The following is a 57,671-nucleotide window of genomic DNA, read 5'->3' as shown; positions in this document are numbered from 1 at the left end:
CACCAAAGTCTAGCACCACTACGCGTTCAATTGGCTTTTCCATATAGTACTTCTCTTCCTTCCCGCTTCTATTCATGTACCAAAAAAACCGGGGGCCTATACCGCTTCTTCTGCGATATAGGACCCCGGTTCCCCCGAAAAATCCTCACCAATCCGAAAAGGAATTGGCCGAAGAAAGATTTTTAGGCATCCCGGCGACCTATAAACCGTAGTCCGGCCATTTACGGTAGCCGGGTAGAAACGTTCAGGCCATATTCCTGAATATATACGGGATAGATCTACCAAAAAATATGATACCAGAGCAGTAGAGATATGGTCAAGGACGAAGCTGTTTTATTAATTTTTTCCATAAATCCCAGGTTGCTTTCCAAATATTTTCTTTCTTATCGTATTTCCCATATCTCACTTTTTCATACTTCTTAGTTAAAATCGTAGCTTCCTGAGGGCTCGGATGTTGATCCCAATATTCTCGCAAAGTTTGATGTTCTGCGCGCTTTCCTCGAAGATTTGCTAACCAACGTAATAATGATTCGTAAGCAGTGAAAAACGTTCGATGATCTCCTTTTTCTCTAAAACGTAATAATAGCAACCACTGAATATGGATTCGATATTTCCAACCGATTCCTATAATGATCAGGAGTAATCCCAATCCAAGGAGTACTTCTCGCCATCTCCATGTACTTCCAGAGTCCCCCTGTTTGACAGATGAAGTAGATTCACCTTTCTCCAACTCTTTCTCCAATCGCTCTTGCTTCTGCTGAATCGTGGCAGGAATTTGACCTTCTATGTCCGAACCAGAATCAACAGACTCTACAGGAGCCTCATTCATGGAACTAGGTATGGGAGTAGAGAACGAGGGAGTTGGTTCAAATGGAATCCATCCAATTCCATCCAAATATACTTCGACCCAAGAATGAGCATCCTTATTTCTTACCGTCGTTATATACTTGTTCGCTTCGGGATCAAAGATAGCTTCCCCAGGGGCAAATCCTTTTACCCATCGTGCGGGAATACCAACTGAACGTAGCATCACAACCATTGATGAAGAAAAATGATCACAGTACCCTATTTTGCTATCAAAAAGAAAGTGATCCACAAAATCTCTTCCTTTAGGTAGGTGAGACACTTTCTCTGTATCATATTGAAAGTGACCACTCGACTTTAAATACCTCTCAATCGCCTTCGCTCGATCATAGTTTCCATGATATCCTTCTGTAATCTGAAGTGTTAAGTTCTGAATTCGCTTTGGAACGCTTTCAGGTAATTCAATCGCACTTACTGCAATAGAGTAATCCACATCATCTCTTGCTTTACCCCTTGCGAGTTCTCTCAACTGTTCTTCATCCCATAAAGGGATCTGAGTATCCATCTCTAGCTTGACTGGCTTGATTCCTTGATCCAAACGAATCTGGTTCACATGAAAGCCTTCACTGGAAAAGATGAGTGTAAAAGGATTCTTCTCCTTATACTCAGGTAGTTTTAATGTGATCAATTGTCCCGGCACGAAAAGAGTTGAATATTTCCACTCCTCCCAAACGATCTTGACCCGATTTTCTTGTGCAGGATGGCGAAAAAGGTTATAAAAGTCTTCATTGGGCGATAATTGATCTTTATTCACCCATCCATTTAACGCCTGATTCATTGTTACATCCTCTACACTTGTCCAACCTTGCCCTGTATAAACACTTTTTGATTCACCGCGCCAATAATAGCTTTGGTCAGAAACCGCTCGAAATAAAACGGTCTCATCCATCTTTAAAGGTCCACCTAGTTTTCGGTCATCCGCTGAATAACCAATCCTTTTAGGTGTCAATAGCGGGAAGGTAATTCCTTCGCCTGAACCTTCTACACTTTCAAATAATGAGATCCAGATCGGTTGTTCAGTCGAAGAAAAAGTTGGAGGCACATAGCTAGCAGCCATGACCAAAATGAGAAGCAAAAAGGTTCCCACTTTCCAACTTCTACGGGCTTGATGGATATTTGTAACATGAGTCTTCCATTTCTCCCATCGAATCCATAACATACAACCAATTAAATAAATGACAACACGGACGATCGTTGATTCTAACTCTATTTCTGATGATTGGTTGATCACGATCAACAACAGGAGCACAAGAGAAAATGGAATTAAAATATTCCCCTTTTTTAAAAATAAATAGACCCATATATAAGCGATCCAAAGTAATATAATAAACAACAACAACGAGCCTAGTACTTTTTGTTCCGAAGAATTAAAGCTAGTAACTCCCTCCAATTGGTTCCACTCTTTGACCAATTCAAAAAAAACTGAGTCAATACTTAGATCTCCTAAGAGCTCCCATCGAGATAAGAATATTAAGTAGAGTAACAAATAAATGATCGATATAAAGAGACAAGCTTTCATCCATCGACTCAGTGAAGTCAAAGAAACCAAAGTAAATAAAATGAATCCTATAAAAAAGAACTGGATCTGAATCGTTTCAGTCATTTTAAAGAAAACGTGAAGTCCTTCCCAAAATAAGAGCCATGAAATCAACAGTAAGATGCCTTTTTTAAAATGACTGAGCTGCTGAACGGTGGTAAGCAATCGAATCACCTCTCTGCAAGATGAGTTCAAAGTGATCCTGATTGATATTCCAGAATTGGACTTGAAGTTGACTCATCTCTTCTACTAAATGGGGGAAACCAGCTTTGGGATGAGAGATCCAAAACCATTCCACTGAGGCGTTTCTTTGTTTCAACTTACGAATCAAAGAAAGCGTTTCCTGATCAGCCCGCGGAGTAATCAATAAAACCTTCTGATGTTGTAGCTGGTCTACTCCCAGAAGAGAGCCAAACATAGAGGGAGAGTTCCGGCCATTGGGTTGGACATCAATGAGAATATTTAGAAATTCCTTCATCTGAACCCCACTAGTTATCTTCTTTAATAAAAGGGGCTTTTTCCCCGTTAATAACACAGAAGTTGTGCAAGCTTGACGAGTCAATTGATGGGTTAATGAAGCCGCCAGTGAGACAGCTCGCTCAAAGAGCTCATCCTCTTTCTCCCGATATGAGCCTTCACTCTGATCCAAGATGATGAATACTGTTTGTAAAATTTCCTGTTCAAACTCTTTCACCTTTAATCCTTGACCTCTCGCACTTGCTTTCCAATCAATCTGTTGCAAACGATCCCCATAGCGATAATTGCGTAGTCCACTTACTGTATTCGTATCAGATCCTATCCTACGACTAGAGATCGATGCAGAAACACTTGCGGTTTGAGATGGCAACCACTTAGGTACAGGAACAACTTGCGGATAAACCGCAATTTTTTCTCCTTTTCCCACTTTTTTCTGACGTTCTACTAATCCCAAAAAGTCTCCCCCATGAAGAGAGAGCGGAGTAAATTCATATCTGCCTCTTTTCAAATTGTATATTTTGTATTTAAATTCTGATTTATCTTGCAGATAAAATTTCTTTTCTAGAATACATTCACCCTCTTTATGTGATCGGTTACTTTGAACAACTCGATCTTTCATCGTTTGCCAACCGAATGGGAAATACCATCCTCGGGAAGCAGAGATGGTTATTTCAAGATTCTCTCCAGCCATCAATACAGAAGAAGAAAGCTCCCTCCGAGCAGAGATTCTGGAGATACAGAGGTTATAAACGATGATCTCCCATAAAGTGATGATTACACTGACATAAAATAGAAAGCTAATGACAAACCCTCCAAAATAGAGAGCTGAAATGCCTAAAATAAGGGTACTAATCAGGCAGAAAATTAAACCTCTTCCCTCCCTCTTCATCTCGAAATCCTACCTTCTTTTGAAGCCTTGACAGGAACTTTCACTTGTTCTAAACAACGGTTAATGATTGTTTCAGCCGAATGCCCTTTAAGTCGAGCATCTGAATTAAGAATCACTCGATGAGCTAATACAAAAGGAGCCAAATATTTCACATCATCAGGAATCACATATTGCCTTTGGTGCATAAAAGCCCAAGTTTTAGTAACACGATATAAAGCGAGTGAAGCACGTGGACTTGCCCCCAAATATAGGTAAGGAGATTTCCGTGTCTGTTCAATGATGTGAACAATATATCGAGCGATCGAATCATCTACATGAACCTTGGGAATCTCTTCTTGAAATTGTTGTAGTTCTTCCTTTGTCAAAATCTGCTCGATTTCGGTCAAAGGATGCCGATCTTGAAACCGCTTTAGCATCTCCACTTCTTGGTCAGCACTAGGGTAACCAATATGCAGCTTTAATAGAAAGCGATCTAATTGTGCTTCTGGTAACGGATAGGTTCCCTCATATTCGATTGGATTTTGTGTAGCCATTACGAAAAAGGGTATATCTAATGGGTAGGTATGACCATCAACCGTGATACTCCCTTCCTCAAGAGCCTCAAGAAGTGCAGACTGGGTTTTCGGAGAGGTACGGTTGATTTCATCAGCTAACACTATATTTGCCATCAGAGGTCCCGGACGGAATTCAAAATTGAGCGTTTTCTGATTGAAAATGGAAACACCCGTCACATCAGATGGCATCAAATCAGGAGTAAATTGAATCCGACTAAATGGAGCTCCTAAAGACTTCGCGAGCGCCTTCACCAAAACGGTTTTACCGACCCCTGGAACATCTTCTAGTAAAACATGACCTCGAGAAAGGAGTGCTGCTACACATAGTTGAATCACCGAACGCTTGCCAATGATCACCTTTTCTACATGATTAATGAGTTGCTGAACTTTTGGATGCTCTTGATCCCACTCTGAACGAAAATGATTACGCTGACTCATACAATCCCTCCATAGATCAAGAAATATTTATCGTTTATTCTCTACTTGGTCGAAAACTAAAGCAATTAAAAATATTCTTCCTATCCCATTCACCTAAGAGAAAAGATGTTTTTATTCAGTTCTAAGAGAATAGGAGTATCATCTATAATCTTTATTTTATAATAAAAATCAATTTTTAGGAGGTTAAAAAATGCAAATGCTTAAACCATTCATACAAAAGGATTGTACATTGTCGAACCGAATTGTTTGTTCTCCGATGTGTATGTACTCCGCAGAAGCTGATGGAAAAGCAACCGACTGGCACTTTGTTCACTATGGGGCTCGCGCAGTAGGTCAAGTAGGATTAGTTATGTTAGAAGCGACCGCTGTGGAAAGTAGAGGAAGGATTAGCACCAAAGACTTAGGGATCTGGAATGATGAGCAAATCGAAGGTTTAAAACGAATCGTACAATTTGGCCATCAACAAGGAGTAAAAATGGCGATTCAACTCGCACATGCAGGACGAAAAGCCATGGTGGATGAGCCCATCATTTCATCTAGCCCAATTCCTTTTCGTCATGAAGACCCCATCCCCGTCGAGATGAGTCATACCGATATTCAAGAAGTAATCACTGCCTTCCAAGCAGCGGGAAAACGTGCCAAAGAAGCCAGGTTTGACATTGTAGAACTTCATGCTGCACATGGATATCTAATTCATCAGTTCTTATCTCCACTTAGCAATCAACGGACAGATGAATATGGCGGTAGCTTTGAAAATCGAATTCAGCTCCTGAAGCAAATCATTCATGCCGTGCAAAAAACATGGGGAAGAGAAAAGCCCCTCTATGTTCGGATCTCCGCAACGGACTATCATCCAGAGGGATGGCAACTAGAAGATAGTATTCAACTAGCAAAACAAATGAAAACATGGGGTGTTGATCTGGTCGATGTCTCTTCAGGAGGAGCTATTCCACAACCCCCTTCCGCTGTCTATCCGGGTTACCAAGTTCCGTTTGCAGACGCAATTAAACAACAAGCCGAAATCGCTACAGGAGCAGTTGGGTTGATTACTAAACCTGAACAGGCCGAGGAGATTTTGGGAAACCAACGAGCTGATCTTGTCTTTATCGGTCGTGAACTACTTCGTGATCCCTATTGGGTCTTGCGAGCCGTTCAAAAAACTGAACAAGAATATCATGAACCACGACAATATTTACGTGCTTTTCGTTAAATAATGATGACAAGCTTCTTCTCGAGTTTAGGGAAGAAGCTTGTCGGCTTGGAGAGAAGGTTCCACATGGACATGAACAGAGACTATATTGAGATATCCTTTTAAACCGTTTTCAATCTCTTCGGTTAACAAATGGCTTTCGATCACAGATAGATACGGGTCGACTGTTATGGTCATATCTACATATACATATACTCCATGATTTCGGGCACGAATCTCTTTGACTTGAGTAATCCCTGAAATCTGGAGCACTTTTTCTTCAATTCCCTGTAGCTTTTCCTGATCAAATCCATCCATCAACATATGAATGGCGGGAGCCCCCACTTCCCAGCCTGTCTTTACAATCAAAATCCCCACCAGAAAAGCGGCAACTGGGTCTAGCCAACCGAATCCCCCATAACTGCCTACAATCCCTACAGCGGCTCCTATACTGACATAAGCATCTGAACGATTATCATGAGCTGCTGCTTGAAGAGCGATGCTATTTGTTTTTCGACTTAATCTCATATTGACGCTAGAGACAATGAACATAACAACAGCTGATCCCAAAGAAACATATAAAGCAACTGGAGAGATCTGGGTCGGTTTCGGCTGAATCAGTGCTTGAATGGCTTGAATCCAAACTTCGATCGCAACGAGTACCATCAAAATAGCCGCTACAAGAGTCGCAATCGTCTCGGCCTTCCAATGTCCATACGGATGATTGTGATCCGCAGGCTGGCTGGATACTTTTAAACCAATAAGAATCGCGATCGATAGTAAGATATCACTAACATTATTTAATCCATCTGCAAAAACGGCTTGTGAATGAGACACAGATCCAATCCACAACTTGACGAGAGACAGAACGAAGTAAGCACCTATACTTAACCAAGCACCTTTCTGTGCCTCATCCTGTTTTGGATTTGGAAGTTGGTTCATCATTTCCACACTGCCCACTCCTTTTCATTCTATCAAAGGTTAAACTCTATCATAAGAAACGAGTATCATCTTAGTCTAGAGAAATGTTTTTAGCTTGGGATAGAAAAGGTGGTAAGACTCATCATTGTTGGTATGGGCAAATATTCAAACCGTTCAATCGACAGAAATCTATAGATATGATACAAAAGAGGGGAAAGCAGGTGATGAGTGAATGTGGAAAACAGAAACTGTCAACGAAGCTTGTCGGAAATTTAAAGGGATGACTCGCTCTTTGAAATTTATAGGAGGATTTCACCAAAACATTTACGAGTTTGAACGAGATGGAGAAGTCTGTGTCTTACAACTAACCCCATTGGCAAAAAAAGACCGTGAAGTGGTTGATGCGGAGCTAAAATGGGTTTCTTTTTTACGTTCAGCTGGGATTTCAATCCCCAAACAAGTGTTATCTACACGTGGACAATCTGTTGAAAATATTATTAAATTACCCATTCCTTGTTGTGTAATCTCTTTTCAGAAAGCAAACGGAAAGCCAATCTCACCCCAAGACCCAGGGATATGGAATGGAAACTTATTCAGGCGATGGGGACAATTAATGGGAAAGATGCATGCTTTATCCCGATCCTACCAACACCATGAACAACTTCCACCGTATGAAGAGTGGGATGAAGGAGAAATATTTCATCGAGACTTATCTTTTTTCGAACCTAAAATATATGAAAAATTTATTTACTATCTAGATCAAATTAGGAGGTTACCCCAAACAGAACGTTCCTATGGCTTAATACATAATGATTTACGTTATCGTAATATGATGCTTCAATCATCAGGAGAGCTTACTTTATTGAATTTTAATCACGTCAAGTATCACTGGTATACCTATGATATTGCCATCGCTCTCTTTGATGCTTTGGAAACCGTTACGGATGAGCACAAGAACGAATTTAAAGAAAGATTTCTTACTCATTTTATGGATGGTTATCAAACAGAATACTCGTTAGAAGCAGATTGGAGGGAACAAGTGGAGCTGTTCTTAAAGTACCGCTTGGTCTTTTCTTATTTATATCAGGTAAGCTTTTATGTAGATCAATTCGATTCAAATACAAAGGAAAGACTATCTGGACTCCGCGAGCAATTAAGTGTATAAACAAAAGCATCCTACGCCAAGGTAGGATGCTTTTCCTGTTTCGTTTTATCTACTAGCGATAAATTCAATTATTTGTTGAAAGAAAAATAAAGAACCAGTGTCTTTTTCTTATTCCGAAAAAGGCTGGTTCTTTTTATTGGATGGTATAGGTATGCATTAGTGGCAGGAGGAAGAGCTGGTAGATCCAAAAACCATCGACGACACGGCTCCAAGTATATCCCCCTATTGTTAGGGCATTTTATAAAGGAATCATGATTTCATACATGGAGGGTTATTAATGAAAGCACTTGTCTATCGTGGTCCTGGTAAAAAAGAATGGACTGAAGCAGAAAAACCCAAAATTTTAAAACCTACTGACGCTGTCATCAAGGTGACAAAAACAACGATCTGTGGAACAGACCTACATATTTTGAAAGGCGATGTTCCTGCTGTTACGGACGGTCGGATTCTTGGACATGAAGGGATTGGAATTGTTGAAGAAGTAGGCGATGCTGTTAAGAACTTCAAAAAAGGAGATAAGGTGATTATTTCGTGTGTCACCTCCTGTGGAACGTGTGATTATTGCAAAAAACAATTATATGCCCATTGTGAAGACGGGGGATGGATTTTGGGTCATCTCATCGATGGTACACAAGCCGAATATGTACGTACTCCTTATGCCGATACGAGCCTATACCATGTTCCAGAAAACGTAGATGAAGAAGCATTGGTCATGCTTAGTGACATCCTACCCACTGGCTTTGAAATCGGAGTACTCAGTGCAAAAGTAGAACCAGGAGATGTCATTGCCATAGTAGGTGCGGGTCCAATTGGCTTATCAGCTCTTCTCACAGCACAATTCTACTCTCCATCCGAAATTATTATGATTGATTTAGACGATCACCGCTTGGAAGTCTCAAAACGATTTGGAGCAACTAAAACGGTTAACAGCTCTGACGGAAACGCCATCCAAAAAGTGTTTGAACTCACTGATCAACGGGGTGTAGATGTCGCCATGGAAGCAGTAGGTGTCCCTGCCACATTTGATATTTGCCAAAAAATAATTTCCCCAGGTGGACGGATTGCCAATATCGGTGTGCATGGTGAAAAAGTCGACTTGCATATTGAAGAACTCTGGATTAAAAACATCACATTAACAACTGGATTGGTAAGTGCTTATTCCACACCTATGTTATTAAAAACAGTTGAAGCAAAGAAAGTAAATCCAGAACAACTGGTTACTCACCGTTTTAAGCTTGATGAAATTATGAAAGCTTATGATGTTTTTAGCAATGCGGCCAAAGAAGGCTCTTTAAAGGTGATTCTAGAAAACGAGTAAACCATTTCCAGAATAACTCATAACAACCAGTCTTTTTTCTTATTCTGAAAAAGACTGGTTGTTTATTTTGTTCATCTATCATAATCATTCATTTTAAGATTCAGATAAGTGTGTTAATGTTTAACATAAGGCTATTCAAAAAAGGAGTGTATGATTTGAAACCTGAACAAGTCATCGAGATCGCTAAGAAGCATGATTTAATCATAAAAGAAGACTCCATCCAATTGAATGAGTCTGGTCTTGATTTTCTCGTTGTCTTTGCAACCGATACCCTTGGTGAGAAATGGGTTTTACGTTTTCCAAGACGAGAAGATGTAATACCTACTAAAAATAAAGAGAAAAAGATCCTCGATTTAGTAGAACCCCAACTCTCTATACAAGCCCCCAAGTGGGAGATCTTCACAGATGAAATGATTGCTTACAAACAACTGAAAGGTGTACCAGTGGGAACCATTGATCCAGTAGCGAAAGCTTATGTATGGGAGATTGATGAAAAAAATGTACCCGATCAATATCATGAAACGTTAGCCAAGGCGATGGTTTCCTTGCACCAAATGGATCAACAAGAGGCAAAATCCATGGGCTTAACTATTGAAAATCCAGATGAAATCAGATCATCCTTGAAAGACCGAATGGAGAAAGTAAAAGTTGAATTTGGAGTCAGTCAGCCACTTTGGGATCGCTGGCAATCGTGGCTTGAAGATGATTCTCTTTGGCCTCAACAAGTAGGATTGGTTCATGGAGATTTACACCCAGGTCATATCCTGATTGATGAGAACACCCATGTCACAGGCTTTATCGATTGGACTGAGGCTGCTGTTACAGACATTTCGAGAGATTTTGTCATCCATTATCGTGCATTTGGTAAAGAAGCTTTAGATCAACTCATTATGTATTATGAAAAAGCAGGTGGCTATGTATGGCCCCTGATGGCAAATCATATCATTGAGCTAGATGCCGCTTATCCTGTTGGGATTGCAGAATTTGCTTTGAAATCTGGCCTCGAGGAATATCATCAAATGGCAAAAGAAACATTAGGAGTTTCTTAATGATCAAGAGGTTTCCTACGGGTTTGTGAAACTCATGGGAAACCTCTTGTGAAGCGGAAATTCCTTTCCCGCATACATAATAACTTGTATTCTTTGATGAAACTATCATTGGAATATCTACATTCATATCTCTTGCTTCTGGAAAAAGCAAAATAGTGGTATGTCTGTAAGAGCTTACTATTCAAGAATATATGATGGGAATCTATGAAGATCCAAAGCGGTCCCCCAACCGTTTTTCGTAAGCAAATGGGAGACCTCATTTTTATGAGTATGCTAGATCAGACCGGAAGTAACGCTATCCCATTTTCGATCAGACGTTGAAGATCTTCTCTTTTGCTGAGATGGTGCAATTCTTGAAGCACTTGTTCCTTTTCTGGGATTTCCACACCATGTGTACAGAACAACTCCAGAATTTCTAAACGCAACAACCATTCATGGGGATAACAGTTTCTCAAGACTCGAAGAACATTTTGTACACCAGAGAAACTTTTTTCATCCCAACGATCCTTTTGCCGGACCTCTCTGATCGTTTGGTACATGCTTTCTAGTTCTGTTAACGGCTCGGGGTCAGTTGGAACCTGTTTCTTTGGCTTTTCAACACCAAAAAATGCTTCAGCATCGGCAACCCCTGGAAACGCAGAGGTTACAACTGAGCCGACCGCCATGTCAAATGTTCCCCATTGCTCTTCAAACAACAACCTATCTTCTAACATAACCTTACAGCTTTCAAAGGAAATGAGTATGGTTTTGTTTTCTTTTCGGATGATCGTAGTGACCATTCCTGTAACTTGAATACCACTTTTAAAAGTTAAAGTTGCTTGACGACCTTCTTCAATTCCTAAAGCTAGTAACTGCTCCTCATTACATTCTTCAAGTGAAAGATCCCCTACCAATAAACCAATGGGCGTACCAAAACCATCACAATGAACGGATTTCGAATGTCTAGGAAGCTCCTGATCATGGATCGCTAACGCTGTAGGTCCTTGGGTTCTTACATAAATCGCTTCGCCGTTTGAATCTTTGATAATTTCATTAAGCGTACCTGAAATTTGCAAGCCGGAGTTGAGTACAAATGTCGAGGCGCTCCCTGATTGAAGTGCTTGATCAAGACTCTCCGTTCCTCCCTTTCGAAAAGCCATTGTATTTGCAAACTCTTCGATAGCTCCAATCAATTGATCAAAGCTTTCACAAACAAATAATTGCGGTTGCATCGTTGTTACATCGTAGCTTGTTTCAATACAAGATTTCACTGAAAAAGGAAGTTTCACTACATTTTCAGATAAACAATGCTTGCTCTCTCCCACAGAAGATAAAAGGCCTGCACCGTAGATTTGCGGTTTTTCCAATGTACCAATTAAACCATACTCCACGGTCCACCAGAAAACTCGAGAAATCGCTTCTGCTTCTGACATACCTGTTACTGCGTTACGCTTTTCGCTAAGTAATTGTTTGGCTTCTTCTATTTGTTGTGGTGTCGAATGGCGGTCTTCCATCACAATGGAAAGATGTCTAACAGCTTCAAATACTTCATGCTCTGCTTTGGTCGCAAAGGCCTTTGCACCAATTTCTCCAATTCGTTTGACGAATGAAGCATATTTGTCATCAAAAAGGATCGGCGCATGTCCAGCCGCTTCGTGGATTACATCTGGTGCAGGGGTGTATTCGATGTTTTCCACTTTTCGAATATCCACAGCAATCGGCAAGATTCCATGAGCTTGAAAATCAAAAAAAGCAACACCTGGGATTAATCCATCGACAATCGCAGCTCCCCAACCCACTTTAGAAAGTCGATCGTTCATCTCAGACACCCTTGGAATAGACTCTGTGTCAATTCCTGATGCGAGTAAACCTTCCACATAGGCTGGATGTGCCGATTCGTTTAGGGCATGTAAGTTTTGCCTCATCACATAACGCCAAACCGCATGATCGATTGGTGTGTACTGCTCGTAATGTTGTTCCGAGACGAATTGCCTCAAATGCACGGGTATTTGTTTCGTTGGTTTTAATAATTGGTTCATATTCAATCGCATCCCTTCAGTTTTTTCAAAGTGATAGTGAATTCTTCCTAATAAGGAAATCGAATTCGGATCTTCATCTTGGCTCACCCTTTCATAAAAAAATCCCTACTGGAATCACCCAGTAGGGACGAATATGTAACTTCGCGGTACCACCCTAGTTGCGAGCATCGACCTGCTCACCACTTCATTCAAGATAACGGCTTTGTTACCGTCTTCCCCTTCATAAAGACACGAGTCTTTACTACGAGAAAGAAGCTCCAAGACTGTATTTCATGCTTAGTTCTGTACTGATTCGCACCCACCATCAGCTCTCTGACACAAAATTCTAAGCACTACTGAATTCCCTTCATCGCTTATACGATATTCATTTTTTGTTGATACAAATCAAAAATCCCCACTGGAATCACCAGTAGGGACGAATATGTAACTTCGCGGTACCACCCTAGTTGCGAGCATCTGCTCACCACTTCATTCAAGATAACGGCTTTGTTACCGTCTTCCCCTTCATAAAGACACGAGTCTTTACTACGAGAAAGAAGCTCCAAGACTGTATTTCGTGCTTAGTTCTGTACTGATTCGCACCCACCATCAGCTCTCTGACACAAAATTCTAAGCACTACTGAATTCCCTTCATCGCTTATACGATATTCATTTTTTGTTGATACAAATCAAAAATCCCCACTGGAATCACCAGTAGGGACGAATATGTAACTTCGCGGTACCACCCTAGTTGCGAGCATCTGCTCACCACTTCATTCAGATAACGGCTTTGCTTACCGTCTTTCCCTTCATAAAGACACTGGTCTCTACTACGAGAAAGAAGCTCCAAGACTGTATTTCACGCTTAGACCTGTACTGATTCGCACCCACCATCAGCTCTCTGGAACAATGATCCTAAGCACTACTGAATTCCCTTCAACGCTCTAAAGTATAACATTGTTGTTTACCCATTATAGAGTGATGTCATTGGCAGTGTCAAGGGTTAAGCTAATGTATCGAAGTGAATAGTATCAAACTATGTGACAAAATTCGGTGTAGACGAATGGCTTGGGACATTTTATTCAATTAAAAACGAGGATCATTGAAACACCAACTATGAATTAACTATATCCTTTTTCCTGCCAATACTCTCTAAAAGTGCATTGAACTGATCGGGATCTTTTTCCCTAATTCTATCTATAATAATACGTACACACTTTTCTATTTCCTCCACATCTATTGGCTTCCATCCTCGATCAAGATAAGCAAGATGGGAATACTCATTTATCACTCTATTAACTAATACTGGAATTTCATCATCATCGAATAATTTGTATAAATTATCCAACGGACTATCATTATTAGGATATTTATAAAATAAATAGCACTCCAAAAACTTCCGAATATTATTTGGTAGATTGTAAAATTTACTATATGTATGTTCTACCTTTTTTTTGTAATTCCCCTCCATTTCCTTATGAACACTATACAGTTCGCTAAACAAATAATTGAATTCAGTTACATAATCTCTAATGTGATTTGGCATTTTAATAAGAAAACTCCTAGAAGTGTCATTCCACATTCTTCTCTCAATTAAAAAGTAATTTATATCTTGTCTATTTGGTTTGGTCAATCTTTTTAAATACTTCAGGAAATCCATACTATGTGTTGAAATAAATAGTTGATGATAGTTTTTCTTTTTAGCTATTACGCTTTCAATTAGACTAAACATAAAATAAATATGATTTCCATCTAAACTGGAAATAGGATCATCAATAAAAATAATAAGCCCATCTTTACTATTTTCCGCTTTCAAATCGTCTTCTATTTGAGCAATAAAGTAACAAAAGGCTATTAAACTGCACTCACCTTCACTTAAATTTTTGGCTTCAACACCATCTCTTAAAATTTTGAAGTTGATATTTGGTTTTTCACCTTCAGCTTTTAATTCCAATGCCTTGTGTCCGAAAAAGCTAGATAAATAGTTATTAACTAGTTCTGCTCCCCTACTCTCATCTTTTAGTTCTTCTTCTAAACGTTCAATTTCCATTTTCACTCTATTAACTTCTTGCTCATTGACAGAAATAAGATTCGCTAATTCCTTAACTTCATCCTCTAACTTTGTTATTTTTTCAATCCTTTTTTCATACTCAATAAGTTCAACAAACCTTTCTACTTTATCTTTTAGTAATTCTATTCGTACTTTATGTTGGTCTTTACCTAAATTATTTGTTCTTTGATTATTCTTATCAATTAATTCATTAATGTTTTCTATTTCAACATTGAATGCTTCTGTATAATCTATATAGTTGATTGCTGTCCTTTCATTAAAAATGTCGTTTGCTCTTTCTTTTAATTCAAGTATTAAGGATGAAATACAATTTATATAACTCTCTTTTACAACTTTGTAGTTTTCCTCTGCCTTTTTGTATTCAGGTTGTAGATCTACATAAAAATCATTAATGTCGATTTTAATGTAATTAAAAATCTTATCCTTTAATTCACTTAATCGGTTTATACATAAATCGATTTTAATCCTTAAATCCTCTGATTCCCGATTAAAATGTTTATCCAGCTTACCCCATAAATACTCATCTATTATATTTCCACAAAAGCCACAACAATCTCTTTTTCCTTTATGATGGTTAATCCCATCTCTCACCCAGTTCTGAAGTAGACTATCATTAATCAAATCTGATATTGGTTCTGATGGGACTATTTTCTTTCCTAAAAGACTATTCGCTAATTTCATGAGACTTAGAAATTCGTTTTTTAAGGGTGTAACTGTAGATATTGTTTTTCTAGGATCTTCTTTTAATAATTTCTTTCTAACTTCAATTTCTTCGTCATTTAATTTATCCATAGCTGATGCTTCTCTGATATCTTCTCTAATCCGGCTGATGTTATAGTTGGGTAAATTGTAAATATGACTGTCGTTCTTTATATCTCTTGCCTTTTTCTTTAATAACTCATCTAATTCATCTTTCTCGTCTTTAAATTCAATCTCTTTTAATTCCTTACTTTTCTTCAAATCATCTTCTTCATATAAAAAACCTTTTTTTCATTAATACTTCCTAACTCTTGGTGGAGTAGATCTAATTTGTTTTTAATTTCAACATTTCCCTTACCTAAAATAGCAAAAGACTTTATTTTTCCGTCTTCATTATTAAGCCAATTTAAATTTGACTTCACGAAATCCGTGTTATAAACACGGATCTTTAAATTAGACATTTCTTTTATATTTTCTTGATTGATTATTCTTCCATGATCTAATTCGATATCAAATTGGGGTGTATAAAAATCCTTATGTAATTCCTGCATTTCTAGGCATCTGAATATACGTGACAATGTTGTTTTCCCTGCGTAATTTCTTCCGTAAATGATATTCATAGTCTTAAATATAGAGTGCTCATCGTTTCCGACATTCTTTTTCCATCTATAATCAGAAAAAGACCCAAAGTTTGGTATATTAATTTTTTTAATTATACTAATCTCTCCTAAATATTTTTTATTACTAAATATCTATCACTTAATATTTTTTAAATCATTAAATGATTTCATTTTATCATTGAAAATACAGATTCACAACGGCATACTATCCACTATTCATCCACCTAGTAAGGTGTTTATTTTAAAAAAATTAGCAAAATTTATCTGAATTTACTTTTACTATTATATTTATATATCATGTAAATATAATTACAAAGTCTAGCAAAAATTGTTCATCTTTAGGATCGGTTTCACAACAAAGTTTTTCATCTCAAAACATTATTAAAAAAACTGCCTAGTTTTTTGGAGAAATAGGGGTGCATTACATATTCTTATTCTGCCGTATCTTTTTTCGGATACAGGAAAGGCCAACTACAGCTTCGCAGTTGGCCTATAACGATATAGATTTTGTTTATTTATTTCAAAACGATTTTATCTCAACTCGTCATCCAAAGGTATAATGACTTCATCTAAGGTCTTTTTCCACTGACGCTTCATTTCTGGTCCGTATTTCAATGGTTTGGCATCTGGATGTACGGCTTTATACTTCTCAAATTGCTTACTGTTGATAATTCCCCCAATATTGGGAATAGGATCAGTTCCGATTACATATTGAAGTGCAGATAAATGCAGCTGATTTTCTTCCACAAACCAAGTTTTCGCAAATTCTTTAATCGCCTTGTCACGTGCATTAGTGAAGAAGTGTCGTCTTACTGCAAGAATATCTTCTTCTGCATCAATCTCTTTAGTATCAATCGCATTTAAGATCGCACGATACACGTCTTTCACATTTTCTGATTTCTTCAATTTTTGAAGTGCTTTTTCGATATCGTCACGGATATTCTCATTATTGGCTGAGTACGTTTCCAATAGTCGATCAATATAGGTTGTGTCAATATCATAAATCTTAATCACATTTTCTCCATAGAATTCAATGTCTGAAAAATCGGGTCCTGATCCATCTTGGCGCCCTTCATCGACTAGCGAACCCTTAACCGTGTTGTATACACCAACATATTCTTCTAAGGTCTTCACCTGTTCTTGAAGTGCTTTTGATTTCTCCATCTCATCGTTATATTCATCGTACGTAACTAAAGCTTGGTAGGCATTATTTAGCTCTTGGAAATATTTCACGAATTCAATCCGTTTTTCAAGCGGAGAGTTCTCATTTACATCAGTGGGTTTTGGCACTACCCTTGTTAGCTCTTTGTGAGCCTTTTTGAAACGTTTCTTCGATGCAGCATAAGTAGGATAAACCAGATTCGATTCCTCTTGCTCTTGAGAATATAACTTCGTAGCATTCTTTACATTTTGCTCCATCGTCGCAGGTTTCCGGAATGTCACAATCAATCCTTTTGTCTTTCCCGGATCCGTGCGATTAGTTCGAGAAAAGGCTTGGATCAAATTGGCATAACTTAAATGACGATCTACGAATAATGTTTGGATCGTTGGTGCATCGAATCCAGTCAATAAGCGATCGACAACAATGACTAAGTCAATTTGTTTCCCAAATTCTTTAAACTCTGCTTTCTTACGAGCTAAGCGATTGTTAATATCGCCATTATATCGTTCAATATCTTCGATCGACCAGGCAGTATGATAATAATCGTTATAATCCTTGATCATTTCTTTCATTTCATCTTCAATTTGTTTGGAATTGTCTTCGTTTTCTTGTAGTGAATAGGTAATGGCCATCCGTGGAAAATCTGGATCTTCAATCGTACGCCCCGTTCGAATCGGATGTCCAGCAAATTCTTTCGTCAACCATTCTGGATCTTTGGTCATTTCCTTGATCGCCTGATAGTAGCGTTTCGCCATATCAATAGAACTTGTGGTTAAAATGGCAGACTTTTGTGGGCGGCCATTTTGGAAATCAAACTTGGTATAAGCATTATCGGGTCGAAAAATCTTATGAATAACTTTTTGAATATGTTCATCCCTTTCGAAAAAAGAGGGTTCAAGATATGCTTCCTTTTCGATTCCATCCATTTGATCGATGATATGATTTAGTTCATCGTCACTCACATCGGCGTATTTTTCATTTTGACGCAGTTGCTTAAAAATATAATTATTTAATGATGTGGGTTCAATCGTATCTTCGTGCTCGACTTGGAATCCTAACACAGACCCATCATCTAACGCATTCTTAATGGTATAGGTGTGCAAGACTTCTCCATATTGATCATGAGTGGTGCGAGCTAATTGACCTTTCCCTTGTTTTTTATTTACCTCAAAGATCGGTGTTCCTGTAAACCCAAACCATGTAGAATTAGGAAAAAACCCCTTGATCACTTCCATCCCTTCTGAACTTAACGCTCGATGGCATTCATCCACGACAAAAACAATATGTTGCCCCCGTAGCTTCTTAAAACGCTGGGTGCCTTTTTGTTCCTCTTGTTTTTTGGCATAGCGTAAGGCAGTTTCTAACTTTTGACGAGTGGTAATAATCACTGTATTGGAATTGGCATCAGAAAGTAGAGTCGCACTTAACTCTTTCGCACTTCCCGTTCCGACAATCAAGCTATTCGACTTGGCATGACCCGAAGAAAGACCCGTATTAAACTCGGAAGCAAATTTGGTAAATTCAGTCGTCGTTTGGTTGTCCAAGTCTTTTCGGTCAATGAGCATAATGGTACGATCGACACCTGATTTGCGAGCTAATAACTTCGTAGAAACAAAACTGGTCAACGTTTTTCCTGAACCCGTCGCATGCCAAACATATCCGGATTCATGTTTCATAGCTGATGTAAACAAGGCTTCAATCGCATGAATTTGATACGGTTTTAACACCATTAAGGCTTTGTTGTCTTGGTCCTCACTCACAATCGTATAATTGGCGATCAAGCGATGCGCATCTGGAATATTTAAAACTTGTTTCGCAAATTCATAGAGATTTTCTACTTTTCGATTGTCTGTGGTTCGCCAGCTAAAGACACATTTCTTATGCATGTCTTTAGGTAGTGCATTGGCAAAGTAACGAGTCGTTTGTTCGTTGGAAATGACAAATAACTGAAGGGTAGAAAAGATGTTATTTCGAAACATCCCTTCTTCAGCATATTTCTTGATCTGATGATAGGCTTGAAATACGCCGTCTTTGGCAGTCACTTGTTTTAACTCGATTTGGACAATGGGCAACCCATTGATTAAAAGTGTCACATCAAATCGGCGATTACGACCATCCACATTTACCTTTTGTTTCGCAATCTGATGAACAACTTCATATGTAGAGATTCCACCACCTATGTCTTGGTTGGAATATAGCACCAACGACATGGAACCTAGGGACACATCCTCACGTTCAATCGTAATCCGAGCAATTCCATTCTCCCCTTTCAGCCATCTAGCAGCATCAAAGGGAGTCCGTGTTTTCAATAGTAATTCTGTTTTAATCTTGTCAAATTCTTTATCAGTAATCGGATGTTCCCCAATTTCTGATAAATTATTTTGCGTAATCTTGTGACGCAAGTTCTTCCATAGGTCTTCTTCTGATTTTAAATCTGGACGATAATTCCACTGATTATGCCCTTCCCCCAACACTTCAATCAGGCGACGTTCCACTTCCCCTTCATCACGATGTGGGATCTTTGCCATGTTTCTCCTCCTCTCTGATTGGCTTAGACAAACATCTTTTGTAGGAATGCTTTTTTCGTTTCTTGGAGTAGCTCTAACTCGCGTTGATGGAGAGCGATCATGTCATCTAGTTGTTTGAAGAAGTTACCGATTTGGGTTTGTTCTTCTTTTTTAGGAAAAAGTAGATTTACTTCTTTTAAATCTGAGTTATGCAAGTGAACAACAGATTTCCCTTGAGCTCGTTTGCTTAATTCTTTTTGCTGCTTACCATTCGAGATAGTCAGAGCTAAGAATACTGGATCAATCTCATTACTTGGTCGTACAATATTTAAATCTCCACCCAAAATTATTCCTGGTTTACTAACCACTGATGCTCTTGAAATGTCTTCAGAAGTTTCTCCAGAAGATGGAATGATTACTTCATCGCCTTTACTTATTACAGATTTTCCTTTTTCTATAGTAAAAGTATCAACAGAATCTATAACGGTTTCATATTTTGTATATAATCGCCCATACAAAATTATTGGTTTACCTTTATCAGTCAAATCACTTTTTGAATACCCATTACCTTTAGAAAAATCCGCCATTCCTCCCAACCTACGCTGTTCCCAATCTCCAGTAAACCCTGGAAAACGAACTTCGGGCACGGACTCTCCTACTTTTGGAAATATTTTTTGTAAGAATCCTTGTTTTGTTTGTTTGAGGGTGGTTAGTTCTTGCTGATGAAGAGCGATTGTGTCGTCTAGTTGTTTAAAGAAGTTACCGATTTTGGTTTGTTCATCTCCTAATGTAGGAATTTCAACTTCAATTTGTGCTAAATCTTTTGAATTAATTGCAGGATAACTTGTTCCTGTACATCTATCGAGAACACTTGAAACAAATTTTTCTTCTTGAAGTTTACTAAATAAAAAATAACTGTCTACATTCGGTCGCATTTGAGCATATCCTGTTGAAAACACATAGTTATCATATGATAAATCGAAAAGATAATTATTCTTTTGATATGGTCTGACCGTCTGATAAAATACATCTCCCTGTTTAGCTAACCTTTGTGCTCTTGAAGGAGCCGATTCTCTATGTTCAGTACGGTGCGAAATCAGATCAGTCCCCACAACTGATTCTAAGTCCACATATTCGAATTGTTCCGGCAGATTCGATTTTGGATTAATTTCGGCTATATCCCCCAACTTACGCTGTTCCCAATCCCCAGTAAACCCTTGAAATCGAACTTCTGGTATATGTCTATTTTTCACGTTTAAACACCTCTAATGCACCTTTGATCCATTCTTTGTTCTCTTCATCAAATTGTAGTGAAGAAATCATGTCATATAGGCTGGATTCGAGTTCTGCTTTTTCTTTGCGAATCTCTTTAATCGTTGCACCAATTGTAGCCAAATCCACAGGCGGTTCTTCTTCAAAGGTATCTACGTAGCGAGGGATGTTCAGATTGAAATCATTCTCTTTAATTTCATCAAAACTAGCAAGGTGAGCATATTTCTCCACATGATCTCGCTTTTTATATGTCTCAACAATCTTATCGATATTTTCTTTGGAAAGTTTATTTTGGTTCTTTCCTTTTATAAACTCTTTACTTGCATCGATAAATAACACATCACGAGTCGTACGATTTTTCTTCAAGATGATGACGGTTGTGGGAATTGATGTCCCAAAGAATAAGTTTGGTGGCATACCAATAACCGCATAAATACTGCCATCTTCTAATAATTTCTTACGAATCATGCCTTCTGCGGCTCCACGGAAGAGGACTCCATGCGGTAAGACGATTGCCATGGTTCCCGAGTCTTTCAAATGATAGAACCCATGTAAAAGAAAAGCAAAGTCTGCTTTTGATTTGGGTGCTAACCTCCCGTAACGATTAAAACGAGAATCATCTAAAAATGTATTATCTGACGACCATTTTGCTGAGTAGGGTGGATTCATCAGGACTGCATCAAAGGTATATGGCTCATCTGTCGGCCAATCTTTGTTCAATGTATCCCCATTGCGTAAACGCATATCTTCTTTATCCACCCCATGCAAGATCAAGTTCATCTTCGCTAGATTATAGGTCGTTGTATTTAGTTCTTGTCCGTGATACTTTACACTCTCTGGGTGGTTCACATATTTTCGAATGTTCAACATCAAGGAACCTGATCCCATAGTTGGGTCATAGACGCTAAACAATTTTTTATCTTCTTGATCGATTGCGGCGATCCGAGCCATCATGTTAGACACTTCAGAAGGTGTATAGAATTCTCCCGCTTTCTTACCCGCTTCGGAGGCAAATTGACCAATCAAGAACTCATAGGCATCCCCAATGACATCGCCATGATGTCCCAGCACATCCATCTCATTTAGTTTCTTCAAGACTTCTGTAATGGTAATATTTCGCTGTTGATCATCTGCTCCCAGTTTTTTGGATTTCAAATCCACATCATCAAATAATCCACTAAATTGATCATATTTCGTAGACAAATCGATAAAGGCTTTATTCAAGTCATTCAGTTGAAACGTGTTTTCTTTCGCTTGCTTGGTTAATACATTAAATAAATACGCGGGCTCAATATCATAGCCCAATGTATCCTCTAACGTTTCAATCAAGTCATTTTTTGTATCTTCATCTGCTACTAAATCCTTATACAATTGAGTCTGTTTTTCTTGTGTGTTGTGTTCTACTAGCGATTCACCTGCTATTTCAACTACTTTTTCTAATAACTTATCAGATAAGTACTTGTAGAAGATCAATCCTAATAAGTAGTTTTTGTATTCTGATGCATCCATTTTGCTTCGCAAGTTGTCTGCGGCACTAAATAATTTTGTGTTTAAATCAGCCATGTTACGTTCCTCACTTTATCTATTATTGGTCTAATTGCTTCAATACTTCTAGAAAAAGTTGCTCTTCAAGTGCTGCTTGTTTCTTTGCCAAAGCTTGACGTTTTCTCAGAGAGAAATAAGCTTTTCCGATCGTTCGTTGTTTCTCGATCCTTGGTAACTTAATTTCCAACCCTTTTAAAATCGCTGGAGTTAATTTGGGCACCGTACTTCCTTGCATGGAAAATGCCATTTGCTTTTTCACTGAGTGTGATTCATTCAACGCATAACATAAATAGTGTTTATCTAAATGTTCACTTTCAATCATGAGTTTCGCAAAATTTTGATTTATAATCTTCCCTTGATTGAAGTCACTCACGATCCCAGCTTTGGAACTCACAAAGCTGAAAACAACATCCCCGGCATTGCTCAAATAGCCGTCTTCATGATTTGAATTTCCACGATCAGAACTAGCCTGTGAGTCTAGAAATGAGCCGTCTAAATCATTCATTAAATCCTCGTATGTATAAGCCACTACAGTTAGATCATTTTTCTCGGTTCCTCTAGAAAGGTTTCTTCCTATTTTAACGGTTACTATATCTTCAAGTTTCATATCCCGTCCTCTTCGAAAAAGTATTTCTTTAAAATTACTTAACAATAATTACATCATATCATTCTGAAAATACTTAGTCAATCATTACTTTGTGTATTTTTTAAGAATTACATGAGATGATGGTTAGATGCTGATTCAGTCTAGCTTTAGGCATCCTCACACATCTCTTCTAATAAAAGTAGGAGTAGAAATAAAAGAAATCTAGGAAAGATACAAAAAAATAGGATTCCCCTGGGTCGGAGAATCACTGATAGGCTTAGTCATTTAAAACACCCTTCACCTCAACGCACTCAAATATAAATCTAATGAATCATTCACTTCTTTTTCCACTAGCTCAATGAAATCTGTATAGTCTTTATTTGTATTAGCCTGATCTAATGCTTCATAATATGCCAAACGATTTTCTACTTTAATAATAACAGGCGGAAAGCCACCTTTCATTAATTCTAGGTTCAATAGAAGCCTTGAGGTTCGTCCATTTCCATCGATAAACGGATGAATACCAACGAAGATCGCATGTAACATTGCTCCACGCTTTACAGGATGAAGAACCTGTCCTTCTTGTTCATACCATTCCATTAAACTTTCCATTTGTTCTTTGATTAAATAATGCGCAGGCGGCGTATGTTTGGCTCCAGCAATAAATACTTGCTGGTCGCGGTAAACTCCAGCGTATTGATCATCAATACCTTTTAGCACAAGTCTATGTATATTTTTAATCTGCCATTCAGATAACGGTTCTTCCTTTTGTACAATTTCTTCGACATAAGCAATTGCATCCCGATGGTTGATCACCTCTAAATGCTCTCGGAGCGTCTTGCCACCGACTGTAATTCCTTCTAATACCACTTTCGTTTCATTCAACGTCAGTGTATTACCTTCAATCGCATTTGTATTGTATGTCCATTCTAATAACAGCTTTTCCCGTAAGCTTTTCACCATATATTTAGGTAAAGGACGTAATTGATCTAATTGGGCTTTCTTATGATCGATTTGTTCCAGCATTCACTTCACCTCACAATTTCCATTATAATGCTTTATCGGCTATTTTCGGTTGTAACCTCGTTCGCCATAAGGTTGTAACTTTTCTAACCATTTTTCTTCGATTTCTGAGAGAGCTTCCTTCTCGTTAAAGTAAGGGTCATCCTTCTTTTTTAATTTTTCCAGTATGTCAAATGTGAAAGCATCTTTTCCGTACTGGTTCCATTCTTTTTGCAACTCTTTGTTGGGGGTATATCTATTTGTTTCGAGCATAAATTTTATTCCGTTTAAGGTTTTAAAGTTTTTCGTACTTCCAACCAATATTTTATTGTTAATCGTATTCTTTATCTGATAAATTCCTGCTTGAACAGATGTTTCTTTAAACTGTTGTTTTAACTCTTTTTTACGATCCATTTTTTCACCTACTGTTATCTATTCATTTTTTTAACCAATACATACTTCCATCCGGTTTGCGGTCAAGGAATCCATATTCAATTAAATATCTTCTGATCAAAGCATAATCCTCATAATAGCTTTTTAAAATTTGATTTAACTCTCGTTCATCATAGTGATAATCTGCTTGTAAAGCCTTAGAAATTTCACGAAGGATTACAAGCCTTTGTTTTTCCTTTGGAGGAAACTTAGTCAAAGACCCTTCTGAAAAATATTGTTTGATAATTCCCTCTTGTTCACCTTCAGTCATGTTATACCTTTCATCTACCATTGTGGCCGTTTTATGCACGGGTACAAAAGCGGGTGCGTGATCATCTTTTTCTTTTAGTAATTCCATCATAGCTAAAAAGGTTTTTGCCTGTCGTTCCTTTTCTTTTAATGCAAAACGGTGATGACGAATGGTAGAAGTACTTCCAATGCCTAATGCTTCTTGAATTTCTTTATCATTTTTCCCCCGGTAAAAAAGGGCTAAAAGGCTCTTTTGATGTTCAGTAAGACCTGTGAGTTTCTTATCCATCCCAAGTAAATAGTCAAATACAGATTGATGAGTCCTTTCTATATGGATCCGCATAAATCTTTCAGCTTCGTAAAATCTATTTTCATAAGGATAGACCATCCCTTTCTCTATTTTTTCCCCGCATAGTAAGCATGTAAATGAATCTCTCTCTTGAATATATCCACTTTTCAGCTCTTCCAAAGAGGCATTCCAAAACCTATTCGATATTTCCACTGTTATAACACTTCCTACCACGCCTATAAAACAAACAAATAGATATTATGTTTGTTTATTTGCAAATATAATATGTTAATGTTTATTATATGCCAAATTAATGGTGGATGGGTAGCCATTTCTCTTTTTATTTTAATATCTTTGTGTTGATGCAAAATGAAACCGACAGTAGCCTATTTCAGCTGCGTTTTTGATAAGTTCGAGATTTAAAGCTGCTAAATTGAAGAAAAGACCTTTCGTAAGTTCACTGAACTTACGAGAGGTCTTTGATCATACATCATTGATAGTCGCTTAAACGGAGTTTGATAAAGAGTTATTCAAACCCCTATAGATCAAGGCTTTATGATGCTAGATGACATCATGCCGCCCATAAGTTAGCCTTTAAAATCCTCTAAAACAACCGCAAAAACTAGTTTTCACTTTCCCATCAAAAAATATAACAATGGGGTTATTTTGTCAAAAAAGGCAAACATATTGTTCTCATCAAGCATGTTTTTCGTTAAGGTTCTAATTTGTTCAAAAGGAGTTCCAGGTAAGTATCTAACATACTCGAGTTCCCTTCTTGCTTCTTCCATCAATATGAGGAGCTTCAATCTCATTAATATTCTTTTTTTCTAGATTTCTTGGCAAATATCCAACCCATTATACCACCAACAGCAATTCCAAAAATGAGCTTTGAAGCTATATTGTCAAACAAAAGAAAGCCCACAGTTGTCATCATCACAATGAATATAAAAAACCAATACCAATCTGCTTTCCTCATTTGCTCCTCCTTCTTAATAAAATTCACATCCCTTATAATTTTATAACAATTCCACTCAACAAACTGGCCCTATTATGAAAAAAGGACGCAAATCCTCAGCCTTCTGAGGAGATAACATCGACTATGGAGATGTAGAAGAGGTCATGAATGGAGCACTACGCCAAAACATCGAACAACGGGGGCAGACCGGCTGTAAGAAGTGTAGAACAGGCAAACGAAGATTAGAAAAAAGGCCTCTCAACAATTCAGCGAATTGATGAAAGGCCTCCGTATTTAGAGTGATTTATTGGCACTTATGACCAATAAAATGACCACGGTTTGATGAAAGTTGCTCTAACCCTTGGTAAATCAGAGGTTTAGAGTTTTCCTTACATCATGCCGCCCATGCCACCCATTCCGCCCATAGCGCCCATGTCTGGAGCACCACCAGCGTTTTCTTCTGGTTTGTCAGCCACTACAGCTTCAGTGGTAAGAACCATCGCTGCTACAGACGCTGCATTTTGAAGTGCGGAACGAGTTACTTTAGCTGGGTCTACGATTCCAGATTCCATCATGTTGACCCATTCCCCAGTACGAGCATTGAAGCCGATTCCGAGGTCTTCTTTTTTCAGACGCTCAACAACAACGGATCCTTCAAGACCTGCGTTGTGGGAGATTTGACGTACTGGCTCTTCCAATGCACGTTTGATAAAGTCCCTACTGGAACCATCAGTAGGGACGAATATGTAAATTCACGGTACCACCCTAGTTGCGAGCATCAATCTGCTCACCACTTTATTTCAGATAACGGCTTTACTTACGTTCTTTCCCTTCATAAAGACACTTGTCCTCACTACGAAAAAGAAACTCCAACACTGTACTTCATGCTTAGATCTGTACTGATTCGCATCCACCATCAACTCTCTGGGATAACAATCCTAAGCATTACTGGATTCAACGCTCTAAAGTATAACATTGTTGTTTATTCATTAGAGAGTGAAGTTATTGGAAGTGTCAATATGTTGATAAGATGACAATCGCCAATGAGGTTGTTTCTTTATGATTTTAATGAAGAATCTTTACATAGGTTTCGCTATACCTAATATCATTTCACAGTTATGTATGTTTATATCTATAGGTGATTTTCCTTTTTTGCTAATTAGATAATTTTTAAAAATTGAGATCCTGAGTGTTATAAATGAACCAACATTCTTTTGTTAACTATACTCTGAGCATCAGAAAAGTTTTTGTTCTTTAAGTGATTCAAAACAACAAAAATATCTTTTAGTTCTTCAAATACACCATGTTTCTCCAAATCCTCCTCAAGCACATTTTTCATAACGTCTTCATTTAGTTTAGCCTTTATTTGTTTATCATTCCATTTCTTTAAAATACTTTTTAATTCAGATACAATATCTATTGTTTTTGAATCTTCTATTTCTGTATTAAAAAATTCATTTATTCTATTAGTTGGCACATAGTTTTCTAGCATATTATAATTAGTACAAAAACCCATCCTCGACCCATTCACATCTTGATTCATCTCATTAACCGCATCTATATAAGGTTGAACATCAGAATCATAGAAGTGAAATTCTGGAACATCAATGTTCTTCAAATACCTTTTTTTAATGATATTAACCAATTGCCCACCATTTGTAGGCATGATTGAAACATCTTTTTCAATGTCAATTATACTCTTAAACGTAGGGAGCTGCCCGATTGCTCTAATAAACCGAATATCATTTTCCCCCTCTACAAACATAACAACTTTACTAGATATTGAAGGGAGTTGGCCCAAAGTTTCTATTATCTTATCAGCCTTTTGATTATGATCTAATGCACATATGACAGGATAACCACCTTTTCTCTCAATTAAATTTATATCCTCTATTTCAAAGAAGCCTGCCACTTCCGGACTATGTGTTGTAATAAAAACTTGTCGCTTGTCAGCACGAGCTATCTTAATTAATGATTCTATTATCATTTTCTGAAAGTCTGGATGTTGACTTGTTTCTGGTTCTTCAATTGCATAAATAACACTACTCTTTTCGGAATTTTTTAATACCCTATCTGCCTCGGCTCGAAAATAACTTAGTAGTACTAATCGTCTTATCCCACTTCCTCTCTTATTTAAAGGAATCCCATTATCAGTATCTATATTGAACGAAAAAAGCGAATCTAATTTCCCTATATTCATATTAGGTGTTAAACTTACTCCCGAAAATTGTGGGAACTCTTTCAACTTTTCTATAGTATTTTCTAGCACTTCCTTTACTTGTTTTTCAACATTTCTAGCCATAGCGTAAAACTCTTTTTCTATACCTTTTACTGATTCTGCTACAACCATTTTAATTGGGTCTTGCACGTCTTTATCTTTATCACTATTAGATCTATCTACTTTGAACAATTGGTAGATAGGTAATACCAATTTAATTTTTTCCCAAGCTTTTTTTTGATTCTCAATCTCGCCGATGTTAATTTCTACCATTTCTTTCTCGGGATTTGAAGTTATAGCATCTCGATATAAAGCAGATCTAATTGTTGCATTAATTGTTAGATTGAGATCTGTATATTTAGACTTAATTTCATCAGTTATAAGCTTCTTTAAAGCAGAATTATTTAGAGTAATTAATGGTTTCTTACTGAAAACCTTTGGATAATACGCTAACAAACTTCTAGTCACAGATCCAGAAGTTATTGTTGAAGCATTCCTATCAACCTTCACAGATAATTTTATTTCAAGTAATCCTTCCTCATTCAACAAGTTTTCTTTCTTAAAATCCGTAGGATGACTGGAATCAATAATGACTTCATTCTCATCTTCAAGTAGTTCAAAATAGGTAGTAATTTCAATTATATCTTCCTGTGTTGTTATACATAAATCTGAAACATCCAATAATTTATGCGGAGCATCTGCAAAAAACACCTCTAAAGCTTCTAAAATAGTAGATTTACCTATATCATTCTTACCAATAATAGCTGTAATGTCTCTTGAAAAATTTATCTCACATTCTTTGTAGCCTCTAAAGTTCCTCAATGTAAGTTTTCTTAAAATCAATTTTTTACTTCCTCCTTTACTTAACTCTAAAATCAATGAATAGAACGAACTCCTATAATTATTAAATATATCTATAATGTATCAAAGCAAATAAGAAAGCTCAATCGGCACTGCAGAGATATAAATATTTATTAATCTCATTAAATATAGCCTTGATTAATTGATTATATATTCATTATGTGGTTAATTATAAGTAATTAATTAATTTTTAGGGGATTAGACGTGAAGGCATAGGAGGATAATAGATGCAAATTAAATTTGTAGAGATTCAAAATTACAGAAAGCTAAAGTCGTGTCGAGTGGAATTTACAGATAAGACCACTTTATTTGTTGGGGCTAACAATAGCGGGAAAACATCTGCTATGACTGCATTAATACAATTCTTAGATAAGAAGAATGGATTTACTATAAATGATTTTACAATATCGAACTGGATTAAAATTAATCAAATCGGAGAAAAATGGTGCAATGATCGTAAAGAGCTACCCGATTTTTCTGAAGATAACTTAGGAATACTTTTACCAACTATGGATATATGGCTACAAGTTGAAGAAAAAGAAATTCATTATGTTACACACCTCATTCCAACTTTGGATTGGGATGGAGGTTTACTTGGTGTTCGATTACGATTGGAACCCAAAAACATTGAAGATCTTCACAAAAATTTCCTTGATTCAATTAAGCAGGTACAAGAAACTTTAGCTACAGCTAAGTTAGAAAAAGATGGTGAATCAATATCATTGTGGCCCAGAGATCTCGAGGACTATTTAAACAGAAAAATTCAAACTCAATTTATGATTAAATCGTATATTCTTGATCCAGCCAAATGTTCACAACCCGAAAACGGCATTGCCCAACCTCAAATCCTCCCACTTGACAGTCAACCTCTAGAAGGAGACCCATTTAGAAAATTATTTCTAGTACATCATATTAATGCTCAACGAGGATTTGCTGATCCAGTTAATACAACAAACCAAGATGGAGGATCGAGAGGTGGACCAGTTGGAAACCTCTCAACACAGCTACGCACATACTATAACACACATTTAAATCCAACAGAATTGCCTGATCCATCAGATATTCATGCTATACAAGCTATTGAATCAGCTCAAAAAGAATTTGATAAGAAACTGAAAGAAGGTTTTAAAGATCCAATTAGTGAATTAGAGAGCTTGGGATACCCCGGTTTTTCTGACCCTAAAATAACTATTTCTACTAAATTAAAACCTATTGATGGACTTAATCATAGTTCAGCTATTCAATTTGAATTAATGCCTGAAAATGACCAAAATAACAGTTTACAATTACCTGAACAGTACAATGGATTAGGTTATCAAAATTTAATATCTATAATATTTAAATTAGTAGAATTTAGGGATGAATGGATGAGAGTAGGGAAAGTTGCTAAAAAAAATCCGATTGATAAAGATATTTTTTTTATCCCACCATTACATATTGTGTTGATCGAAGAACCTGAAGCACATCTTCATGCACAAGTTCAACAAGTGTTTATCCGTCAAGCTTACAAAGTTCTACGTAATCATGAAAATCTAAAACAGAAAAATAACTTTACAACACAATTAATTGTTAGTACACATTCAAGTCATATCACTCATGAAATGCCTTTCTCATGTTTGCGCTATTTTCGTCGAAATCCTGCAAATGCAGACAAGGAAGTACCAACATCTACAATTGTCAATCTTTCAAATGTATTTGGAAAAGGTGAAGAAACGGAGCGTTTTGTAACTAGATATCTTCAATCAACTCATTGTGATTTATTTTTTGCAGATGCAGCTATACTTGTAGAAGGTCCAGCTGAACGAATGTTGATTCCCCATTTTATCCGAAAACACTTTTCCGAGTTGCACCAAAAGTATATTTCATTATTAGAAATCGGTGGAAGTCATGCCCACACTTTAAAATCATTGATCGAACAACTAGGTTTAACAAGTTTAATAATAACTGATTTGGACTCAGTTGATCCTGATAAAAATGATTCAACTACCCCGCCTTGTAGAAATAAAGGATATAAAACTAGGAATCATACATTAAAAACTTGGATACCTGTAAAATCTGATATAGATGAATTATTAGATTTGCCCGATGAAGAGAAAGTCATATCATTTGACAATGGCTTTTCAGTTCGAGTAGCTTATCAGTCTCCTATAAAAGTAGTCATGAATTCTGAAGGTACAGAAGTAGAAGCTCTACCATATACTTTTGAAGATGCATTGGTCTTGGAAAATATAGACCTATTTAAAGTGATCAAGGGCAAGGGGTTAATAAAAAAATTCAAAGACGCCATTAATAATACTGAGTCAATCTCCGAATTGAGTGAACAACTTTTCAAAGACCTAAGAAAAGGAAAAAAAGCTGAATTTGCTCTTGATCTAATCTACTTTGAAGACCCAAATGAACTAAAAGTACCAACTTATATACACGAAGGGCTTACTTGGTTAAAAAATGAATTACCAAAAAACCAAGAAGATGTAAGAAGTATTAATCCAACAGCGGAGACTATTGTCGTGGAAGAAAAGGTGAGAATCTAATGATTAATGTAGAACAAAACAAAGATAATTATATTGATAATCACGTAGATGAAACCATTTCTAATTGTATGAACCCTGACAATTTAAGGAGTTTCTTCTTATTTGCTGGAGCTGGTTCTGGAAAAACTAGATCTTTGGTCACTGCACTGGAGAAATTCAAAGAAAATCATTACAAAAAATTACAGCTACGTGGCCAAAGAGTAGCTGTAATTACGTACACAAATGCTGCCTGTGAAGAAATTGAAAGTCGTCTTGGTTATGATCCACTGTTTTCTGTGTCAACCATACATACTTTCATATGGGAATTAATCAAAGGTTTTAATGAAGACATAAGAAAGTGGTTGATTGAGGATTTAAAAAGACAAATTGAAATATTAAAATCCGATCAAGAAAAGGGTCGTGCTGGAACCAAGACTTTCATCAATCGTGAAAAAAAAATAGAGACTAAAGAAAATCGGCTTCTAAATATCAAAAAGATTACACAGTTCACTTACAACCCAAATAGTCTTAATCATGGTAAAGAATCTTTAAACCATAGTGAAGTAATCAGTATTGGAGCATACTTCTTAACTAACGAACCTTTGATGCAAAATATATTAATTAGTAAATTTCCAATTCTTTTCGTTGATGAGTGTCAAGATACGAATAAAAACCTTATAGATGCACTGTTTAAAGTTGAAAGAGAGAATCAGAAAGACTTCTTGTTAGGATTATTTGGTGATACTATGCAAAGAATTTACTCTGATGGTAAAGCTAATCTTGGAACTAACCTGCCGAAAAGATGGGAAAAACCAGTAAAAAAAATGAATCACAGATGCTCACCACGAATAATTAAGTTGATAAATAAGATCAGATCTACTGTTGATAATCAAGAACAATTAGCACGTTCAGACAAAAATGAAGGGTTTGTCCGTTTGTTCATACACCCTGTAACAACAGAAAAAACAAATGTAGAACTTATAGCCAGAAAACGCATGGCAGAAATCACCCATGATCCAAAATGGATAGATGTTGATGGAAATTACACCACTCTTATTCTTGAACATCATATGGCTGCTAATCGATTAGGATTCTCACATATATTCAAGCCTCTTTATCAAATAGATAAATTACAATCTGGATTACTAGATGGTTCACTTTCTGAATTGAAATTTTTTACGCAAATCATTTTACCTATAGTAAATGCCCATAAAACCGGGGATAAATTTACCGTAGCAAGCATCGTAAGAAAATATTCTCCACTCATTAAAATACAAAAAAATGAAAAAGATCAATTACGACTTATTAAAAAAGCACAGGAAGCTACGAATCAATTGCTATCATTATGGGACAAGCATAATGACCCACGATGTATTGATATCTTACAGTCTATAGCAGAATTTAACTTATTCGAGATTCCAAACAACTTGTATTCTTTTACACTTACAACTAGAGATCAATACATTAAAGAAGAAATTAATGAGAATAAGGAAAAAGACGTGGCAACAGCCTGGGATCTATTTCTAAATGCTCCATTCAGCCAGATTAAAGCATACGATTCTTACATAACTGGCAAATCAAACTTCATGACTCACCAGGGAGTCAAAGGGCTTGAATTTCCACGTGTAATGGTAACTATTGATGACAGCGAAGCACATGGTAAATTATTCAGCTATGAAAAGTTATTTGGAGCTAAAGAAAAAACTAAGCAAGATATTTTAAATGAAAACACAGGCAAGGAGACAAGTATGGACCGAACGAGGCGTTTATTCTATGTTACATGTAGCCGTGCAAAAGAAAGTCTCGCTATCATAGCTTATTCAACAGATCCTCATTCGGTCAAAAGGCATGTTTTAGAGGAAGGATGGTTTGAGGAAAGTGAAGTAGAACTCTTACAATTATAGTCACTGGTGTCAGTTGAAAAGAGTCTTCCCATAGGTTCCGCCAAGCCTATGGGAAGACCCTCGTAATTTCATCATTACAATATACTTCCATGCAATAAAAGATTATTCTAGAATTTACATATATTAAATTTCTCTTCCCCATATTGCAGTATTTCAAAGTCACCCTATTTTAAGAATAAATAACCCCTACTCCTCGAAGTAATCTAAGTCGATCCTCTTTACTGTATACTGCATTACCTTAGAAACACCGATATTATATTTCATCATGTACTTCGCTAATTCAATCCCATTTATAAGAATAATCTTTTTCTCAATTTTTCCTACATAGTCTTTTGATTCTTTTGTAAAATCGGATGTAGTAATAAAAACACCTTTTCGTGCACGCTGTCCTTCTAGACTACCGGCAAACTTTTGAATCTCTGGACGACCAATGATCCCCTCCCATCGTTTTGCCTGCACATAAATCATGTCTAACCCCAACACATCTTCTTTAATTATGCCATCAATTCCTTCGTCTCCACTCCTTCCAATGGCTTTTCCGGCATCCTCAATAGAACCACCATACCCCATTGCTACCAATAATTCTACTACTAAACGCTCAAAAAAATCCGGAGAACATCTTTTAACTTTTTCAAGTAATTCTTCACGTAACTGGCTCTCAAGTACTTCATAGCTCTCTTCTAATTGTTCTTGTGGTGTTAGTTCCCGTTCCGCTGGTTCGCATTCTCCCTTATTCCCAGTACTATTTTCGTTATTTATAAAATGTCTAAATTCCTCATATTTTAATAAATATTGCTTGGTTAGCTGACCAATTGAAGGATCTGCAAGAACCTGAAGTCCACGTTTTGTTATAACAAATGTTCCTCTACGAATATTTTCTAGCATTCCTGCTTTTTTCAGGTAAGTTCTTGCCCATCCAATCCGATTATGAAAAACTAACTGATTTCCACTTGGCAAGAACTCTTCCTGTTCCTCTTTACTCAATTGAAAGTAGTCAGCTAAATAACTATAAGCTTCTCGTAATGTATGCTCGTTTTCATCTTTCAACATTTCTAACAAGGGATACATAAACGTTTGGTAATCTGGAATACTCATTCAGATCAAATTCCTTTCACGTTATTTTATTATCTCTATTACTCTTTCCTTTTTAGTAAATGTCCTCTCTTGAACGAAAATTGTGTTTACAGTGTCTTTTAAATAAAGTTTTACTAATTAAAACAGATGAATGATCTAGTTATTTCGAGGATAGTTAGGCTATAGCATCATATATAGTAATGAATATCTATTCTCTTATGACTCAAAAAACTAAAAAGAAAACCTCTCATAATTATAGCCTTACGAGAGGTTTTCTCTTATTTAATAAAATCTAACTCAAAAGCTTTGCGTGGGGCTAGATTACATCATGCCGCCCATGCCACCCATTCCGCCCATAGCGCCCATGTCTGGAGCACCACCAGCGTTTTCTTCTGGTTTGTCAGCCACTACAGCTTCAGTGGTAAGAACCATCGCTGCTACAGACGCTGCATTTTGAAGTGCGGAACGAGTTACTTTAGCTGGGTCTACGATTCCAGATTCCATCATGTTGACCCATTCTCCGGTACGAGCATTGAAGCCGATTCCGAGGTCTTCTTTTTTCAGACGCTCAACAACAACGGATCCTTCAAGACCGGCGTTGTGGGAGATTTGACGTACTGGCTCTTCCAATGCACGTTTGATGATGGAGACACCCGTTTTTTCGTCACCCACTTCAAAAGAGGATTCTAGCTCTTCTACAGCGCGGATTGCGTTGACGAGGGCAGTACCTCCACCAGAAACGATTCCTTCTTCTACAGCGGCACGAGTTGCGTTGAGAGCATCTTCAATGCGAAGTTTTTTCTCTTTTAACTCGGTTTCAGTAGCTGCACCAACTTTAATAACCGCTACACCACCAGCTAGTTTAGCTAGGCGCTCTTGTAATTTTTCTTTGTCAAACTCGGAAGTGGTTTCTTCGAGTTGTTGACGAATTTGGTTCACACGACCGCTGATTTCAGCTGGCTCACCATAACCATCTACAACAATGGTGTTTTCTTTGTTAACACGGATTTGACGTGCACGACCTAAGGACTCAAGTCCAGTGGTTTTGAGGTCAAGACCTAGTTCTTCAGTGATCACTTGACCACCAGTCAAGGTTGCAATGTCGCCGAGCATCGCTTTACGACGGTCACCAAATCCAGGAGCTTTTACAGCCACTGCGGTGAAGGTTCCACGCAATTTGTTGACAACGAGAGTAGCAAGAGCTTCTCCTTCAACATCTTCAGCGATGATCAATAAAGATTTACCTTGTTGAACTACTTTTTCAAGAACTGGAAGGATTTCTTGGATGTTTCCGATTTTCTTATCGGTGATTAAGATATATGGCTCATCCAAAACAGCTTCCATTTTATCAGTATCAGTGATCATGTATGGGGAGATGTACCCACGATCAAATTGCATACCTTCTACAACTTCAAGCTCAGTGTTAAATCCTTTGGATTCTTCAACGGTGATGACGCCGTCTTTACCCACTTTTTCCATTGCTTCTGCGATCAGTTGACCGATTTCTTCATCGTCAGCAGAAACAGCAGCTACTTGGGAGATGGAGTCTTTACCTTCGATTGGTTTTGCAATGGTTTTGATTTCTTCTACAGCAGCTACTACAGCTTTTTCAATTCCTTTGCGAACAACCATTGGATTTGCACCAGCGGTTACGTTTTTCAAACCTTCACGAATAATTGCTTGTGCTAAAACGGTTGCTGTAGTGGTTCCGTCACCAGCTACATCGTTGGTTTTGGTTGCTACTTCTTTCACCAATTGTGCACCCATATTTTCAAATGCATCTTCGAGTTCGATTTCTTTTGCGATGGTTACTCCATCATTGGTGATCAATGGAGAGCCAAATTTTCTTTCCAATACCACATTACGACCTTTAGGTCCTAGGGTTACTTTTACTGCGTCTGCAAGAGCATCTACACCACGTAGCATTGCACGACGAGCGTCTTCACTGAATTTAATGTCTTTCGCCATGATTCGTGATTCCCCTTTCTTATGTAGGGTTTATTTTACATTTGTAAAACAAACAGTCAATCGTATTATCCGATAACAGCTAGAATGTCGCTTTCACGAAGAATCAAATATTCTTTACCTTCGTATTTCACTTCAGTACCTGCGTATTTGGAGAAAATGACACGATCGCCTTCTTTCACTTCAAGAGCAATGCGATCTCCATCGTCTAAATGACCAGAGCCAACAGCTACAACCCGACCTTCTTGTGGCTTTTCTTTTGCGGTTTCTGGAAGAACGATTCCGCTTGCTGTTTTTTCCTCTTTTTCAATAGCTTCCAAAACGACACGATCTCCTAATGGTTTGATCATGATGAGACCCTCCTTTGTGAGGTGGATGTTTTCTTATTAGCACTCGACGTCAACGAGTGCTAACACCAATTATTATATTATTCATCTCTGTTTCATTTTGCAAGACCTTCGACAAAAAAATTGCACATTCTTTGTCTATTGGATCATTTTTTTGGAATCGCTTCCAATTATCTGCCCTATTTTATCAGTATTCACACAAGTCCTACTCTAGGACAAAAGATATTGTGAGACAGTGGTGTCAATTTATAATAAGTTAAGGTACAAGCTCGTGGAGGACGAAAATCGAGCTCTGATACACAAACATATAGGTAAATATTGCCTCATCGACACTACTGACTCGTCTTGAGCAAAACAGCCAGCTTAAATCACTAAGAAGTCAGGTATAAGTGGGGAGATGTTTCTCTGGTGAGCGACTTTTGCGTATACGCTATGAGAGCGAGACAGAGAAACATCTCCCCGGCGGGATCTGAATCCATATGTCATATAACAGTAAATAGATCCTCCAGAGGAAAACCCTGCACCTGTGATGCAAGGTTTTAGTTTTCATCCTCTAGCTGATTCATTTGATTTCTTTTCTCCATCCGATGATACAGCCATGTAGAAAGCCAGATACTCACTTCATAGAGTAAGATCAACGGAATGGCTACCAAAATATTTGAGACAAAGTCTGGGGGGGAGATCACAGCTGCGATGATCACCATCAACAGATATGCATATCTTCTCGCTTTGATCAAATAGATCGGCTTTAAGATACCCAAGCTAGTTAAAAACAGTACGACCACGGGCAATTCAAAAAACAACGCGATCGGAAAGACAATATTAAGAAGAAATCCAAAAGCTTGATAAACCCCATACACTTCCACGATTCCCATTTGCTCGTTGATCGAGGTCATAAATTGAATCAGAAATGGAAAAACAGCAAAATAACCAAAGCTCAGTCCACAAATAAATAGGAGCACTGAAGCTGGGATATATAAGAGAGTCGCTTTTTGCTCTTTCGGATGAAGTCCTGGACGGACAAATTGCCAAATATGATAAAGGATTACAGGTGAAGTAATCACAAATGCAATGATAAAAGAGATTTGCATGTACACTTTAATCGAATCACTTGGACTAAACGCATTAATCGCTAGATCAGAAAAAGTCGTTTCCCGAATCCAGTGAAAGATGTCCATCGCAAAAATAAATCCAACGATTAATGTTACAAAAAAAGTAAACACCATCCAAACGATTCGACGGCGCAACTCACCTAAATGCTCTGAAAAAGATTGTTCACGTTGCTCCATAAATCTTATCCCCTTCCCACACCGATCACCAAGCGGGTGAGATTGATTTCAGTTTAAGCTTTTTTATAGATCTTGATCATCCAATTCTATCTCTTCATCTGTTGGAAAGTTCTTTAAAAAATAGATTAATGTTTGTAATTCGATCGTCAAATCGATGTTATGAATTCTTACCTGCTCTGGTGCAGTTAAACGGGCAGGTGTAAAATTTAAAATTCCTCGAATCCCGGATTGAACGAGGAAATCTGCTGTTGATTGTGCCACATTGACGGGGACAGTGAGAATAGCGACTTCTACATGGTGTAGTTGAATCACATCTTTCAACCGCTCCATAGAATAAACTGGAATCCCGTCAATATCCGAACCTACTTTGCTGTAATCTTGATCAAAACCAGCTACAATCTTCGTGTTATGACTTCGATAAAAATTATATCTAAGTAGTGCGGTTCCTAAGTTACCGACCCCAATCAAAACGACGCTGGTCACTTCGTCTTGTTTTAAATAATCCCGTAAAAATTGAAGTAAATAAGTCACATTATACCCATATCCTTTTTTGCCTAGTTCACCCAAATAGGAGAAATCACGGCGAATGGTAGCGGGGTCTATTTGTAAAGCATCACTTAACCCAGCGGAGGAAACACGTGTTTTTCCAATCGCATGAAGTTTTTCTAAGTATCGATAATATAAAGGTAAACGTTTTGCAGTTACTTGCGGAATTTTATGCTCACTCATACGGCACCTCCAAACATCTGATTTTTATATTACGATTCCTTGTGAGATTCCGCACATGAACTATTTGTATGTCAAATATACCATAACCTTTAGTCGTTTTCCTTCATCGACCCTGATCGTACCTATACTCAAATGTTCCCAGTATGATTGTATATCAGGATCGATGAACTGTGCGTAAAACATTTGTTGACGTTATGACAAAATGCATTGGCTGATCATGTCGCTCAGGGTAGACATCCGAGACAACTTGTTCGGGAAAAGCAACACCTACACGAATCGGGGTACTTGAAGTGGGTGAAAAAAAGCGGTCGTAATAGCCACCACCATATCCTAAGCGATACCCTTGTAAGTCAAAGGCAACTCCAGGAACAAGCACCAAATCGATCTCTGTAGGAGGCACGACTTTTGTAGAATCATCCAAAGGTTCCATAATGCCGTAAGAGCCCGGTTGTAGATCACTCATCTGTTTGACTTGGATACACTTCATCGTACGATCAGCAGGATTGACCTTTGGCAGTAAAACTTGTTTTCCTTGTGCCCACGCATCCTCCATCACCCCACGTAGATCAACTTCATTCCGAAAAGCCATATAACACAATATAGTTTGGGATTGCTGGTAGAAAGATTGTTGAATGATTCTTTCTGATATTTTCGTAGAATGTTCTTGAACTCGCTTTGGGGAAAATTGAGTTCGCTTTTCCAACATCTTTTTTCGAAGATTCTTTTTTTGCTCAGACAGATCTATCACATCCTTGTTAAGAAGGTTCAACACTTCAAATGGATTTGCCCTCCTCTGATCTCTCATATACACTGAATTTATAAGGTTGCGGACTATTTAATGAGGTGGAATTATGCTACTACAGACAAAAAATATTGATAAAACTTTTGGTGGAACCGTTGTTTTAGAACAGATTGATATACAAATCAAAAATAATGAACGAGTAGGCTTAATCGGTGTGAATGGAGCAGGAAAATCAACCTTATTAAAAATTATTACTGGGGAGATCTCAGCAGATGCGGGAGAAATCCTTCTAGCTAAAAAAGCTCAAGTTGGCTATCTTGCACAACACACAGGTCTCGACTCATCATTGACGATCTGGGAGGAGTTACTTCATGTTTTTGATGAACTCCGACAAATGGAAGAGGACCTACGCAATCTAGAGAAACAAATTGGAGAGGAACAAGTTTATTCTAATCCTATATTGTATCAAAAAACACTAGATAAATATGCATCTCTCCAGGAATCCTTTGAAGAACAAGGGGGCTATGCATATGAAGCAAAAATTCGTGGTGCTTTACATGGACTCGGATTAGGCGAACTCGATTGGTCAAGAACGTTGATTTCAACACTGAGTGGCGGACAAAAAACGCGGGTTGCTCTTGCCAAAATTTTATTGGAAGAGCCTGACCTTCTCATTTTAGACGAACCTACCAACTATCTTGATATGAATGCGATTGCTTGGTTGGAACAAACACTCGTTTCCTATCAGGGTTCCCTTTTACTCGTTTCACATGATCGTTACTTTTTAGATCGACTCGTCACTGTCATTTATGAGTTAGAACGTCATCGAGCGACTCGTTATGTAGGTAATTACTCTCAATACACCAAGCAAAAGCAAGAAAGAATCGCTTTTCAGCAGAAAGTTTATGAACAACAACAAGTAGAAATCAAGAAAGCCGAAGAGTTTGTGCAAAAAAATATTGTACGTGCTTCCACCACCAAACGAGCCCAAAGCCGTCGAAAAGCTTTGGAAAAAATGGAGCGAATCGAGTCACCCATCACTAAGCAAAAAGAAGCAGCCATCCGTTTTGATATCTCTGTGACGAGTGGTCGACACATCTTAGATGCAAAAAATATATCGATTGGCTATGAACCAACTTCACCACTCATCTCTCATCTTTCCTTTCAGCTTGAACGAGGTGAACGAATTGCTCTATTAGGTCCCAATGGGATGGGGAAATCGACCCTACTTAAAACGATCGCAGGAAAGTTAACTCCTTTATCTGGTGACTTGAAATGGGGAACCAATGTTCAATTAGATTATTATGATCAAGAGCAAAAAGAACTAGATTTAGAAAAAGAAGTGATCGATGAGCTTTGGGATGACTATCCACACCTAGACCAAACCACCATCCGTTCTGTCCTCGGGCAATTTTTATTTAGTGGTGAGGATGTATTTAAAAAGGTGGACGATCTCAGCGGAGGCGAAAAAGCCCGTCTCTCTCTATCAAAAAGACTTTTAAATCAGGCAAACTTTTTACTTATGGACGAACCAACCAACCATTTAGATTTGCAAAGTAAAGAACGTTTAGAGCAAGCTCTTGAAGAATATCCAGGCACTCTCCTTTTCGTCTCCCATGACCGTTACTTTATCAATCGTCTAGCTACACGAATTTGGGAGCTAACACCTGAAGAAATTGGCGATTACCCAGGAAACTATGAAAGATATTTAGAGAAGAAAGCTTTAGAAAAATTGGAAGAGACAACCTCTGCGTCCAACCAATCAACTGCTTCTGAAGCGGCTATTCATCGACAGCGTGAGAAAGAAGAACAGCGACGTCTCAAACAAAAACAACAAAAAATAGAGCAAATCGAACGAGAGATTGAACAAATTGAAGAAAGAGTCTCGACCATCCATGATCTACTCTGTCAACCAGAACTATTTCAGGACCCCTTAAAAAGTACAGAATTACAAAAAGAATTGCAAGAACTAGAGTCGGATTTAGCTTCTAAAACAGAGGAATGGGCAGAAATTGCTGACTGATTTCACAACAAAACTGATCAGACAATAACTGCCTAACTCGCAGCGGATCTTCACCTTCCATGAGTCGATCTTTTAAAAAAGCAAGGTGAAGATCCGCTTCACCCTGCTTTTTTATAGACGTTTGAAGCTTTAAAATAGATGTAAAGAATAATTGGGATCTGCATTAAGGCTTAAGTCTGCAAATTGACCTGCTAAAAAGCGATAAGTACCCGCAGCAGCAATCATTCCCGCATTATCTGTACATAGTTCAAGAGGAGGAATATGCAATTCAATTTGCTCATCGTGACATCGTTCTGACAACCGTGCTCGTAAACCACTATTTGCGGAAACTCCACCAGCGATTAGTAATTGGTTTACACCCGTCTGACGTACAGCTCGAATCGACTTTTCTACTAGAACATCCAAAACAGCCTCCTGAAAGCTAGCTGCCAAATTAGCCACCTGAATTTCTTCATTTCTCTGTGAGGCATTGTGAACGAGATTCATGACAGCTGACTTGAGTCCACTAAAGCTGAAGTCAAGTGAATCAGACTCTAACCATGCTCTTGGTAACTCATAACTAGGTGATCCTTGAGCTGCCCATCGATCAATTTCAGGGCCACCTGGATATGGAAGATGTAAAAGGCGTGCTACCTTATCAAACGCCTCGCCTGCCGCGTCATCTCTTGTTTTACCTAGTTTTTCAAAATGATTGTGCTCTTTCATATAGATGAGTTCGGTGTGACCCCCTGAGACAACCAATGCCACTAATGGGAATTGCAAAGGTTTTATTAAATGATTGGCATAAATATGCCCCGCAATATGGTGAACCCCTACTAAAGGGATTCCTGTCGCATAGGAGAGAGCTTTGGCTGCTGAGACACCTATTAATAGCGCCCCTACTAATCCTGGTCCTTGAGTTACTGCAATCGAATCGATGTCGCGAAGTTGAACATCGGCATCCTCCAACGCCTTCTGAATAATTAAGGTGATCCGTTCCACATGACGGCGTGAAGCAACCTCTGGAACTACACCACCAAATTTACGATGAACATCCATTTGTGAGGAGATTACATTGGATAATAATTTGGTTCCCTCTTGAACCACTGCCACCGAGGTTTCATCACAACTGGTTTCAATTCCCAATACAAGCGTTTCTTTCCGTTTCATCATCATATGTCACCCACATAATTATGGCATCTTCATGGTTATCTGTGTAATAACCACGTCGAATTCCTGATCTCTTAAAACCTAATTTTTGATACAGCGACTGCGCAATATGGTTTGATACACGTACTTCCAGTGTCATTTTTGCAGCACCTAACACTTGGGTGAAGCTAATCACATAACGGAGTAAAGCTTCTCCCAAGCCTCGCCCCCGATAATCGGGATGAAGCGCAATATTAGTGATATGAGCCTCATCAAGAATCAGCCAACATCCACAATAACCTACTACTTTGCCATCAACAATTAAAACGGTATAGCGAGCAAATGGATTCCGGTCGAGTTCATCATAAAAAGCTTGCCGAGGCCACGGTGTTGGAAATGAGAGTGCTTCCAGTTCCTCGATCTGTGGAAGATCAGTCACCTCCATCGGACGAAAAGAGAATTCGTCTTCTGTTGGCTTAATCATCTCTGTTTTCCCCGCTTCTCTGCTTTTTTAACCAATTCGTTTCTGCTTGTGTCATTTGTAGATAGTTAGGCGTAAAGTCAGCTTGCTCTGCTGGTTGGTGATGTTTCCACTTTTGCAAAGCCAAAAATCCAAGCTGGCTTGGCCGAGGGATTTGTTCCGCAGGAGTCGCAAATCGGGCTTGTTCGCCTAAAACTTCTTGGATCGATTCAGTAAACTTGCTTACATCATCCCCTAAAAACAATACAGGCTGGTTCAGCTCTTTAATCATCGGTAGATAGGTGTCTAATTCGATTACCTGTTGAGGGATCATTTCTTTCATCTGCTCACCCTCGCGTTGATAAGTTCCCGAATAGACGCGCTGACGACGAGCATCAAACAAAGGAACAACGACCCCTTCAAACCAATAACCATTCATCGCTAACACCGTTAAACTCGATTCACTATAGAGGGGTAATTGGCGCGCCCACGCCATCGTTTTAGCTGTAGTTACCCCAATCCGAATCCCGGTATAAGATCCTGGGCCTGAAGTCACCGCTAAAGCGCCTAGATCATCGAGAGTGAGATCTAAATCGGTAAGTAGTTGGGAAAGCGCCGGCATCAATCGCACAGAATGATTTTTATGTAAATTTGTTGTTACTTCGCCAAGTACTCGTGACGTTTCACCATCTATCACCGCAAGCCCCATGACTAGGGTTGAAGTATCCATGGCGAGTATCTTCATCTTGATTGCAACTCCTTACATAGCTGTTCCACCCTGATCAGATTACTTTTTAATTGAATCTGTCGCTTTCCATCAGACTGTACAGTTAATCTTAACCAAATCGTTTGCTCAGGTAATAGTGTTTCCACTTGAGAAGCCCATTCTACAAGACAAATGCCTTGACCATAGAAATAATCTTCTAATCCTAATTCATCTGTCTCTGGATCTAAACGGTACACATCCATATGATAAAACGGGATTCGACCATTATATTCTTTAATAATGGTAAATGTAGGACTATCTACCTTATCACTCACTTCTAATCCTTCAGCCAAGCCTTGAGCAAAGGTTGTTTTTCCCGCACCCAAATCACCTTCTAGCGCTAAGACATCACCGGCTTGGAGGAAGAGAGCCATCTGCTTCGCTAATTGCTTTGTTTCAAGCTCATCATTCGTGATAAATAAACAAGTGGTTTCTGTCATTTTGATCACCTATGAGATCTGTCTTTGTTCTAGTTATTTTATACCAAAATCACTTCAGACTTCTATCTGCTTTCTACTTTTCTTTATTCACTTCAAACAAGCCCAATCCTAGTGTAACACGGTTCTTCTTCATCATCCTCCTAAGAATAAAAATCATAAAAAATGGATTACAGCAGTTTGCTGTAATCCATTTCTCGATTTGGAGCGGGTGAAGGGAATCGAACCCTCGCAAACGGCTTGGAAGGCCGATGTTCTACCACTGAACTACACCCGCATAGAAGTATAAGATTTTCTCACTCGGGATGGTCGGGGTGACAGGATTTGAACCTGCGACCTCCTCGTCCCGAACGAGGCGCTCTACCAAGCTAAGCCACACCCCGGGAATCTGGTTGGTGCGGTCGGCGAGACTCGAACTCGCACGGTCGTACGACCACTACCCCCTCAAGATAGCGTGTCTGCCAGTTCCACCACGACCGCATGGAAAACGAGAAAACTAATTGGTGCGGGTGGAGGGACTTGAACCCCCACGCCTGAGGCGCTAGAACCTAAATCTAGTGCGTCTGCCAATTCCGCCACACCCGCATGTAACTATATACTGGTGAGCCATGAAGGACTCGAACCTTCGACCCTCTGATTAAAAGTCAGATGCTCTACCAACTGAGCTAATGGCTCGTAAAATGGATGGCTGGGGAGGTAGGGATCGAACCTACGCATGACGGAGTCAAAGTCCGTTGCCTTACCGCTTGGCTACTCCCCAAAGTGGGGCGATCGATGGGAATCGAACCCACGAGTGCCGGAGCCACAATCCGGTGCGTTAACCACTTCGCCACGACCGCCATAATCCATATGAAAAAATTGGCGGAGCTGACGGGATTCGAACCCGCGATCTCCTGCGTGACAGGCAGGCATGTTAGGCCTCTACACCACAGCTCCGCATATAAATTGATACTGGTGGACGCTGACGGGATCGAACCGCCGACCCTCTGCTTGTAAGGCAGATGCTCTCCCAGCTGAGCTAAGCGTCCAAAAATGGTGACCCGTAGGGGATTCGAACCCCTGCATGCCAGCGTGAAAGGCTGGTGTGTTAAACCGCTTCACCAACGGGCCGATCGAGACAATTGTGGCGGAGAGAGAGGGATTCGAACCCTCGCGGGGCATAGACCCCCTAACGGTTTAGCAAACCGTCCTCTTCGGCCTCTTGAGTATCTCTCCACTGGCTCCTCAAGTAGGACTCGAACCTACAACCTACCGGTTAACAGCCGGGCGCTCTACCATTGAGCTATTGAGGAAAAATATTAGCGACAAATGTTATTATAATCGATTTGATATTTAAAAGCAAGTACTTATTTTATCCTTTATTTCCAGAGTCACTTTTCGTATCAGCGACAATTAATAATTTACCATGATATATATGTTGAGTCAATACTTTTTTACTCACTCCTTCAATTTTTCTTAAAATAAATCTTTGTTTTCATCCATACATGACTACTAAAAAATAAAACCTCCAGCAACGAATGCTAGAGGCGATCGATTAGTCATCACTACCCAAGATATAGAGGAGATTTTTAAAGATGATAATAAAGTCAAGGTATAGCATCAAAGCACCGAAGATCGCGATTTTGTCTACCATTTCTTCATCCATCGCTTCTGCTGCCATAACTTTAATTTTTTGAATGTCAAATGCAGTAATGATACAGAACAATACCACAATCGCATAAGAGATGATTAGACTCATCAGACCACTTTTCAAGAAGAAAATGTTCACGATCGATGCTAGAATGAGACCAAAGACTAACATGAGTGCAACGGAACCAATACCAGATAGATTACGTTTGGTCACATATCCGAAAACTGCACTAACTCCAAACATTCCAGCTGCGATAAAGAAAGCAGCAAAGATCGTTCCTAAATCAAAAAAGGTAAGAACTAAAGTCATTGTCACACCGTTCAAAGCTGCATAAAGGAAAAAGCCAAAGGTTGCAGCAAAGACAGACAAACGATTAAACAGGAAGGAAAGTCCAAAGACGACCACCAACTGGGCAATCACAATGCCCCAAAAGAATACGGAATTCTTAGCTAAAAAATAAACAACATTTTCATTTAGACTTAATCCCCAAGCAATCACTGCGGTCATAACTAGACCTGCAAACATCCAACCAAAAACCTTTGGGAATAAGCCTTCATTTGATCGAACAAATGAACCTGAAGGAGCTCCAAAACGTGGATCCAATGATTTTCCCTCCAATATAAAAAGATTTAAAATTAGTATATTATCTATGAAAAGGAAGTTCAAGCCAAATCATCTTCATCCTAGGTTAAAGTTTGATTGACTCCATAATCCCTCTTCATTCTATGCCAAAGATTCCCTATTATTATGAGAGCCCTCAGAATAATAGAAGAATGTATGACTAGTCTTTCAATCAAGCTTAGAATTTATAAGTGTTCACTTTATGAGTTTCCACACTCATGTAAATATTATACTATTGCTTTAATTATCCCACAAGTGGTAACCCAACACACGTTCGCCTTTATAATCAGTCCCACTGACTACCATTCATTGCTTGCAAGTTATGACTTTTTAGGTGTAATATCGATGTTTCCTAGTTGCTCCATGACACGGATTAACGATTGAGTTCCATCCTCATTTCCACCTAAGGCTTGCACTGACCGAAGTAGTTGTTGAACGGTAGCTGTTCCTAATAAAGGAAGATCCAATCTTTCTGCTTCTTGTAAAACGATTCGTAGATCTTTTTGTTGGAATTTCACTGAAAAACCCGGGTCAAGATCACCCTTTACTACCCGAGGTCCATAGTTGGCAAGCGCCCAAGAACCTCCTGCCCCCTGAGTCGTCACTTGCAACATCTTTTCTAGATCCACTCCTGCCTTTTTAGCAAAAGCAAGTGCTTCCACCATCCCTAACAAATTTAAACCACATAAGATTTGATTACATGCTTTGACGGTTTGACCTGCACCAACTGGGCCACAATGAATGATTGATTTGCCCATCGTTTCTAAAATCGGTCGGACTCGTTCCAGAACCTCAGCTTTTCCTCCCACCATGATGGATAACGTTGCATTTTGTGCACCTATATCTCCACCTGTAACTGGAGCATCCATCAATTCCACTCCAAATTGGGAAGCTCTCTCCGCAATTTCACGGGTAGCATCTGGAGAGATGGTACTCATATCTAGAATCACAGAGCCTGATTTTGCGCCAGCCAACAGACCTTGCTCGCCCTCAATCACTTCACGAACGTCAGGAGTATCTCCAACAATGGTGATCATAATATCACTCTGCTCAGCCACTTCTTTGGGGGAATTTGCAGCTACTGCTCCCCAATGAGTTGCTTCTTCTACTTTGGAAGCTGTACGATTCCATACAGTGACAGAATAACCAGCTTCAACAATATGTTTAGCCATGGATCGTCCCATGATGCCTAACCCAATAAAACCGATTCGTTCTTTTTCCATCTTCTTTGTCCACACTTTCGTCTATTTTTATCTAATCTTTTAGCTTAACAGCTGGCGAAGGCTACAAATTACAGACTGCCAGATCTTTGGATCCGAAGAAATCTTATCCCGGAAAGCTTGATACATCTCCTTCTGTTTCTCTTTAAATTGTGGATCTTCTTGATTAGGGAGTTCACTCTGCATTTGATCAACCAATAATTGAACTTCAACAGCTCGGGGCCCCCAAACTGCTTGCTCCACTCCTTGATCATCGATAAAAATAAATTTAGGAATGGAACGTGATTTTCCATTGGTTAAGTATTGATCCATCAACTCCAAGTTTTCATCACGATGAAGGAATCTCAGGTCAAAGTGGGCGACTTCAGCCATTCGTTTAAGAATAGGAACACAAAGCATTGCATCCCCACACCAGTCGGCAGTTAAAATGATCACACGCCATTGCTTCGATTGATAGGATTGTAAAAAGTTTTGGTCATCTTCAGAAAGATGAATCCGCTCGTCAATCGATAACATCTCCTCTCGATTGACTGTCATCTGATCTACATACTCTTGATAGGTGAGTCCTTTCGAAAACCATTCAAGTAAAGTCATGGTTCATCTCCCTCTGTTTTCTTGATCAATCAATGATTTCCACTTCCATCATCACCATCAATCTTAACATGACACAGACACGCCTGATGTCACATAGAATAAATTAACTCATTGTGAGGAGGAATCGAGGATGCCTAGATGGCTGGTCAAACAACTCATGAGAGCCTTCAACGACAAAGACCGCCGACAGATTAAATTCTTAAACCAATGTTGGTTCCACTTTCGGCAAAAAGAACGTTCATAACACGACCATGGAGGTGTCCTTCTGAGACTCATCTGTCTATGGATATGATCCCAATTACATGCTCTCATGTCATTCTATTTCAAAGGTCGGATCTATTCCAGAGGACATCCCTCCATCGTCGATCAAACACAACCACAAGTGCTATTGATCTTCTTGAGGGATAACGGGAACCATGCTAAGCCCTACTCGCTCTCGATCTATATCAACATTGACCACCCAAACATCCACAATATCACCAACAGTCACAATATCCATTGGATTCTTGACAAACTTCTCACTCATTTTTGAAATGTGTACCAAACCGTCATTTTTCAAGCCGATATCAACAAACGCACCAAAATCAACCACATTCCGAACCGTTCCTTGCAACTGCATTCCCACTTTTAAATCTTCAATCTTTAATACATCGGAGCGAAGTAATGGGGCTTGCAACTCCTCACGAGGATCACGACCTGGGCGAAGCAATGCCTCAATCATATCCCGTAAGGTGGGAACTCCACATTGTAATTGTTCTGCCGTGCGTTCCACATCTAATTGTTGCAAACGTTGATTCGTTTCTGGTGTTCCAATCTGATCCACCTCTACTTGTAATAGGCTAAATAACTGCTCTGCAACAGGGTAAGATTCTGGGTGGATGGGCGTTTTATCTAGAGCGTTGTTCCCATCATTGATTCGTAAAAAGCCAATACATTGTTCAAATGTTTTAGCACCTAAACGAGGAACTTCTTTCAACTCTTCACGCTTTTGAAATCTGCCAATCTCTTCCCGTTTTTTTACAATATTTTTAGCTACAGACGCACTGATTCCGGATACATATTGCAACAGGGATGAGGAAGCCGTATTCACATTTACTCCCACATAGTTAACTGCTGACTCCACGACTGTATTTAAGCTCTCACTCAGTCGTTTTTGTGATACATCATGTTGATACTGCCCCACTCCAACAGACTTTGGATCGATCTTGACTAATTCCGCAAGTGGATCTTGTAAGCGTCGTGCAATCGAAATAGCGCTTCGTCTGGCAGCGTCTAGATCTGGAAACTCTTCTTTAGCTATTTTAGAAGCTGAATAGACGCTTGCTCCTGCCTCATTCACGATGATATAGTAAACCTTTCTTGACACTTCTTTAATGACATCTGCGATAAATGCTTCGGTTTCTCTTGAAGCAGTTCCATTACCAATCGCAATGATTTCAATCGGATACTGATCTAGTAACTGTTTGACAATCTGTTTGGATTCTTCCACTTTACTGACTGGTGGAGTTGGATAGATCACTTCAATATGCAGCATTTTTCCTGTCTCATCTACCACTCCTAGTTTACATCCCGTCCGATAAGCCGGGTCTACCCCTAACACCATTTTCCCTTGAATCGGAGGTTGGAGTAATAAATGGCGCAAGTTCTCAGAAAAAATATGGATCGCTTGTTCCTCTGCATTTTCTGTCATGGTCGCATGAATTTCACGTTCAATCGAAGGGGCGATTAATCGTTTATAGCTGTCTTGGACCACTTTTTCCAGATAAGAATGGATCGGCTGATTAGGAAACCATGCAGTTAAACGTTGATAAATCGGTTCTTCATCTACAGTGATCTTGATTTTGAGAAACTCTTCTCTCTCTCCACGGTTGACAGCAAGGATCCGGTGAGAGGGCATTTTATGTACAGGTTCTGTATAGTCGTAATACATTTCGTAAACAGAACGCTCTTCAGGGTCTTTAGCTTTGGAAACGAACATCCCTTGCTTCCAGGTATATTCCCTAATCCACTTACGAATGTCAGCATCCTCGGATAACTCCTCAGCCAAAATATCCATGGCTCCTTGCAAAGCCGTTTCTTCATTTTCTATTCCTAATTCTGGATTAATGAAAGAAGACGCTTCTTGTTGGATCGCTTCTACATCTGTTTTTTCAAGTAGGATTCGTGCCAATGGTTCCAAACCTTTTTCTTTTGCAACAGAAGCTCTCGTCTTCCGTTTTGGACGATATGGAAGATACAAATCTTCAAGTTCTTGCAATTTATTAGAGGCTTCAATTTTAAGTTTTAATTCATCGGTTAACTTTCCTTGTTCATCAATCTTTCTGATGATTTCTTCTTTACGTTGATTGAGCTGGGTTAAATAGTGAAAACGTTCGTCAATCGCGCGTAACTGCTCTTCATCCAGTTCCCCAGTACGCTCTTTTCGATATCTTGCGATAAATGGAATCGTGTTCCCCTCTTCAATCAACTCAATACTTGTTTGGACCTGTCCCACTTTAAGGGATAGTTCCTCAGCAATCATTTTGTACATTACCAGTGAATCCATGTATCTATCACCTGCATTTGATATATTTGTCCAGAACTCTTACTTTTCTTCAACCGTGTCAATTCGTTAAAAGTTTGGAATCGCTCAAGTAATGATTACTCCCGATTCTATAGCACGGGAGCTCGATATTTACTTTCCTTTAAAAACACTCAATCCCTGTTACATTTTACGCTTAAAACATCATACAAAAACCATTTTAACTTTTTTTGCTTCTTAACGGTACAAAAAAAGTGCACCCTTTCTGAATCAGGTACACTTTAGCTGATCACCTCAGATGGTTCCATCCGGATGGCTTGTCGAAGTTTTTGGAGGGCTCGTCTTTGGATTCGTGAAACATGCATCTGGGAGATTCCCAATTGTTCACCTGCTTGCTTTTGACTAAGATTCTCAAAGTAGGTGAGCTGAAGGATCTCTTTTTCTCTTTGATTCAACACATGAAACACTTTTTCTAGTAACAATTTTTTATCAATCTTTTCAAATCCTGCATCTTCTGTACCCACCAGGTCAAGTAAAGTTACTTGACTCCCATCATTGCTTGCTTCAATGGGACTATCGACTGAGACTGCGTGGTAACTCCGTCCCATCTCCATCGTTTCTAAAACCTCTTCCATACTAACACCCAGATAATTAGCAATCTCTTTCACTTGTGGGGATCGTTGCAATTGGGTGGTCAATTCTTCAACAGCGTGCTTAATCCGCGGACCCAGTTCTTTAATTCGTCTAGGGACGTGAACACTCCAAGTTTTATCTCGAATATGACGCTTAATCTCCCCAATAATGGTAGGAACCGCAAATCCTTCAAAGCTTCGTCCAAAGTTACTATCATATCGTTTAAAAGATGCAATTAGACCAATCATTCCTACTTGAACCAGATCTTCATGCGGTTCTGAGCCCCGTGCAAACTTAAACGCAAGTGTCTCTACTAAATCTTTAAAGTGATTCACCAAGAGTGCTTGCGCTTCTTTATCCCCATCCTCCTGATACTTTTGAATCCAGGCAAGCACTTGGTCATCGGTTGGTTGGGTAGGATGTGGGCGACTCGACATGTGACTCCACCACGTCCTTTCGGATAAACTTGGTCATCGTTACGATCACACCGTTATCACCTTTAATGTCTACTTGATCCATCAATGTTCTCATCAGATATAACCCTAGCCCACGTTCGCGCAGAGCATTCATGGTTGGTTCGATACTAATCGGACCAGTTCTTGATTCTACTTCGCTAACATCAAAACTGTGACCATGATCGACGACTTTAATTTCCAAGCGGTTTTCAAAGATATTGCAACTCAACACAATTTCCCCATCCCCACCACAATAGGCGTGGTCTACCGCATTGGTACACGCTTCAGCGACAGCTAACTTAAGGTCTTCTATATCGTCATATGAGAAACCCATGCGATTGGCAATACCCGAGACCGCTAACCGAGCAATTCCTACATAATCAGGCTTGGCAGGAATGGTTAAATTCACCAAATCTATAGGTTGGTTACTCATGATTTGCCATCCTCCTACGTTGTTTCTTCAATCTCAATAATCTCATGTAAGCCCGTGATTTTAAATAGCCTTAAAAGTCGTCCATTCATACCAACAAGCACCAATTTGCCAGCAGTGGCTCGCTGTGCTTTATAAGCTCCAATCAAAACCCCTAGTCCAGTACTATCAATGTACTCAACACCAGCTAAGTCAAGGGTGACTGTCGTTCCTTTTTCACAAAGGGGAAGAAGTCGCTCTCTCAATTGCGGGGCTGTATACACATCTATTTCCCCTTGGACATAAATGATTGGACCTTTATTAGGATCTATTTTTTCTTGAATAGAGATATTCATTCCACTTCGACCTCCAATCTAGATCTACCTTTATTTCTAATTTTTCATTCTACCCGTTTGATGATCAGAATGGTCTGGTCGTCTTTAATCTGATAGTTAGTCATCTCAAATAACTTATGATGGATTTGTTCAACTGCCTCCTGAGCAGGTAACGGTAAAGCTTCACGGATCAGCTCTTTCAAAGTATCTCGTTGTAAAAAGTCACCGTCTACTTTACACTCTGTCACACCATCTGAAAATAAAATAATCGCATCCCCAGGTTGACACTCTATTGTATATTCTGGATAATCCACATCACGTGATACTCCTAGAACAAGCCCTTGTGTTTTCATATCCTCAAAATGATCTTCCTGAGCTTTGTAGATAATGCCTGGTTCATGCCCCGCTGTCGCATAGCGAAAATGGTGATTCAACGAATCATATACCCCATAGACCATTGTAATAAACATACTAGGATCCACGTTACGCTCGACTACGGTATTCAGCCCCCGTAACGTTTCTGAAGGGGATAGTGGTTGATCATCTAATCGATCCATCGCATATTTGATCATGGACATACAAAGAGCTGCAGGAATCCCTTTGCCAATGATATCAGCAATCGCAATTCCTAATGATCCAATTCCATGATCAACAAAATTATAGTAATCACCACTCATTCGTTTGGCAGCCACACTAATAATACCCATATCTACCCCTTCTAAAGGTGGCGGACTGGGCGGGAGCAGAGTTTGTTGCATTCCCACAGCAACCTCGATCTCATACTCAAGTTCACGCTGTCTGTTTACCAGTTTTTCTGTTTCTTGATAAGCCATCCCATAACCAATCATCACTTCAATCAACAAATCAAATGAATCTTTTAATTGAGGCGGAAGACCGGGAATTAATTTCTTAATTGTAGAAATATGGAAATTAACTAGTTCTTCTGGTGGAACTCGTTGTTCCATAATCCATTTTCTTAACTGTTGTGCACTGTAAAGATGATCTTCAGTAGGATTTTTAATATATGAGGTTAACAGCCTCTCGTATTGTTTTTGTAAATAGATATCCATAGAAAAGTCCCCTTGAGCCAGGAGTTAAAAGTATACCCAAATTCTTCAGAAACAAATTTATAACAGTCCTGTACCATTCACGTTCTTCAAGTAAATTCAACGATAAACCAAACTGATCTAGTGGTTGAGTTCTGCTTATACGACATTCTCTAAATGTTATAACATAAATCTGAATCATATAAACTCATTACATATGACGACTTTAAAAATCTACTTGTTTTTAAAATATCATATCTTGAAAGAGATTAGGAGTAGCTAACTGCTATTAAATAACTCCATATAACCAAATACAGTAACAAATCACCTAAAATCCGTTGAAACCCATCTCAAATGTTTTGCTAAGTGTGGACAAAACAAAATAGGAGAACGGACTTCAAATTTCCGTTCTCCTACTAAAAATCAATCATTCCTAAGCTAATTTGCAAAGCTTCATTGACCCTACACATCATCTCATCATCCAGGTGAGTAATTTTATCAGTTAGACGTTGCTTGTCAATTGTTCGAATCTGTTCTAACAAGATGACGGAATCCCGGTCGAACCCATAAGCTTTAGCGTCAATTTCAACATGAGTAGGCAATTTGGCCTTTTGGATTTGTGCAGTAATCGCGGCGACAATCACGGTGGGGCTAAACCGATTGCCAATATCGTTTTGAATGATCAAAACAGGACGAACCCCACCCTGTTCGGATCCGACCACTGGGGATAGATCTGCGAAATAGACATCGCCACGTTTAACAATCAAATCGGTTACACCCCGCTAACCAATCGATCCAATGTATCTTCAGCCTCTTCTTCTGCCACGAATGCTTCAGACGCCATATTGAGGTTAATCCGAGCCATTTCCATATAACCTCGTTGCATCATCTCACGAATCATTCGCTTTTTACGCTCTTGAAGATACATCTTCATCGCTTGACGAATAAACTCACTTCGATTGGAGTTATCCCTTTGCACCATACCATCTACTTCTTGAAGTAAATTTTTTGGTAGGCTAATCATAATTCTTTTGGTACCGGACAACTGACGCACCCCCAACCAATCATCACCGTTAACGATTCCCATTTAATACTACCATTATGTCGAACCTGATGCAAAAATATACTTAGAATAAGTACCAGGTAGAACGAAAACAAGACATAGTTAAATGTATTCGTTCTTATCGGCAAAATTCCTCCTACCTTTTTTTAAAAAGAAGGATGTTTTTTTAGATTTTTAACAGATATTACGTTAAACGCAACCGGTTATAAATCTCTACAGCTTGACCTTTTTTATAGTAGATCCTTGGAATCCGGTGGCTTAGCAAAGAAGTAATCTCATAGTTGATTGTATTCAATTCTTCTGCAACTTCATCGACAGTTATTTGATTATTACCTTGTTTTCCATATAGCACAACTTCATCACCGATCTTCACAGGCATCGCTTTGGAAACATCTAACATCACTTGATCCATACAGACTCGACCAATCATAGGGACTTTTACACCATTCACCAGTGCATGACCACGATTAGACCGTTGGCGACTCAAACCATCCGCATATCCTACTGGAAGGGTCGCAATCCACTCATCGCCATGAGCCTTATATGTTTTCCCATAGCTAACTCCCCAACCGGCTGGCAACTGTTTTAGATGAACAATTTTCGTTTTAAAGGTTAAAGCCGGTTTAAGCTGTACTTTTCGATGGTCAACATCCTTTGAAGGATAGTAACCATAAAGACTAATACCAAGCCGAATCATATCATACACATGATCAGGTAAGTCAATCGCCGCTGCACTATTGGTAGAATGAACCACAGGAATTTTAATCCCTAGCTTTTCTAATCCTCTCGTTACAACAGCAAACTGCTCTTCTTGATAGTAGGTATAATTCTTATCTACCTCATCAGCTGTAGCAAAGTGCGTAAACAAGCCTTCTACAATCACATGTGGAGACTTTAATGCTGTGGTAATAAATGAAATAGCATCCTTAGGTTGCAACCCAATCCGACCCATCCCAGTGTCCACTTTCACATGGATCATCGCTTTCTTTTGCAAACGAGCAGCCGTAGCCTCTATTTCATTTAATACATCATTTGAAAAAACAGTTAAATGAAGATGGTGATGGATCGCATCAGCGATGGCATGTGTTGGAGTATATCCCAAAACTAGAATGGGAGCTTCTATACCTGCACGGCGCAATTCGATCCCTTCATCTACTAGAGCCACACCTAGATAAGTAGCACCAGCCTCCAAGGCCTCACGCGCAACAGGGATCGCTCCATGACCATATGCATCGGCTTTCACAACCGCCATGATTCGCTTTCCTTTGGGTAAATGTTGAATAAATTGTTTTACGTTATGAGCGACTGCATCTAAATCTATTTCAATTACGGTATCTCTGCCATATCCCTTACTTTGATTTTTTTCCACGTTTTATCACTTCCAAGCGGTTATTGAGTTCGCCAAGAAAGTTATCACTCACAAGTAGAGGGGTCCTTTTCTTACGAACACGATAAAAATAGGGTAGGTCAAAATCGCGTTCCATATCCGTCAAAGGAATCGATTTTTCTCTATTCCAGATTCGCACCACCAGATGATCCTGATAAAGCTTATAGTGGGGTCGACCAATGAAGCGAAATAATGCAGGTGCGATGAAGATCGAGAGCACCGCAATAGCAATAGCCCCTGCAATAAAAGGCGGGGAACGAAATTCAAAAAATATAAACAAAAAACCTAACCCTAGGAGAAATAAACTGGTATCAAAGATACGCATACTCCAGTTTTTTCGAACTAAAAGGACATTATAACTTGAACGCTCCTCAATAATCGGCTTTTCCATGAATATCTCATCCTAACTGTTGCTATTGTCCAAATGCTAAACTGTATTATACCAAAATCCAATGAAAAGATGAGCAAAAAAATGGACAGATCAATCGAACTGTCCACCTATCCATACTATTTGATCGGCTGGTTAAAAACAGAATTCGCTATTAAAACCATTTCTTCAAGAGGCAAATTGCCTAATAACTCAAAATCAGTTCCATTATAGGTCCAAGAAAGTTTTTTTCGTTGATCTACTTCCATTAAAACACCGATCGATTCTTCCAACTCCACAGGCTTTCCCAATAGCGGCAAACTAGCAGCAATCACTTGGGGACTCTTTTGCGTCAAAGTAAAAGGTTGCTTTCCTTTAAATCTCATAATCACAACAGGTCCATCAGGACTATCAATCGTTTGTTCACCCATTAACTGACTTCCTTGTGGCAAATATCTTGGTGTAACAGCTGATATTGTTTGTTTTTCTTCTGGTTTCTTTTGAAATTGTGGCAAGCTACTTAAGTTACGTTGCATATCAAAAGCATCTTTATCAAAGGAGGCTCCCGCTTTAAACTGATCAAAGTTCATTTGAATCATAACTTCATTATTCGCATTTAGAACATCTACTTTTTTCGGGTAAAGCTCCTGGTCCAACCAAATTTTCTGCCGTTGCAAACTTTGATTGATTGAGTACTTAGCTGCCACTTCAAACTGATAATCTTTTTCCCCTGCTTGAAACTTCCGACTTTGATCATCCACAATACTGTTCATGATCGTTTGATACAGATAAACTTGTCCGCTAGTTTCTGGCCAATCACTTTGAAAACGAAAACTTTTCTTTAAGTGTGGGGTTAGTACATAAACTCCTGTTTCATTTTTTAACAAAATTTGTGTGATATCTTTCTTGATATTTTTTAATTCAACTCGATAAAAATGAGGTTGTTTGTACCAAACTTCCACTTCATACTCCAAAGGTTCTTGCCCTGTTTGAATGGTCATCATTCCATGACTGATATACGATTCAAGCTCCTCAGAGCGCTTGGATAAGTCATTCACTACTTGTTGAGCATCTTTGACCCCACACCCACTGACAACTATCGCTAGGATTATCCATACCATCCAAGCTTTTTGTCGCATATTGAATCTCC

General features: G+C 38.7%; 48 protein-coding genes, 12 tRNA genes, 1 pseudogene, 1 riboswitch and 4 other annotated features (1 of these 66 only partly in view). Of the genes and pseudogenes, 8 read left to right on the top strand and 53 right to left on the bottom strand.

The window, feature by feature from the left end; all coding sequences use genetic code 11:
* The 4 genes from guaA to EDD58_RS12615 all read right to left on the bottom strand — a co-directional run.
* A protein-coding gene (gene guaA, locus EDD58_RS12630; protein ID WP_131926124.1) for a glutamine-hydrolyzing GMP synthase crosses the window boundary here: on the bottom strand, positions 1-43 show its 5' end (the start). The gene continues 1,496 nt to the left of window position 1, outside the view; only the first 43 of its 1,539 coding nucleotides appear in the window; the start codon lies at positions 41-43; the stop codon falls past the left edge of the window.
* A 146-nt stretch (positions 44-189) separates the two neighbouring features.
* A riboswitch (purine riboswitch) is annotated at positions 190-291 on the bottom strand.
* A gap of 25 nt (positions 292-316) precedes the next feature.
* Positions 317-2,566 carry a transglutaminase TgpA family protein gene (locus EDD58_RS12625; RefSeq protein ID WP_131926115.1) on the bottom strand — a complete coding sequence of 750 codons (2,250 nt, stop codon included), beginning with the start codon at positions 2,564-2,566 and terminating at the stop codon, positions 317-319.
* Positions 2,532-3,569: a DUF58 domain-containing protein gene (locus EDD58_RS12620; protein ID WP_165875971.1), complete on the bottom strand. Its 1,038-nt coding sequence runs from the start codon at positions 3,567-3,569 to the stop codon at positions 2,532-2,534. The genes EDD58_RS12625 and EDD58_RS12620 overlap by 35 nt, the downstream gene beginning before the upstream one ends.
* A gap of 194 nt (positions 3,570-3,763) precedes the next feature.
* The gene (locus EDD58_RS12615) at positions 3,764-4,759 is read right to left on the bottom strand and encodes an AAA family ATPase (RefSeq protein ID WP_131926111.1); all 996 of its coding nucleotides are present in this window, start codon (positions 4,757-4,759) and stop codon (positions 3,764-3,766) included.
* 190 nt (positions 4,760-4,949) lie between these two features.
* Here EDD58_RS12615 and namA point away from each other — a divergent pair, with 190 nt between their 5' ends.
* Positions 4,950-5,969 (top strand): NADPH dehydrogenase NamA, encoded by a 1,020-nt coding sequence (namA, locus tag EDD58_RS12610; protein WP_131926109.1) that lies wholly within the window; start codon positions 4,950-4,952, stop codon positions 5,967-5,969.
* 27 nt (positions 5,970-5,996) lie between these two features.
* Here the strand turns inward: namA and EDD58_RS12605 are convergent, their stop codons facing one another.
* Positions 5,997-6,893: a cation diffusion facilitator family transporter gene (locus EDD58_RS12605; protein ID WP_243648739.1), complete on the bottom strand. Its 897-nt coding sequence runs from the start codon at positions 6,891-6,893 to the stop codon at positions 5,997-5,999.
* Between the two features lie 208 nt (positions 6,894-7,101).
* Here EDD58_RS12605 and EDD58_RS12600 point away from each other — a divergent pair, with 208 nt between their 5' ends.
* The 3 genes from EDD58_RS12600 to EDD58_RS12590 all read left to right on the top strand — a co-directional run bounded on the left by EDD58_RS12600 (position 7,102) and on the right by EDD58_RS12590 (position 10,401).
* Positions 7,102-8,034 (top strand): phosphotransferase enzyme family protein, encoded by a 933-nt coding sequence (locus EDD58_RS12600; protein ID WP_131926107.1) that lies wholly within the window; start codon positions 7,102-7,104, stop codon positions 8,032-8,034.
* A 277-nt stretch (positions 8,035-8,311) separates the two neighbouring features.
* Entirely contained in the window at positions 8,312-9,352 is a 1,041-nt protein-coding gene (locus EDD58_RS12595; protein ID WP_131926105.1) for a zinc-dependent alcohol dehydrogenase family protein, read from the top strand.
* A 116-nt stretch (positions 9,353-9,468) separates the two neighbouring features.
* On the top strand, positions 9,469-10,401 hold the full coding sequence (locus tag EDD58_RS12590) for a macrolide 2'-phosphotransferase (protein ID WP_131926103.1): 933 nt from the start codon (positions 9,469-9,471) through the stop codon (positions 10,399-10,401).
* A gap of 278 nt (positions 10,402-10,679) precedes the next feature.
* On the opposite strand, the gene EDD58_RS12585 is transcribed toward EDD58_RS12590, so the two are convergent.
* The 13 genes and pseudogenes from EDD58_RS12585 to EDD58_RS12530 form a co-directional block, all read right to left on the bottom strand.
* Complete coding sequence (locus EDD58_RS12585; RefSeq protein ID WP_131926120.1) at positions 10,680-12,419, bottom strand: aromatic amino acid hydroxylase; 1,740 nt, start codon at positions 12,417-12,419, stop codon at positions 10,680-10,682.
* Between the two features lie 120 nt (positions 12,420-12,539).
* Positions 12,540-12,778, bottom strand: a binding site (T-box leader).
* Positions 12,779-12,827: 49 nt separating this feature from the next.
* Positions 12,828-13,062 (bottom strand) — a binding site (T-box leader).
* A gap of 49 nt (positions 13,063-13,111) precedes the next feature.
* Positions 13,112-13,347 (bottom strand) — a binding site (T-box leader).
* A 165-nt stretch (positions 13,348-13,512) separates the two neighbouring features.
* Entirely contained in the window at positions 13,513-15,429 is a 1,917-nt protein-coding gene (locus EDD58_RS12580) for an AAA family ATPase (protein ID WP_131926101.1), read from the bottom strand.
* Complete coding sequence (locus tag EDD58_RS15285) at positions 15,426-15,866, bottom strand: AAA family ATPase (protein WP_279389113.1); 441 nt, start codon at positions 15,864-15,866, stop codon at positions 15,426-15,428. The genes EDD58_RS12580 and EDD58_RS15285 overlap by 4 nt, the downstream gene beginning before the upstream one ends.
* Positions 15,867-16,319: 453 nt before the next feature.
* Positions 16,320-19,478: a type I restriction endonuclease subunit R gene (locus EDD58_RS12570; protein WP_131926097.1), complete on the bottom strand. Its 3,159-nt coding sequence runs from the start codon at positions 19,476-19,478 to the stop codon at positions 16,320-16,322.
* 23 nt (positions 19,479-19,501) lie between these two features.
* The gene (locus tag EDD58_RS15180) at positions 19,502-20,710 is read right to left on the bottom strand and encodes a restriction endonuclease subunit S (RefSeq protein ID WP_131926095.1); all 1,209 of its coding nucleotides are present in this window, start codon (positions 20,708-20,710) and stop codon (positions 19,502-19,504) included.
* Entirely contained in the window at positions 20,700-22,292 is a 1,593-nt protein-coding gene (locus EDD58_RS12560; protein WP_131926093.1) for a type I restriction-modification system subunit M, read from the bottom strand. The genes EDD58_RS15180 and EDD58_RS12560 overlap by 11 nt, the downstream gene beginning before the upstream one ends.
* 22 nt (positions 22,293-22,314) lie before the next feature.
* Positions 22,315-22,881, bottom strand: a complete 567-nt coding sequence (locus EDD58_RS12555; protein ID WP_131926091.1) for a restriction endonuclease subunit S — start codon at positions 22,879-22,881, stop codon at positions 22,315-22,317.
* Positions 22,882-23,157: 276 nt separating this feature from the next.
* Positions 23,158-23,886: a Fic family protein gene (locus EDD58_RS12550; protein WP_131926089.1), complete on the bottom strand. Its 729-nt coding sequence runs from the start codon at positions 23,884-23,886 to the stop codon at positions 23,158-23,160.
* A 39-nt stretch (positions 23,887-23,925) separates the two neighbouring features.
* Positions 23,926-24,276: a GIY-YIG nuclease family protein gene (locus EDD58_RS12545; protein ID WP_131926087.1), complete on the bottom strand. Its 351-nt coding sequence runs from the start codon at positions 24,274-24,276 to the stop codon at positions 23,926-23,928.
* Positions 24,277-24,298: 22 nt separating this feature from the next.
* On the bottom strand, positions 24,299-25,045 hold the full coding sequence (locus tag EDD58_RS12540; protein ID WP_131926085.1) for a DUF2087 domain-containing protein: 747 nt from the start codon (positions 25,043-25,045) through the stop codon (positions 24,299-24,301).
* A gap of 598 nt (positions 25,046-25,643) precedes the next feature.
* Positions 25,644-25,808: a hypothetical protein gene (locus EDD58_RS14950; RefSeq protein ID WP_165875970.1), complete on the bottom strand. Its 165-nt coding sequence runs from the start codon at positions 25,806-25,808 to the stop codon at positions 25,644-25,646.
* A 368-nt stretch (positions 25,809-26,176) separates the two neighbouring features.
* Positions 26,177-26,503: pseudogene (locus tag EDD58_RS12535) on the bottom strand (TCP-1/cpn60 chaperonin family protein); the annotation flags it as partial.
* A gap of 15 nt (positions 26,504-26,518) precedes the next feature.
* Positions 26,519-26,754: a binding site (T-box leader), on the bottom strand.
* A 225-nt stretch (positions 26,755-26,979) separates the two neighbouring features.
* Entirely contained in the window at positions 26,980-28,884 is a 1,905-nt protein-coding gene (locus EDD58_RS12530; protein WP_165875969.1) for an ATP-binding protein, read from the bottom strand.
* Between the two features lie 209 nt (positions 28,885-29,093).
* Here EDD58_RS12530 and EDD58_RS12525 point away from each other — a divergent pair, with 209 nt between their 5' ends.
* A complete protein-coding gene (locus EDD58_RS12525) occupies positions 29,094-31,397 on the top strand; it encodes an AAA family ATPase (protein ID WP_131926079.1) in 2,304 nt (767 codons plus the stop codon).
* Entirely contained in the window at positions 31,397-33,280 is a 1,884-nt protein-coding gene (locus EDD58_RS12520; RefSeq protein WP_131926077.1) for a UvrD-helicase domain-containing protein, read from the top strand. The genes EDD58_RS12525 and EDD58_RS12520 overlap by 1 nt, the downstream gene beginning before the upstream one ends.
* Positions 33,281-33,466: 186 nt before the next feature.
* Here the strand turns inward: EDD58_RS12520 and EDD58_RS12515 are convergent, their stop codons facing one another.
* The 6 genes from EDD58_RS12515 to EDD58_RS12490 all read right to left on the bottom strand — a co-directional run bounded on the left by EDD58_RS12515 (position 33,467) and on the right by EDD58_RS12490 (position 39,453).
* Positions 33,467-34,375, bottom strand: a complete 909-nt coding sequence (locus EDD58_RS12515) for a restriction endonuclease (protein ID WP_131926075.1) — start codon at positions 34,373-34,375, stop codon at positions 33,467-33,469.
* Positions 34,376-34,675: 300 nt separating this feature from the next.
* Complete coding sequence (gene groL / locus EDD58_RS12510) at positions 34,676-36,322, bottom strand: chaperonin GroEL (protein WP_131926073.1); 1,647 nt, start codon at positions 36,320-36,322, stop codon at positions 34,676-34,678.
* Positions 36,323-36,387: 65 nt separating this feature from the next.
* Entirely contained in the window at positions 36,388-36,669 is a 282-nt protein-coding gene (gene groES / locus EDD58_RS12505) for a co-chaperone GroES (protein ID WP_131926071.1), read from the bottom strand.
* A 536-nt stretch (positions 36,670-37,205) separates the two neighbouring features.
* The gene (tatC, locus tag EDD58_RS12500) at positions 37,206-37,955 is read right to left on the bottom strand and encodes a twin-arginine translocase subunit TatC (RefSeq protein WP_131926069.1); all 750 of its coding nucleotides are present in this window, start codon (positions 37,953-37,955) and stop codon (positions 37,206-37,208) included.
* A 63-nt stretch (positions 37,956-38,018) separates the two neighbouring features.
* Complete coding sequence (locus EDD58_RS12495; protein WP_131926067.1) at positions 38,019-38,684, bottom strand: redox-sensing transcriptional repressor Rex; 666 nt, start codon at positions 38,682-38,684, stop codon at positions 38,019-38,021.
* A 154-nt stretch (positions 38,685-38,838) separates the two neighbouring features.
* A complete protein-coding gene (locus EDD58_RS12490; protein WP_165875968.1) occupies positions 38,839-39,453 on the bottom strand; it encodes a 5-formyltetrahydrofolate cyclo-ligase in 615 nt (204 codons plus the stop codon).
* 82 nt (positions 39,454-39,535) lie between these two features.
* On the opposite strand from EDD58_RS12490, the gene EDD58_RS12485 reads away from it, so the two are divergent.
* Positions 39,536-41,449 (top strand): ABC-F family ATP-binding cassette domain-containing protein, encoded by a 1,914-nt coding sequence (locus tag EDD58_RS12485; RefSeq protein ID WP_341539276.1) that lies wholly within the window; start codon positions 39,536-39,538, stop codon positions 41,447-41,449.
* A gap of 129 nt (positions 41,450-41,578) precedes the next feature.
* Here EDD58_RS12485 and tsaD read toward each other — a convergent pair whose 3' ends face one another.
* From tsaD to EDD58_RS12390, 19 genes are all read right to left on the bottom strand, one after another.
* Positions 41,579-42,598, bottom strand: coding sequence for a tRNA (adenosine(37)-N6)-threonylcarbamoyltransferase complex transferase subunit TsaD (gene tsaD, locus EDD58_RS12480; protein WP_131926061.1), 1,020 nt, complete (start codon positions 42,596-42,598; stop codon positions 41,579-41,581).
* Positions 42,564-43,061: a ribosomal protein S18-alanine N-acetyltransferase gene (gene rimI / locus EDD58_RS12475; protein WP_131926059.1), complete on the bottom strand. Its 498-nt coding sequence runs from the start codon at positions 43,059-43,061 to the stop codon at positions 42,564-42,566. The genes tsaD and rimI overlap by 35 nt, the downstream gene beginning before the upstream one ends.
* Complete coding sequence (tsaB, locus tag EDD58_RS12470) at positions 43,054-43,782, bottom strand: tRNA (adenosine(37)-N6)-threonylcarbamoyltransferase complex dimerization subunit type 1 TsaB (protein ID WP_131926057.1); 729 nt, start codon at positions 43,780-43,782, stop codon at positions 43,054-43,056. The genes rimI and tsaB overlap by 8 nt, the downstream gene beginning before the upstream one ends.
* Positions 43,779-44,243 (bottom strand): tRNA (adenosine(37)-N6)-threonylcarbamoyltransferase complex ATPase subunit type 1 TsaE, encoded by a 465-nt coding sequence (tsaE, locus tag EDD58_RS12465; RefSeq protein WP_131926055.1) that lies wholly within the window; start codon positions 44,241-44,243, stop codon positions 43,779-43,781. The genes tsaB and tsaE overlap by 4 nt, the downstream gene beginning before the upstream one ends.
* 200 nt (positions 44,244-44,443) lie before the next feature.
* Positions 44,444-44,517 (bottom strand) — tRNA-Gly (locus tag EDD58_RS12460).
* A 29-nt stretch (positions 44,518-44,546) separates the two neighbouring features.
* Positions 44,547-44,623, bottom strand: a tRNA-Pro gene (locus EDD58_RS12455).
* A gap of 10 nt (positions 44,624-44,633) precedes the next feature.
* Positions 44,634-44,720 (bottom strand) — tRNA-Leu (locus EDD58_RS12450).
* A 21-nt stretch (positions 44,721-44,741) separates the two neighbouring features.
* Positions 44,742-44,825, bottom strand: a tRNA-Leu gene (locus EDD58_RS12445).
* A gap of 14 nt (positions 44,826-44,839) precedes the next feature.
* Positions 44,840-44,915 (bottom strand) — tRNA-Lys (locus EDD58_RS12440).
* A gap of 10 nt (positions 44,916-44,925) precedes the next feature.
* A tRNA-Gln gene (locus EDD58_RS12435) sits at positions 44,926-45,000 on the bottom strand.
* Between the two features lie 3 nt (positions 45,001-45,003).
* Positions 45,004-45,079, bottom strand: a tRNA-His gene (locus EDD58_RS12430).
* A 20-nt stretch (positions 45,080-45,099) separates the two neighbouring features.
* Positions 45,100-45,176 (bottom strand) — tRNA-Asp (locus EDD58_RS12425).
* A gap of 16 nt (positions 45,177-45,192) precedes the next feature.
* Positions 45,193-45,268, bottom strand: a tRNA-Val gene (locus EDD58_RS12420).
* Between the two features lie 5 nt (positions 45,269-45,273).
* A tRNA-Glu gene (locus tag EDD58_RS12415) sits at positions 45,274-45,350 on the bottom strand.
* Positions 45,351-45,364: 14 nt separating this feature from the next.
* Positions 45,365-45,455: transfer RNA gene (locus EDD58_RS12410), tRNA-Ser, on the bottom strand.
* Between the two features lie 2 nt (positions 45,456-45,457).
* Positions 45,458-45,532 (bottom strand) — tRNA-Asn (locus EDD58_RS12405).
* Positions 45,533-45,774: 242 nt separating this feature from the next.
* Entirely contained in the window at positions 45,775-46,473 is a 699-nt protein-coding gene (locus EDD58_RS12400) for a Bax inhibitor-1/YccA family protein (protein WP_131926053.1), read from the bottom strand.
* Positions 46,474-46,811: 338 nt separating this feature from the next.
* Positions 46,812-47,714, bottom strand: coding sequence for an NAD(P)-dependent oxidoreductase (locus EDD58_RS12395; RefSeq protein ID WP_131926051.1), 903 nt, complete (start codon positions 47,712-47,714; stop codon positions 46,812-46,814).
* A gap of 39 nt (positions 47,715-47,753) precedes the next feature.
* Positions 47,754-48,305, bottom strand: a complete 552-nt coding sequence (locus tag EDD58_RS12390; RefSeq protein WP_131926049.1) for a thioredoxin family protein — start codon at positions 48,303-48,305, stop codon at positions 47,754-47,756.
* 130 nt (positions 48,306-48,435) lie between these two features.
* Here EDD58_RS12390 and cmpA point away from each other — a divergent pair, with 130 nt between their 5' ends.
* A complete protein-coding gene (gene cmpA, locus EDD58_RS12385; protein ID WP_131926047.1) occupies positions 48,436-48,549 on the top strand; it encodes a cortex morphogenetic protein CmpA in 114 nt (37 codons plus the stop codon).
* Positions 48,550-48,690: 141 nt separating this feature from the next.
* On the opposite strand, the gene EDD58_RS12380 is transcribed toward cmpA, so the two are convergent.
* From EDD58_RS12380 to EDD58_RS12335, 10 genes are all read right to left on the bottom strand, one after another.
* On the bottom strand, positions 48,691-50,850 hold the full coding sequence (locus EDD58_RS12380) for a Tex family protein (protein WP_131926045.1): 2,160 nt from the start codon (positions 50,848-50,850) through the stop codon (positions 48,691-48,693).
* A gap of 257 nt (positions 50,851-51,107) precedes the next feature.
* A complete protein-coding gene (sigB, locus tag EDD58_RS12375; protein ID WP_131926043.1) occupies positions 51,108-51,896 on the bottom strand; it encodes an RNA polymerase sigma factor SigB in 789 nt (262 codons plus the stop codon).
* Positions 51,859-52,347: an anti-sigma B factor RsbW gene (gene rsbW / locus EDD58_RS12370; protein ID WP_131926041.1), complete on the bottom strand. Its 489-nt coding sequence runs from the start codon at positions 52,345-52,347 to the stop codon at positions 51,859-51,861. The genes sigB and rsbW overlap by 38 nt, the downstream gene beginning before the upstream one ends.
* A gap of 14 nt (positions 52,348-52,361) precedes the next feature.
* Positions 52,362-52,679, bottom strand: coding sequence for an STAS domain-containing protein (locus EDD58_RS12365; RefSeq protein WP_131926039.1), 318 nt, complete (start codon positions 52,677-52,679; stop codon positions 52,362-52,364).
* A gap of 44 nt (positions 52,680-52,723) precedes the next feature.
* Positions 52,724-53,728 (bottom strand): PP2C family protein-serine/threonine phosphatase, encoded by a 1,005-nt coding sequence (locus EDD58_RS12360; protein WP_131926037.1) that lies wholly within the window; start codon positions 53,726-53,728, stop codon positions 52,724-52,726.
* 392 nt (positions 53,729-54,120) lie between these two features.
* Positions 54,121-54,471 (bottom strand): type II toxin-antitoxin system PemK/MazF family toxin, encoded by a 351-nt coding sequence (locus EDD58_RS12355; protein WP_131926035.1) that lies wholly within the window; start codon positions 54,469-54,471, stop codon positions 54,121-54,123.
* Between the two features lie 5 nt (positions 54,472-54,476).
* A complete protein-coding gene (locus EDD58_RS12350; RefSeq protein WP_131926033.1) occupies positions 54,477-54,791 on the bottom strand; it encodes a CopG family ribbon-helix-helix protein in 315 nt (104 codons plus the stop codon).
* 160 nt (positions 54,792-54,951) lie between these two features.
* On the bottom strand, positions 54,952-56,136 hold the full coding sequence (alr, locus tag EDD58_RS12345) for an alanine racemase (protein WP_131926031.1): 1,185 nt from the start codon (positions 56,134-56,136) through the stop codon (positions 54,952-54,954).
* Positions 56,117-56,545, bottom strand: a complete 429-nt coding sequence (locus EDD58_RS12340; protein WP_131926029.1) for a hypothetical protein — start codon at positions 56,543-56,545, stop codon at positions 56,117-56,119. Before EDD58_RS12340 ends, alr begins: the two co-directional genes overlap by 20 nt.
* A gap of 116 nt (positions 56,546-56,661) precedes the next feature.
* Entirely contained in the window at positions 56,662-57,642 is a 981-nt protein-coding gene (locus tag EDD58_RS12335) for a LolA family protein (RefSeq protein WP_131926027.1), read from the bottom strand.
* Positions 57,643-57,671: the final 29 nt, after the last annotated feature.

This window comes from Hazenella coriacea, from assembly GCF_004341825.1.
Lineage (GTDB): Bacteria > Bacillota > Bacilli > Thermoactinomycetales > Thermoactinomycetaceae > Hazenella > Hazenella coriacea.
Note: the sequence above shows the minus strand (reverse complement) of the source record. Positions and strands in the feature narration are given on the sequence as shown.

Excerpts from the sequence above, each read along its gene's own strand:
- EDD58_RS12560 (WP_131926093.1), bottom strand. The coding sequence starts at position 22,292 with ATGGCTGATTTAAACACAAAATTATTTAGTGCCGCAGACAACTTGCGA.
- tatC (WP_131926069.1), bottom strand. The coding sequence starts at position 37,955 with ATGGAGCAACGTGAACAATCTTTTTCAGAGCATTTAGGTGAGTTGCGC.
- EDD58_RS12335 (WP_131926027.1), bottom strand. The coding sequence starts at position 57,642 with ATGGTATGGATAATCCTAGCGATAGTTGTCAGTGGGTGTGGGGTCAAA.
- EDD58_RS12495 (WP_131926067.1), bottom strand. The coding sequence starts at position 38,684 with ATGAGTGAGCATAAAATTCCGCAAGTAACTGCAAAACGTTTACCTTTA.
- EDD58_RS12390 (WP_131926049.1), bottom strand. The coding sequence starts at position 48,305 with ATGACTTTACTTGAATGGTTTTCGAAAGGACTCACCTATCAAGAGTAT.
- EDD58_RS12585 (WP_131926120.1), bottom strand. The coding sequence starts at position 12,419 with ATGAACCAATTATTAAAACCAACGAAACAAATACCCGTGCATTTGAGG.
- tsaB (WP_131926057.1), bottom strand. The coding sequence starts at position 43,782 with ATGAAGATACTCGCCATGGATACTTCAACCCTAGTCATGGGGCTTGCG.
- groL (WP_131926073.1), bottom strand. The coding sequence starts at position 36,322 with ATGGCGAAAGACATTAAATTCAGTGAAGACGCTCGTCGTGCAATGCTA.
- EDD58_RS12545 (WP_131926087.1), bottom strand. The coding sequence starts at position 24,276 with ATGGATCGTAAAAAAGAGTTAAAACAACAGTTTAAAGAAACATCTGTT.
- EDD58_RS12590 (WP_131926103.1), top strand. The coding sequence starts at position 9,469 with ATGTTTAACATAAGGCTATTCAAAAAAGGAGTGTATGATTTGAAACCT.
- EDD58_RS12615 (WP_131926111.1), bottom strand. The coding sequence starts at position 4,759 with ATGAGTCAGCGTAATCATTTTCGTTCAGAGTGGGATCAAGAGCATCCA.
- EDD58_RS12620 (WP_165875971.1), bottom strand. The coding sequence starts at position 3,569 with ATGGCTGGAGAGAATCTTGAAATAACCATCTCTGCTTCCCGAGGATGG.
- EDD58_RS12360 (WP_131926037.1), bottom strand. The coding sequence starts at position 53,728 with ATGGATATCTATTTACAAAAACAATACGAGAGGCTGTTAACCTCATAT.
- EDD58_RS12555 (WP_131926091.1), bottom strand. The coding sequence starts at position 22,881 with ATGAAACTTGAAGATATAGTAACCGTTAAAATAGGAAGAAACCTTTCT.
- EDD58_RS12525 (WP_131926079.1), top strand. The coding sequence starts at position 29,094 with ATGCAAATTAAATTTGTAGAGATTCAAAATTACAGAAAGCTAAAGTCG.
- EDD58_RS12550 (WP_131926089.1), bottom strand. The coding sequence starts at position 23,886 with ATGCTGGAACAAATCGATCATAAGAAAGCCCAATTAGATCAATTACGT.
- cmpA (WP_131926047.1), top strand. The coding sequence starts at position 48,436 with ATGCCTAGATGGCTGGTCAAACAACTCATGAGAGCCTTCAACGACAAA.
- EDD58_RS12570 (WP_131926097.1), bottom strand. The coding sequence starts at position 19,478 with ATGGCAAAGATCCCACATCGTGATGAAGGGGAAGTGGAACGTCGCCTG.
- rsbW (WP_131926041.1), bottom strand. The coding sequence starts at position 52,347 with ATGAGTAACCAACCTATAGATTTGGTGAATTTAACCATTCCTGCCAAG.
- EDD58_RS12380 (WP_131926045.1), bottom strand. The coding sequence starts at position 50,850 with ATGGATTCACTGGTAATGTACAAAATGATTGCTGAGGAACTATCCCTT.
- EDD58_RS12365 (WP_131926039.1), bottom strand. The coding sequence starts at position 52,679 with ATGAATATCTCTATTCAAGAAAAAATAGATCCTAATAAAGGTCCAATC.
- EDD58_RS12595 (WP_131926105.1), top strand. The coding sequence starts at position 8,312 with ATGAAAGCACTTGTCTATCGTGGTCCTGGTAAAAAAGAATGGACTGAA.
- sigB (WP_131926043.1), bottom strand. The coding sequence starts at position 51,896 with ATGTCGAGTCGCCCACATCCTACCCAACCAACCGATGACCAAGTGCTT.
- groES (WP_131926071.1), bottom strand. The coding sequence starts at position 36,669 with ATGATCAAACCATTAGGAGATCGTGTCGTTTTGGAAGCTATTGAAAAA.
- namA (WP_131926109.1), top strand. The coding sequence starts at position 4,950 with ATGCAAATGCTTAAACCATTCATACAAAAGGATTGTACATTGTCGAAC.
- EDD58_RS12515 (WP_131926075.1), bottom strand. The coding sequence starts at position 34,375 with ATGAGTATTCCAGATTACCAAACGTTTATGTATCCCTTGTTAGAAATG.
- rimI (WP_131926059.1), bottom strand. The coding sequence starts at position 43,061 with ATGATTAAGCCAACAGAAGACGAATTCTCTTTTCGTCCGATGGAGGTG.
- EDD58_RS12520 (WP_131926077.1), top strand. The coding sequence starts at position 31,397 with ATGATTAATGTAGAACAAAACAAAGATAATTATATTGATAATCACGTA.
- tsaE (WP_131926055.1), bottom strand. The coding sequence starts at position 44,243 with ATGACAGAAACCACTTGTTTATTTATCACGAATGATGAGCTTGAAACA.
- EDD58_RS12340 (WP_131926029.1), bottom strand. The coding sequence starts at position 56,545 with ATGGAAAAGCCGATTATTGAGGAGCGTTCAAGTTATAATGTCCTTTTA.
- EDD58_RS12605 (WP_243648739.1), bottom strand. The coding sequence starts at position 6,893 with ATGATGAACCAACTTCCAAATCCAAAACAGGATGAGGCACAGAAAGGT.
- EDD58_RS12395 (WP_131926051.1), bottom strand. The coding sequence starts at position 47,714 with ATGGAAAAAGAACGAATCGGTTTTATTGGGTTAGGCATCATGGGACGA.
- EDD58_RS12350 (WP_131926033.1), bottom strand. The coding sequence starts at position 54,791 with ATGGGAATCGTTAACGGTGATGATTGGTTGGGGGTGCGTCAGTTGTCC.
- tsaD (WP_131926061.1), bottom strand. The coding sequence starts at position 42,598 with ATGAAACGGAAAGAAACGCTTGTATTGGGAATTGAAACCAGTTGTGAT.
- EDD58_RS12600 (WP_131926107.1), top strand. The coding sequence starts at position 7,102 with ATGTGGAAAACAGAAACTGTCAACGAAGCTTGTCGGAAATTTAAAGGG.
- EDD58_RS12485 (WP_341539276.1), top strand. The coding sequence starts at position 39,536 with ATGCTACTACAGACAAAAAATATTGATAAAACTTTTGGTGGAACCGTT.
- EDD58_RS14950 (WP_165875970.1), bottom strand. The coding sequence starts at position 25,808 with ATGAGGAAAGCAGATTGGTATTGGTTTTTTATATTCATTGTGATGATG.